This is a genomic window from Alkalihalobacillus trypoxylicola, assembly GCF_001590785.1.
Classification (GTDB): domain Bacteria; phylum Bacillota; class Bacilli; order Bacillales; family Bacillaceae_D; genus Alkalihalobacillus; species Alkalihalobacillus trypoxylicola.
In genome coordinates this window covers 57672-115342 of the sequence record NZ_LTAO01000002.1, presented here as the reverse complement: position 1 = coordinate 115342, position 57671 = coordinate 57672, and the positions used below count along the sequence as shown (strand labels likewise).

Genomic DNA, 57671 nt, shown 5'->3' with positions numbered 1-57671 from the left:
AATTAGGCTCAAAAAGAGAAAGGTTCGAAAATCCTTTACCCGAAGTTTATAATAATGCTTTTCAAGAAATAGAAAATCAAAAAGGGAATCAAATTTTAGTTGCAATCGAAAATGACCAGCTTTTAGGTTTTCTACAGTTAACCTTTATCTCTGGAATAGCAAGAATGGGTATGAAACGGGCTCAAATAGAGGGGGTTCGGGTTGATAAAAATCATCGAAGCAAAGGAATAGGGGAAAAATTATTTAAAGAAGCCATCCTTCTTTCCAAAAAAGCAAACTGTAGTATGGTACAACTGACCACCGATAAACAAAGAAAGGATGCACACCGCTTTTACGAAAAACTAGGTTTTGAAACGAGTCATGATGGATTGAAATTATTTTTATAACCGAGCTTGACCCAGGCTGAACAAAAGCAACCTGGGTTAAAGTATATTTTTCTTCTACAACAATAATCTTTTCTGAAGGATTAACATATTTAATTAGACTGTAAACACATCATTATTTTTCTTAGTAGAACTCTACCTTCTTTAATAGCTTAAATGGGTTATTTGTATTAAAGCGTTTTTTAAGCTTTCTTTTAAATTCCCATGTTCCTCTTCTGAATATTGGTATCTTTCAGCACTCCAATTTTCCATAGGGTACTTCCAAACTGGATGTACGACCCTTTCCTTAGGCTCCCAATCGTATCTTGGAAATATATGGGCATGTAAAAAAGCATCCGTGTTCCCATAAATTGAATAGTTGATTCTTTTAGGATTACATACTGTTAAGATTGCTTCTCCAATTAACGTCATGTCAACGAGATAATCAGCCCTCTCCTTCATAGTAAGATCTTCAATGGAATTCACTTTATTATAAGGCAGCAACACACAATACCCAGGTAGAAATTGAGTATCTCCAATAACCGCATAACCGCTTTTCATCTTCATCATAACCATAGGATTTTCGCCTTTACTTGCTGCTAAGATTCGGTCGTTTTTCCATTCGTTATGCTTATTCATGATTATCCTCCTTATTTCCCTAAAAAAATTTAAAAATAAAAAGAACAAACATAAGTGTCTGTTCTTTTATACCGCCCTTTATATTCTTTCGATATCATCTTAAATCTTCCTTCCTCTTATATTGAATCGCAAGGGTAGTAAATAATAAAAAGAAGAAAACCGCTACACTAAGTACATGTATCACATCATATATGTTACCAAAGTCTTTTATAGTGACAATCGTATTAATCAGCAAATACGAAGAAATCTTAGTATCACTAATTAGCCCTTCCAATGTAGACAAAAGCATACCCACTATATTTAACGATAAAATGACGCCCACTACTAGACTAGCAATACTATTTTTAATCATTATCGTTGCACATAATACAATAATAGAAAATGACCAATGAAGGAGGTAGTGACCGATTAACAAATTTACGAGGTAAGCATAATCATCTATCATAATCTGTCCATAAAATAAGGTTCTTCCGATAAAGTTACTGACAATAAGCGCTACGAACATAAGGAACGTAAATAGTCCAAGTATTAAAACCTTAGAAATAACCGAATGTATTCGGGCCCGATTATTAGAGATATAATTTTTATAAAATCCAGCGTTATATTCGCTCATATAAAAATAAACGGTGAAAACCGCAATATATAACATCACCCACGAAGGTGTTTGCGCAAACAAATATTGAATGAATTGGCTCTCATTCATGCTGCCTATAAGCGTATCTCCCTCGAAAGTTGGCTGTTCATATTGTTTCATCATAAATATCCCAAAGATTTGAAAGGAGATAAACACAAATAATAGCACATACATCGTTTTATTTGTGAAGAAGCGATTTAAATCCATCTTGAAAAGGTTAATCATGCGATTCACCTCCGCTTCCCGTGCGTTTCAAAAAATAATCCTCTAAACTTTGTTTATGCTTAGTAAGAGAATGAATGACGATTCCATTTTCAGTTAATATTTTTATGATTTGCTGGTTTTTTACATGGTTATCATAGATATAAATACTATGTTCATTCATTACTTTGTACTTTTGAATATTCAAATGTCTTTCCAGTATCGGAATGGCTTGCTTTAATTCTTCCACTTCTAATTCAACTCGTTCTTCAAATTGAAGAAATAATTCCTTTTTAGAGATATTTTCGACAACCTTACCATGATTCAGAATTACATATCTAGTTGCGACTTTTGATAACTCTTCTAAAATATGACTCGAAATAATAATCGTGATTCCCTTCTTATTAAGCTCTTGAATCAATTTTCTTATTTCAGAAATACCCTGTGGATCTAAACCGTTTATCGGTTCGTCCAAAATCAGTACATCTGGGCTCCCTATTAAGGCTATTGCAATGCCCAGCCGTTGCTTCATACCCATGGAAAAATTCTTAACTTTGATTCTATCAACATCACCTAAGCCAACTAGATTCAATAATTCATTAATATACTTTTTGCGATCTGTTAACCCATAAGAGATGGCCATCAAATCAAGGTTTTTATAGGCAGAATAATGTGGAAATATTCCTGGCTCTTCTATTAATAATCCCATCCGCTCAAAATAAGCATGATTCCCTCTCATTTTCGTATTAAATAATGAGATTTCTCCGGATGATGGAAAGATTAACCCACCGATCATTTTTAATAAGGTGGACTTACCAGCTCCATTTGGACCAATTAGTCCAAAGATTTCACCTTCATATACTTTGAAATCGACCTGGTCCACGACTGCTTTCGCTTTAAAATGTTTCGTTATTTGTTTTACTTCAATGATGGCTTTTGACATAGACCTTCCCTCCTTGACATTAAGATAACTAAAAAAAGCTAATATAACCCCAAGAAAAGGTTAAGAAAATGCAAAGAACATTATTTACTTAATCGGAAGCCGACACCCCAAACCGTATCAATATAATCTCCTTCATCATGTTGCCTTATTTTATAACGTATATTACTAATATGAACCGTAATCGTTTTATCTTCCCCCATATATAATGTATCCCAGGCCAACTCAAATAAATCCTGTCTTGTAAACACACGTGTTGGATTTTTCATTAACAACTCTACAATTTTGAATTCTTGCCTCGTGAAATTCAATTCCACACCATGAATGGTGATACTCATTGTATCGCTATCTAACATTAAATTTTTATGTTTATAGGTTGATGGCGATTTACTCTTGGAAATTCTTTTAATATGTACATGAACTCTAGCTATTAATTCCTCAACATCAAATGGCTTTGTCACATAATCATCAGCACCTAATTTAAATAAACTTAATTTGTGATCGAGCTTTTCCTTTGCTGACAAAACAATAACAGGTGTTTCTTTTTTTAGATCAGTCCGTAAATCATACATAAAAGCTTCTCCTGACAAACCTGGTAGCATGAGATCTAGTATAATTAAATCATAATCTTGATGCTTAATATTCAATGCTCCCTCACTTCCAGAATAAGCCTGAGTACATATAAAATCCTCTTGCTGAAGCACGCCATAGATGATGTTATTAATATGCTCATCATCTTCAATAATTAAAATATGTTGCTTCTTAATTTCATCATCCATATAGACTCTCCTTTTCTTCCGTTTTAAAAATAAGCACGATACAAAACTGCCCATCCTTCAAATCAGCATAAACATGACCATTCATCTTTTCTACAAGAGATTTTACAATAGACAGTCCAAGTCCTGAAGATAGCTGGCTTCTCGACGGATCTTCTTTATAAAACCGAGAGAATATCTTGTTAAAATGAATAGACTGATTAGGTTTTAGTTTATTATTAAAATGTAAGTGAAACTCCCCTTGTTTCTTTTCATGAGTAATAATTAAATTTCCATCTCCATGAAAAATATAGTTTCTGATAATATTTTCATAAATCCTTTCTAATGCGGTTTCATCACCTACCATTCTCACTGGAAATTCCGGTAAGTTCAATATAGGTTCAGTGTTTTTATGTGAGAATTCTTCAATAAAAAAGAACAATCGTCTTTTTAGAACATTAACAACTTCAATTGAATCAAGTTCTAATCTATAATCCTGATTTTTTAATTTAGTATAAAGAAATAATTGATCGACAAGAGTGATAATCTGCTTCATTCTAGTTTGCGCCAAAGTGATATAATGCTTTTTTTCTTTCAATTGGTCAGAGCGTTCGGCTAACTGCAAGTAGCCATCAAGAGATGTAAGAGGTGTCCGTATATCATGGGATAAACTGACAATCGTTTCATTGATTTCTTCACTCTTTCTCTCAAACTCCTGGTTTTGTTCTCTTTTTTCGCGGAGAAGCTCATTGCAAAGATTCATTAATTGATATAGTTCCTTTGGCTTTATTTGTGACTGAATAAACTTGAACGAATCATGCTCAGAAATAAAAGCTAATTGATTGCCAATATCTCTCACTTGATTTTTATAATACAGTATATAAACCGTTTGCATGATGAATAAAACTGAAATCAGTATGAGAAAAAAAAGCACTTCTTCACTTCCTCTCCATTATAGAAAATATATAGATTATTTTACTAAGACTTTTTCACAAAACACAGTTCAAAACAAACCTATAAAATGTATCTAGAAGGAATATGTTTTATAAACTTATCTAACTCGATTTGGAAGTAATTTTCTAAATCTCGTTTTAAACGAGTCTCTAAAGCGATCAACTCACTAATTAAATAGTCCAGCTCAAACACATTATAAAGTTCTAGTTCTGCCCATATGGATTTTAATCTGATTTTGTCTCCAAAGGGGATAAGGGAAATGATCGCCCCTTCCTCATCATCGTGTTCAATAGAATAATAATGAAACTCATAGATTTTTTTGTCTTTTTGAATCGATCTTTTCCATTTATATAAATACTTGTAGAACTCTAAAATAGGAAACTCTTCTTGTTCAAAATATAAGTCTTCATTTATAAAGATTTTAAACACGGTAGAGACATTTAGGAGAGAAGAGACATCTTTCCTCATTTTATAATGTAGTGAATCTTTTTCACTAGTAAATCTGTAATCAAAAATTACTTTGTTCGTCATATGCTTCAAATTTTTCACCTTGCCTTCGATGTAGCCCCTACATGATCATTAGTAGATAAGACCGCTAAATTTATCTTGAATTTTGATTGAGTTATATTAAAAAGCCAATCTGTTTATTGCTAAAATCTAATTAAAATAGGACTTATTTTGTCTTTAGCAAGCTCTATAGCCATTATAAACTAGTTTAAATGCCCTGTTACACCATTCATTAAAACCATGTGGCCAAAATTATTTTAGGACAAATAAGTACCAAGGCTTTTATAGCCCTGGTACTATTAGCTGTAATCATATTTTGTTAAGGAAAACTTAATTGTTCATTCTATCCGTTTAAATGCTAATATTGAAACTCTTCTTTTAGCAATCCCATTATAACCGTGTCATAATATTTACCGTCTATATACTCATCTTTCCGTAAACGCCCTTCTACTACAAACCTGCACTTTTCATAAGAGCGAATCGCTTGAATTTTCCTAAAACATAAATATACTACAAGTTATGTAAGTGCTTTCAAATCTAAAATAGTAATAAAGAGGTGTTTTGATAGCGATACAGCAGGTGTACATCCATCAAGATAATATAAGTACACCTATAGACCAAAGTATTACGATGTGTAGAGGGTAAAATATGTAGAATAAGTACTTTAAACCGCTCCCCTTCTTACCATTGTATAATAGAAAGAGAGGTAATGCGAAAATCATGATCCATTGATAGTCAGCAAACCCAAAAAAGTGTTGGTATAATCCGCCAAGAATCCACCCCCATCTTTGCACAGAGTAAAACATTGCGAGACAATAAAAACTATAACCCGCTATAACTGTCCATCTATTATCTTTTGCAAAATAAAAGAAAAGACCTAATAGAATGGTAAGAGGACCACCCTCAACTCCAACAATGTTTCCAGATATTTGAACTACAGACACTGCGAATGGGTAAGGTAGCAACCCGGAACCTTCCAGTGAGGCAATTAAGATAAAAGAAATAAATTGCCAAGCAAAAAACAATAGAAGGAGTTTTATCCTCTTATTTTCCAGCAGCATGATTAGGAATGCTATTAAAAATAAAGTAGAGAAGAAGTTCAGTTCAAGATACGGACCACCCAAATCTGTATAGTGAATACGGAAATTTATAAATAGATTTATAAAGCTCATTCCGACCGCAGCTACACCTAAACGTACCAAATACCTAATCCTGTTGGACGTGTTTTTAAAACCGATAACTACGCAATAAATAAAGACTGGTGCTGCGATCCTCCCTATCCACCCCATCCATTCTGGCGTTCCCGATATGAATAATCCATAATGGTCAATAAACATAGCGATCAGTGCAATAATTTTTAGCTGAGTACTTGTCATGATTTTCCTACCTTTATATAAATGTGTGACATAAAGACAAACGCCAAAGTTTTACTTTGGCGTTTTAAAAATAGTATTATACTACTCTATTTTTTTATTATTTTATCGTATGTGTCCTGAAAAATTACTAGGAGCATGAAATCTTAGATAATAGTCTTCAGTACTGCTCAACCCAGTTTGGGTAGATAAAAGGGTTGCGTTAGAAAGCACATTCCAAGTTCGAATATTAGTGTCCCAAAGAGTCCCCTTCCGCATAAGATCTACCCTCAAAGTGTCACTCCGAAAATTAACAATACGTACACTATACGAACTTTGGCCAGTCAAAAGATAATCTGTGAACAATCTAGAGCGGTTTGCTGTTCCACTAAAGTTATATTGACCGCTGCTACTGATATTCCATACATTAGACGGAACACCTAAGCCCAATGGGGAAATTTCTCCCTCTCCCTCATATAGGTAGGCGGGTGGTTCGGGAGACACTCCGACGTTTTCTAACACCTCTGATTCATCGTCATGCTTAACTTCAAGTGATTCTTGTGCGGATACGGTGGTGAACGAAACTAGCACAGCAAAAATAGCGATTAACATTCCTGTAACTGATATTTTTTTCAATGTCAAGCACGGATTTCTGAGGAGAGTCTCCTTTAGTATTTTCTAGTAAATTATAACATTATAAAATAGAAAAAACACAAAAATTTGTAAAATTCTATTATTTCTCTCAATTAAAAACAAAAAATGAAAGTTATTCCTTCCAATTAAAAGAAATCATAGTACTCTAGCTACTTTAGGGGTATTTTTAAAATTAATTCTTGGAAATAATCGATTTTTGTTAGACTACTCCCTTGGTTTGGCATAGAGTTTTAAAATCTGGTTACTGGATAGGATAGTGTTCACTCCCGTTATAGTCTTTGGATTCGCTGAAGTACTTTCCAAAAGAATTCCTGATATACGAAACTTGAAGCTAGTTTAAAGTACAGGGAGCGAATTCGTTGGCAACTTTAATAATTCGTGCACGTATGGTATCAATTTGCATGATCTGTTGCTCTTCTGGAAAACAAGTGTGCGAAGCCAGTTCGTTAAGGTATAAGCCAATAAACTCAACATCATCTTAACCTCGTTTACTGGGTACGAATGACTATTCATATTATCAAAACCAAACCCATTCTGGGCTTACTTGATGTAGATTTTATACTTTCTTCTCTTTCATCGAGTAGGAGGCACGTCACCGTGCCGACCTCTCACACCACCGGACGTACGGATCCGTATACGGCGGTTCAATTTCATACTAAACATGTACTTTTGTATAATGTTGGAGACCCGAAAGTAATCCAAACTTTTCTGTCTCTTATTGGTAATGGTGGTTGTCAGAACCCATGAATAAGCAATTCTGACAACTCCTTTACTTGTGTGACTGTATTTGTAGGCATTGTTTTTATTCATGCCAAGTTGCACCAGGTTTTTCCTTCTGTTCCTAGCCGTTTTCCATTTCTTCCAGATGCACATCCTTAGACGGAATCTCAAGTGACTATCGATATTTCGGAGTACACTTCTCATCGAACCAATCTTAAAATAATTGACCCAGCCTCGAATCACTTGATTAATTCGCATCACTTGAAACTTCTTTTCCACTGACCAGTTCTTTTTCGTTAGCTGCTTCAACTTATATTTAAGGTTTTCAACCGATTTCCGATGTGGTTTTGCTTTATAGAGCTTTGTTTGATGGTCCTTATAGAACCCGAATTCTAGGAATTTCATCCCCGGGTCAGACGGTGTCGTTACTTTTGATTTGGTGCTGTTGACAAGTAACCCTAGTTTTTCTTCGATAAAACGGGTTACTGACCTCATTACTCGTCTCGCTGCCATATCACTTTTGACCATGATGATACAGTCATCGGCGTAACGAACGAAGTTCAAGCCACGTTTCTCTAATTCCTTATCGAGTTCATTAAGCATGATATTACTAAGTAACGGTGATAATTTCCCCCCTTGCGGAGTACCTATAACCGTTTCTTTATACTCGTCATTAATTTGTACGCCACTTACTAAAAATTTTCCGATTAGCGAGATGACATCTCCGTCTTGAACTGTCCTCGATATCAAGTTCATCAGCCTATCGTGGTTAACATTATCAAAGAAGCACTCTAAATCGATATCAACAATCCAATTATATCCGTCATTATTTTTTCGTTCCTTTTTGCAGATAAACAACCTTAATAGTGATTACTTTACCATTCTTTCCTAGGAAGCTATTTAACAATTTAAATCCGTAATAGCAGGTATATTAATTTCTTTAACACATGAGACAGGAGACAAGCTAACAATACATTTAACAAGGGCCACCATATCTTGAACAGGAATTCTTGTGCCTCCATATTCTGAAATCGCTTTGTCCGCTCCCTCTTCATAAGGAATTTCTGCCGCTAATTCACCTGGATTCATACAGGTAACGGCAATCTTGTCCTTCCTCACATGTTCTCTTACTGCATTCGCTATCCCACGTAAACCGTGTTTAGAAGTGACAAATGCTACTTGAGAGTGGTTTGTATGATCTAATCCTGCCGTTGATCCAATTAAGATAATCTTACCACTTTTTGACCTTCTTATATTCGGCAATAACGCTTGAATAAAGGTTATGGTTGAGGTCAAATTAATATTTAGTATAGTAGCAATATCTTCTGGGTCATCATTATCAAAATCATAATATTCTTCAAAACCATCTCTCTCCCAAACACCTACATTATAAATAAGTACATCTATTATTTTATTCTGTAACGCTTCCTTCACTAACCCTAATTTATTCTGTCGTGACAAATCCACTTCCAACCAAATTCTATCCACTCCATCATTTAAGTCTAAAGCTTTTGGCCTGCTTCTTGATATCATCCATACCATATCTCCGCTTGTGGGCAACCCTTTTACGAACGCGTCCCCTAATCCTTTACTCGCACCAAAAATGATATAATTTCTACCCAATGCTAACCATCCTCTCTATAAACATAAAACATACAATCAAAATAAAATTCTCATCACAACATTAAAATAACAAATAACTAGTTACTGATACACCACTTAAAGTCTGAAAGCTCCTACATCATTAGTTGTAGGAGCTACCTTTATACAAACATACTAAGAACATGCACAGAAAACGAGGAAATCTTCTCAGAGAGAAAAAGAATTATCATTAAAATCAATTTAATAAATCTTGATGCTGCTGACGAGCACAGAAAATAATCGGTAAACTGATACCAATAATCAACAAAAGAATTCCTGAGAATAATTCAATCATTGGAATTTTTGTCCACTGATATAATTCATTCTTTAAATAAAACGCATCTGCTAGAACTTGATTAGTAATGGCAATAAAAACAAAACCAACCGGAATAATTTTCATTAGCAATGACAAATAATGTTTACTGGTTTGAGAGAGGAATATAAGAATTCCACTATACGCCATCCCTATCAAATAAACTAACAACACTAAACCCATTAACCACTGACCAAAAGTCCACTGAAATAAAGATAACAGTAAAGGTTCATCGCTACCAATTAAAAAAGAATTTAATCCATTAGAGAAATAGCGTGTGAAATCAGTAAAATATAATAAACCTCCAAAGATACCCAGAATACAAGTAATCAATAGAAAACTAGCAGTCACGCCACTAGCAAATTGTGTCCAGAGAATTCTCCGACCATGACGACTGCTCCATTGAATGTTTTGTACCCCTAACAAGTGATCTCTAACAAGAACGGAAGGAATTAATAACGATAGTAAAAAAATGAGCAAGGTAATTACACTTCCAAAATGAGAAGCAACGGCCGAAGATAATTCTGTCGGAAAAATGTTACGCCAATTTTCTCCTATAAACAAAATTTCTGATAGCCTTTCTCTCTCTCTTTCATTATAGTGGTCATTATTTAAAAATATTTCTGGTGAATCAAATTGGTTCATAGAGTCATATAAATTTTCTAGCACTTCAATTTTATTAACAATTGAATGGCCCGCATCATCGACCAAGTCTAGCTGAATCGCTTCTCTAATTTTAACGTTTTCTGTCTGTTCTTCAGTCATTTCGTTCTCTGCACCACCGGAGAGATTTTCTTGCGACCATGTTTCAAACTCAGCATAATTTCCAAATTCAAGTTGTTTTGCGATAGAATGTTCCGAGACAATCTTGTCTGCCTCTTTTATGAGGGAAAAGTACTCTGCTTCAATTTCTACTATGTCTTTTTCTTCAAGTGAATTTCCATATCGATTTTGCCAATCAGAGGCATGCTCATAAATAGGAATCAAACCACCGTTTGGCCAATACGTGTGAATAAATTTCAAATCTTGGTTATAAAAAACAATCGTTACTAAAAGTGCTACGAGAAGTAAAATTGGTTGGAGTAATTTCTTAAATTCAACAGTAAACACGTTATTTTACCTCCTTTATTGAATAATATTTAGTTGTTACTATTCCGCCAATACCTAATAGAAATAGATTGACGATTATTGCAATAGTTTCTTGCCATGGGATCGTCGCATAAGGCCCCATTTCCGTAAACCAGTACCCTTGGACTTTCCAAATTGAAATAGGATGCCACATCAATAGAGAGTGCATATTCCACCAACCAAATTGATTAATGATTTGTTCGAATCCTATTAGGGTTACATAAAGGGAAACAAATACAATAAATCCCCAGAATAAATGATTGGTCCATAAACCTACAAGAAAATTAAATCCATGACAGAGGATTATTAATAAGCTGCCTAATACAGCAGAAAGAATTGTATAGTATAACAATGTCATTGGCTGCCAAGGTATAAAGGGGACCTCCAAAACAATAGGCGAATAGATATTTAAGTGAAATTGTGTAGATATACTTGTATCCCATAAGCTCCCAATATCATGCTGGTAATTAAAAATTCCAAATGTTAACAAGGCCAACGTTACATAAAAAAGAAATGTGACAATAAAGCTTGCTAAATATTTACTCAATAGAGTTTTACGTCCTGTTCTTGAGGTTACCACTAAGAAATCCGTTCTGGTCAATCTCTCGGATGTACTTCCATATAAACCTAGCAATATAGCAAAAATTAGACTTTCTCCCAAAATCAAATGAAATAACCGATTTCTCAAAAAGGTAAAGTAACTCATTGTTTCTCCTGCTGCCCCCAACTCTAATGCTGCTTGTTCTTCTGCTAATTGTTGGACAACTGGAGTCAACTTTTCATATTTTTTCTCCATTTTTTCAGCTACTGAACCTTCAATTTGATAAAAGCTAATCATCTCTTGACCCAGGGCTTCTGTGGAGTAATGTTGAAAAGTATTCTCCAAATCTGCAGTTTCTGAAAGTAATCGTTGCTTTTCTTTACTAACAGGTTGATTGGTTAGTATTTCATGGAATTCAGATGTAATGAAAGTTCCTGTCTTTTCTTCTGTTTCTTGAACATAATTTAAATAAGATTGATCCAATCCTACTGTTGTTATGTAAATGATATTTAATAATAAACTCGCCAAAAAAAACAAGATAATCATTGGTTGTTCTAAAAGTTTACGAATTTCAAAGGAGGTAATCCGCAGCATCTGCAGCCACCTCATCTCGATAAATATACAAAAATGCATCTTCTAAATTTGGACGTACCTCCACCCCTCCCTTTGGAATAAATGGACTTGCAATTCTCAGCAAATGTCCTTCTTCGCTTTCTCTTTCACTTAATAACAACTGCCCCTTCATTAATCGATATGTAGCAGGAACTTCAAAGATCTTTCCTTGAACCTTTTTAGTAATTTGAGAAGGTGTTTCGCAACCGTACAAATGATGGTTTTTTATCATAACGATTTGTTTCGCAATCGTCTCGACATCCGAAACAATGTGTGTAGATAAAATGACAATCCTGTCTTGAGCGAGGCGATGAATCAAATTTCGAAACCGAACACGCTCTTTCGGATCTAAGCCAGCTGTCGGCTCATCTAAAATAAGTAACTTTGGATCATTTAACATTGCCTGAGCAATTCCTACTCGTTGGATCATTCCTCCTGAAAAACGTTTCATTTTTTTGTTTTTCACATCAGAAAGTGCTACAAGCTCTAACAGTTCATCAATTTTACTTTCCGCTTCCTTCTTATTTAACTTCTGCAATGCAGCAATATATTTTAAAAATTTTACGGGACTATAATGACCATAGTAACCAAAATCTTGTGGCAGATATCCTAATATTCCTCGATACTCTGCACCCAAATCCTTAATAGCTTGTCCATCCCATAATATTTCACCAGAGGTTGGAAACAACAGGGTTGTAATCATTTTTAATAAGGTCGTTTTTCCTGCCCCATTTGGAGACAAAATTCCATAAACTCCATTTTCAAAAGTTAAAGAAATATCTTTCAAAACTAGATTATTCTGAAATTCCTTACTGACCTGATTAAGCATTAGCATTAGTAATCGTTCCTTCCTTTTGCATAAAGTAGTTGTAACGCAATAAATAGATAAATAAAAGGAGTAATCCAAATACGATTACTGTAACAATGGAGAACGGTAAATACAGCAGAAGCAGAGTAATCGAGTCTTGCTTCCAAATTAAGAGAACACCCATTACAGTCCAAATCAGTGGATTCAACCAGTAACTGCAACGAAATGGTATTTTATATTCTAAAAGAAGTTGGATATTTGCAAACAAAAACAGGGAAGCAAACGACAAACTAAACAATCTCATTAACGAAAGTTCCTGTCCAAGTAATTGCCAAATAAGAACATTACTCGCTGTAGAAATAACTAAAGAAATCCCACTAAACGCCAGCATACGTAAAATCAAGAGCTCCTTTAGAGAAACTCGTAGTGTCATTTTTAGTTCGAAGGTTCCTAATAACTTTTCTTTCCAAGCTCCGAGAAAATATAAAAGTGCATAACAAAGAGGAGATGCCATAAAAACAGTAAAATAAATTTTGTCGATTTGATTATTCTCAAATAAATTTTGTAAATCCGGGTAATAAAGGAGTCCTAACCCTAACAATAATAGGCCGACAATAAATAAAATATCTCCTAATCCCCAGAAAAGATAACGGAAGCCAACATCTTGATAATAAGAACGAAGAAATTCTCTAAATGTTACTGGTTGGAGATTAACTTCTTTTAAAATAAATGAAATACTCTTTTCTTTTTCTTCTTCTGTAATAGGGATACTCTTTCTCCCTCTATTCATAATCATCAAACTCCTCTCTTACCTTTTTAATCAACCGATAATATTGAGCTTTAATTCTTTCTTCTTTTTGAGCAAGCAATGAAGCAATCTCTGGAAATGATAATTCTCCATAAACACGCATCCTAAAGATTTCCTGAATTTCTGGACGGAAACTATTCACATATTGATTAATTGCCGATAATAGTTCCTTCTGATATAAACCTTCATCGAAATCTATTTCATCATCTATGTGTTCTATATCCTTCAACTCCAACCAAGTTACCTTTACCTTTCGTCTAGCATCAATAACTTTATAAGTTCCAATTCGGTAAAGCCATGTCCGAAATAATGATTTGCTATCATCATAAGAACTCAACCCTTTAAGAGCAGCAATAAAAACTTCCTGTGTTAAATCAAGAGCTTCATCTCCATTACCAACTTGACGATAAAGATAAAAATACAAATCATCGTAATAACGACGAATTAATTCATCTGCAGCTTGATTTGATCCTTTTTTTAATATGTAACGGATTAATCGCTTATCAGTTAACACTTCTTTACTCCTTTCACTTTCACTACCTATATATTCGAAATCCAATCTGCAATCGTTGCATTCTAAGTATTATAAAGTTAACTAGATAATCTAATTGCCAGCTGATTTAGAATTGACTTCCACAAATTAATTCCACTTAATCATTTATCCCAAAAGAAAAAAAGAATGACTCTCGTACTCGAGGCCATTCCTTTCATTTTTTAACCTGACATTTCTTCCTTATAAAAATTTTCTTTTTCTTTATTCATTACAACTCTATAAATGTAAAAGCCAATGAGTAGGAAAACGGCCGAACTTACCATATAAACGGGACGAATCGTAAACCATTCTGCGAATAAACCGATAAGAGCGACCATAATCACCGTACTGCTTGCTTCAACCAAGCCAACAAGATTAGTAAATCGACCCATTATCGATACAGGAATATGATTTTGGTAAAACGTTAAAAAACCTACATGGGCAGACGTGATAGCAAAAGTGATGATAAAGAAGCCTATCGAAGCACCCATAAAAGAGGTGGAGAAGGCAAATATTAAGTATCCAATAGGGGTAATCACAGCTCCGAGACCCATCAATACATTTAATTTTAGTACCTTCGCAAACCAAACATTAAAAAGGGAGCCTGCCACCATCCCAAGTCCTGCAATCCCAACTAAAAATCCATAGGTGCTTTCTGAAAAAAGTAAAACCTTGGTTGCAAATGCTGCTTCAAGTGAGTCGATACTAGCCAAAAACACACCAAATCCGCCAAATAATAGATATACCCTTGTGACATGTAGATGTTTCCGTCCAAAAGCGAGAACGATATTCCAATCTTCTTTCACTACAGCAAATGTAATTCTTGTGTAGATTACTTCTTCATCCCTTTGGTCAACATTCGGAAGCAGCATAATGACAAATGCTGATAGAACCAAAGCCATGCTATTTATAAAAATCGCCATTTGTGGAGTACTGATAACAAATAGAAGACCAGCAATCGATGGACCAAGTATAAATCCACTCGACTGAATAAAATTACGCAATGAATTAAAGCGTTTCCGACTTTCCTTTGGAACCAATTTCGTCATGTAGACGAGAGAAGTCGATTCAAAAATGGAACTTCCCATATTGATTATAAAAACTAGAACATAAATGAAAAACAATGAATCTAAAAATGGTAAACAGAAAATAAAAGCTGCTCGAACGAAGTCTAATGTAATCATTAGCTTTCGTTTATTGAGCCGATCAATAAATGAACCTGCCCACACATTCGTAACAATCGTAGCAATCGGAATGAGCATATATAATACCGCTACAGCAAATGGTGAATAATCGGTTTTAATTAATACCATTAAATTCAATGCAAGTAAATAAACCCATGCACCAATGTTTGAAATGCCAATACCAATAAGTAAAAGCAAAGGGGCTTTCCAATTCATCTAGCACCACTCCTATCCGATTTTTTGAACAACGAAAAAAAGTCTCACCCCCAAGGCTCTAAACCTTGGGGACGAGACTTCGGATTGTTAGAAGTTTCGCGGTGCCACCCCAGTTTGTTATTGTATCACTACAATAACCTTTTCAAGTACGTCATTTAAAGATGATTATACTCTATCTCTATAACGGGAGAAACCGGTACATCATCACTTTCTTGTTGAAAGATCCTTTGTACAGCTCAGAGGCTTGTTTCCTTGTGCCATTACATCCTCCATTCACACCATCTGGAGTTCTCTGTTATGCTTGTGCGCAAGTACTCTTCTCATCATCGCTTTTTCGTTTTTTTATGATATCAAATATTCTGAATAAAAGAAAGAGAATTTTAAACACTACATGAATCCATTTCATCATTCATATCTTATAATGAAAACCGAACGATTTTGTTTTTGATTTCACTTTTGGTAGATGCTGTCCCAAGGGCTTGTCTTCAGCTAACTTCGACTACGCTGAGCGTCGTCAGAGTAGATTTTCACACTGCGCTGATCCTTCGGGAGTCACTACCTACCGTTTCAAATTATGAGTAAATTCACACAACTAAATAATAACTCTAATTCGTTAATACTATCCCTGTCTGATTAATTGATATTTTGGGAGCTAGTTTTATTAGTAATGATAATGGGGTCACAGTTTGATATCCAGCCTCTTCAAAACTTTTTCATACGTAATTAATCACGGTGGGCTACTACATTGAATGACCTTGCTTATCTTCTGAAAGTGTCTTAATTATGGTCTTTGCCTGATTTGTAAATTCTATAGATGCATCGTAGTACAATTGTCCATCGTTTATGAGAGCAAAATCACCAATGTTTATTTTTAATAAAGTTTTTTCCCCTTTAGCTTGAAGAGTATAGTGGTAAGCAATGTCCCCTTCATTAGGTTTAAGTTTCCATCCTGTAACAAGAAGTGAGATAATTAACTCATGCTCAGTATCCACTTTAATCAGTTTTGTTATAGACTGCTCTCCATTTGGAAGATCCCAGACAACTTTACTTCCTAATGTCATTCGTTCTTGAGGGTAATCATCAGGTAACTCATCCCACTGCGCTACAAATTTTGGATTAATTAGGATTTCCCAGACAACAGAAGGTGGTGCGCCAATTAGAATTTGATCACGGACAATTAGTTCTTCCTTCATACTATTATTCCTTTCTCCAAGTAATGATAGGATCGTTTACTTAGATTAGAATATGACGAAAAGTTTGAATCCTGCTTCACTTCTACCTTTAATTGGATTTTATTTTGCCTGACGATGTAATTCTTTTATTTTGATTGCTAATTCGGCTACGGGCCCATCAACTATAGCTTCTGGAAGAACGTCCTGTATAAATAATGGTTTTACTTTTGGACTTTGTTTATTAAGTTCTTTTCTCCATTCCAATAGTTGAGCGGTTGAACTAGCATATACTATTCTTCCTAATCCAACTAAACCATGAGCAGAAGCGCACATTGGACAATGTTCTCCTGAGGTATAAACAGTTGAACTAGAACGCTCTTCAGCTGTTAAATTTTTTGAAGCCCACCTTGAAATGGATAGCTCTGGATGTAGGGTAAGGTCCCCTTCCGAAATTCTATTATGATCCTCAAATAGAACCTCTCCATCCTTCGAAACTAAAATAGACCCGAAAGGCTGATTCCCTTCTGCTACAGCTTTCTCCGCTAATTCTAAACATCTATTTAAGTAACTCAAATCTTTTTTCTCCATTAAAAAGAGCCTCCTATTTTTATGTAATTTATAGCAAACATCTATTTTTAAAAGTATATAAGAAATGAAAGACTATTATACGGTAGACTATTATGGGTTAACAAGCATCTGAAAAAATGAGCAAGCTATATCTCATTTCGAAATAGCTTGCTCACTCAAATATTTTATCCACTTTATGTCCATATAATGTTTTAAAAGGTTATGACAATTTTACCGACAGCATGATGAGTCTCACTTAAAGCATGTGCATCATAAATACCTTGTCTACTAAAAGGGAATGTTGCCCCTACAATAGATTTAACCTTCTTCTCTTCCATCAATTCTGCCATATTCTGCAATTGTTTCCCATCAGGCTGTAGCCAAATACCCTTTGCCATAACATTATAGCTCTCAGCAGCTTCATAATCAGGTTCTCCCACAATGCTAATTAATTTTCCGGTGTTTTGCTTTAGTACCTTATAGCTATTCTCAGCTACTTCTCCACCTATCGTGTCAAAGACTAAATCAATATCACCTTTTAGAACCTCTGCAAAGTTCTCTTTTTTATAATCAATAACTTGATCAGCACCTAATGAATAAAGAAGTTCGTGATTCTTTTCACTTGCTGTTGTCACTACATAAGCACCTGTAGATTTAGCTAATTGAATAGCATAAACGCCTACACCACCAGCTCCGGCGTGAATAAGAACCTTTTCACCTTCTTTTAAATGACCATGTGTAAACAACGCTTGCCAGGCCGTTAGTCCAGCTAAAGGTACAGCAGCTGCTTCCTCAAATGAAATCGAATCAGGTATCTTTGCTAAAAGATGCTCATCAACAGCGATATATTCAGCATACGAACCGAGTCGAGTTGTTTCAGGACGACTAAATACTCGGTCTCCGACTTTCCAATCCGTAACATTCGAACCAATATCTGTAATAACTCCAGCTACATCCCAACCTAGAATAATGGGGAACTCCCAATCGAACATTTCTTTTAAGTAACCTTCTCTTAATTTCCAATCTATTGGATTAATCGATGTAGCCTCTATTTTTACCACTACTTGATTAGCTTCTGCATTTGGTTTTTTCACTTCCTGTTCCACTAATTCTTCTTTATTTCCATATTGATTAATCACAACAGCTTTCATTGTTCATAACACTCCTTTAAGTTAATATTCTTATATTATGTTCCCCATTTGGAGTCATCCTAAATCAATTTAAAAATAAACTTTACGATTTTGTTTTTATATCCTCCATTACCAAGATGCCCTCACAATGATGGTCGATTAGTAAGATTCTCTATTTTACGCTATAGCTGTTACAATGACTGTAAAAAGATTTAGAAAAACTCTTCATTTTTAAAACTCAAAAAAAATAGCACCAAAGCTCTAAAAGCCTTGATGCTAATAAATTACACTAAAAATGCAGCTGGGAAACTCACCGTTTAAATGAATTTTGATTATATATACTTATTACCTCATATGAGAACCAGTTATATTTGGTATTTCCATTTTATTTATGGACAATAAAAATCGTTCTATTATAATTAAATGAAAAGTGTGTGTTTTCTGAATTCTGTATACTAAATAAATTCCTTGGAGGCACAAATGAAAGATATCTTTGAGCAATTACATACTAAAGAAATACTAGATCGTATTGATTTGTTAGGATCAGACACTAAAGCTCAATGGGGGAAAATGAATCCGGCGCAAATGCTAGCCCATTGTTCATCCTTTCAAGACATTGCCATGGGAAACCAATTGCCTCCAAGAAGCTTGTTAGGGATGGTCGTGGGGAAATTGGCAGCCCCGATTTTTTATAATGACAAACCTTTACCACAAAACATGTCGACGATTTCAACCTTGATTATCAACAATCAAAGAGAATTTGAAACAGAAAAAGAGAAACTGAAACAGAAACTAATTACCTTCCAAACAAATGGACCTCATAAATGTACAGCTCACCCTCATCCTTTTTTCGGAAAACTGACTTCCGAACAATGGGGAAAAGGCATATATAAGCATCTTGATCATCATTTGAAACAATTTAATGTTTAGTGTAATGAGTTAGAAAGAATCTTAATTTCATAGATTAACACTTATGTTTATCAACTATGACGTTTTAACCACTCCCCTTTTATACATAGTAGTCGATTATGAAATTATTTTTCAATAGAGGTACGATAGTTTAGTTATCGCAATCTAACTATTGTAGACTTGTAACGATAAGGATTAAGGATTAGAATTAAGCAGGGATAATTAAATTCATATTTAGAGAATGAAAACATTAGTATGGAGGTAGTTGCTGTGAATAAAAAAGATAATACATACAATTTAATTATTGATAAATCGCTATTCTTATTTAATACAAAAGGAATTCATCAAACATCCATTCAAGATATTATGGATATTACTTCCTTACCCAAGGGGGCTATATATCGTAGATTTAAAAATAAAAATGACATCGCTCTAGCTGCTTATGAGAAAGCTGGGTCAATTATATGGTCATATATGCAAAATGCTATCAAAGGAAAAGGGACCGCAACAGAAAAAATTATTGCAATATCAGAAATTTACTTAGATGCAGTCCACAATCCACCAATTGAAGGAGGTTGCCCATTGCTTAATACTGCTGTTGAAAGTGATTCAACTTTTCCTGAGCTAAAACAAATCATGTCAATAGCCTTCCAAGAGATGAGAGAATTTGTATCAGCGATTATTAGTGAGGGAAAAGATAGTGGAGAATTTTCGCAGGAAACGGACCCTAATTCACTGGCATCTTATATTCTATCATCAATGGAAGGGGCAATAATGACTAGCAGGTTAACATTAAATAATGAACACATCTATTCAAACATAAAATATATGCAGGTACTTTTATATAGTTTTACAAATAAATAAAACTATAAAATGATTGTATTACTAGTAATAATATTGTTATAATCAAATCGGACCGGACGGTTCGGTCTTAATCTATCTAATAAGAGGTGCCATAATGAATATTCAAATTGTGTTGTTTGAAGGTGTAGATTTATTAGACGCTATTGCTCCTTATGAGGTATTTAGTGCAGCTTCGATGTATACTTCTGAGAAAATCATAGTTGAGTTTGTAGGATCTGATAAGGAAGAATACGTCTTAAGTGGAATTAACGATTATCCCCTTACTGTGAGCAATAAACTAGACTTATCAAAGAAAGGAATCGTCTTAATCCCTGGTGCTTCAGGAAGTATAGACGAAAATGATCCAAACTCAGTTCCAATGAAATTAAGGAGAGCCTCGGAATCAGGACTTAGAGAACAAATAACTAAAGCAATTAATAATCCAGAAATTTTAGTAACATCTGTTTGTGGAGGTTCATTACTTATGGCTATGACCGGAGTATTAGAAGGTCGCCATGTTGTTACTCATTATATGGGAATGGACTTATTATCTGCTACTGGGGCCATCCCAATAAATGCAAGAGTAGTAGATGATGGTGACATCATATCAGGTGCTGGGGTAACTTCTGGATTGGACTTAGCTCTTTATGTAGTTGAAAGGGAATTAGGTCCACGTATTGCGCATGAGGTTGAACAATTTTTTCAATACGAAAAAAGAGGTACTGTATGGAAAAATGAAGGAGTAGAACCAATCTTATTATCAACTACACAGGAAGAAGATGCTTTTAATCAAAGTGAGACAAATGTAAATTTAAATCAACATGATATTTTGGGTGATTGGGAAGTTTTCATATCAACTCCTGTCGGTAAAATGCAGTTTATTTATACATTTATAAATAAAGAAGGAGTTTTGACAGGTACAGCCACTGACCGAACAGATATAACGAATGTATCCATTCTTGAAGATATTCATGTGAACAATAAAAACATAACTTGGACACAAAAAGTTAAAAAACCAATGTCGTTAAAACTAAAATTCGAGGTCAATAAGTTAGAAAATCAGTTAAAAGGAGTAGCGAAAGCCGGGCTAATTTCTTCTAAGTTTATTGGAAAACGAGTTCAGTAATATTGGCTTGTTAGGTTTTACAAATTATTTGTAGATGGGGCTTTTGTATTATGAATCGAAAAACAATCATTATCACCTTAACTGTTATATCTTTAATGTGGATTCTTCATACAGCATCAAAAAACTTTATAGTTGACCCAGAATTCACAACTTTTTTAGGGAATAAAGACACTACATTGGCTAATGTGAACCTGTGGAAGGTAATGATACAAATTCATATTGTTTTAGCCATTGTAGCTTTAATCACAGGTCCGCTAGGATTGTCTAAACGAGTACGAAACAAAGTACCATATGTTCACCGTTGGAACGGTAGAATATACATTCTTTCTATACTTTTAAACATGATACCCGGATATTATGTGTCATTCTTTGCTAACGGTGGCTTCCTAAGCATTATTGGTTTTCTAATCCTAAACACGCTTTGGCTCGTTACTACAATAAGTGGTTACCTATTTATTAAAAAGAAACAAATTAGTCACCATAGAAAATGGATGCTGCGGAGTTTTATGATAACATTCGCGAACTTAACTATATATGTTGTCGTAGCTATTTTTCATAATGCTTTGGGATTTGACTATGGCGATGCTTATACTCTTGCTGTATGGTCGTCATTTACAATTAACTTAGTAATCGCAGAAATAATAATCCGTAAAACTAAAATATAAATAAGAGTGAGGTAGTAATCAATGGACTTTTTTTCAGACAATCTAAATCTATTTCTTAAAATTCACCAAAGTTCATGGATATTCATTGTGATTCTTTTTCTCACTTCCTACATTTTATACTCCAAACAAAAGGTTAAAGCAGGAGATTTAACACAGTTTGCATTACGGCTATTTTTTATTGTTATGGTAATTTCAGGTGGGGTTTTGGTTACTGCTTACAATTTTCACCCCTTCTATGTAACTAAAGGGGTAATTGCGTTAATTATGATGGGAATTATGGAGAGCAGTAATGTGAGAAGAAAAAAAGGGACTAAAAGCATATTACTGTTCCTTGTAGGGATTGTTTTACTGATAGTCATAATACTTATGGGTTTAAGAGTCATAAGCTTTTAAATTTTATTAAAGATAAAAATTCTTGTTGGGTTTTCCAATAAGATAAAAGCTTTTTCATTTTTGGCGCTAGCTGGGCTTTTCTTCAATAAGGAAAGCTCTTATTTCTTTTTAAGAATGAGATGACAGGCAAAAAATAAATTAGATGATATTAAGATTGATTTTTTAGTAATTATTAAACGTTAAATTGATAAAAGTTTTAAAGGAGTCGAACCTATCAATAATACGCCCTCATTTCTCTAAATTACTCATTTGAATAAAAAGCACAATCCCATATTTAAAACTGTTATTATTCCTACAGTCCCAACGTATTCCCACCTTCCACTTCATAAATATAAAATTTCTCCCTTACGCTTAAGATTTAAATTACTTAATCCTCTGCTACTTGAAATAGGTAATTTAAAATTAAATGTTAAGGACGCTATAATTATCCCACTTAACTAATAGTTTAGGCGATTATTTAAACCCGTATTCTCAAAGATATCAAAATCAAAAATTGGATTTTAGCTACAATAAACAATAAACCACTTATGAGAAATACTAGTAGTAAAAATATCTCATGCATGCATCCTCCAATTCATTTATTAATAACTTATATGACTATGAACAATACGTTACTCCCCCCCTTTTGTTATTCGTTTTCTAAAATCTTAATAGAATGCACTATTAATGATTGAACATATAACGCATTCCTTTACGTGGTAGTTGATTAAGAGATTATTTTTCAATATAATAAGATCGTACGTTCTATACAAAGCATAATCACTTAAGGAGTTTGATTTAACATGAAAATGTTCTTATCCTCATCATTTGCAGATACAGTAGATTTATTTAGTGAATTTATTGACGAAGATCCCAATGGAAAGGTCGTAACCTTTATTCCAACTGCGAGTACTCCTGAAGTTATCACACATTATGTAGATTCCGCGAAAGTAGCATTTAAAAACTTAGGTATAACGGCAGAAATTCTGGATATATCGATTGCTTCGCCTTCTGAAATTGAAGAAAAGCTATCTAAAAATGATTATATTTATGTATCTGGAGGCAATACCTTTTTCTTACTACAAGAACTAGTTAAAACTGGTTCAGACAAATTACTAATCGAACAGATTAAAAAAGGTAAATTATATATTGGTGAATCAGCTGGATCAATAGTAATGTCTCCTAATATTGAATATGTGGCATTTATGGATGATAAGACCCAGGCACCGAACCTTACAAATTTCACAGGACTAAATCAGATTCAACAATATCTTATTCCTCATTTTGGAAATGAATACTTTAATGATGCAACAAAAAAAATAATTGAATACTATAATACAAAATTAGACCTTTTACCAATCACTAATGATCAAGCCCTTTTAATTAATAGTGATGATATAGTTGTTAGATGAACATCACTACTCTCTTTTAACAACATTTCATCAGTCACACTGTAATTTCTAATTCTAGTCCTCAATAATTGAGGACTAGAATTAGTTTAAGAATATTGAATTACCTTATTAAAATCTATAAAAAAAGTACTAAAGCCTCTACATTCGCCTCAGTACTTTTCTTTTCTTTCATATGCGGTTGAGCAGAGAAGACTCGAACTTCCACGGAATTTAACTCCTACTAATCCCTCAATGCCGTGGACACGTGTTATCTCCTGCAAACACGCACAACTTACACCCACTTGTGCCCATTTCATATAAAAACGTCCATTTTTTAATTATCGTGGTGAAGAATTGGTGAACCTAAAAACCTCTTTATTATCAGCACTTATAATCTTATTGTAATTATATCCCATCATTGAATTTCGAACAATAAATACTATTATTACTTATTCGCCTCTTTTTTTGCCGCCTATATCCTTTTTCTTAGTTTTCACCTTTCCCACAACAAGTCTGCCCTTTCCACAATTGTTTCCCTATCATCTACTAAGTTGGTTAAGTCTGTATCAAAATCCACATAATAGATAGCATCGATTTGGTCACTCTCTGAGAATTTATAAATAGTTTCTGTCTCTTTGCTTTTACCAAGAAGTTTACTAGACGGTGATTCGGCTAATGTTTGAGTAAAGTATATAAAGCTAACATTTTTTGATGCTCCGTTAATATCGATTGGAATAGAATAAGCTTCATGGGTACCATAATAGTTATTTCCACTATACTGTAAATAGATTTGGTTATTATTATCTGTCTCTATACTAAATAAAGAATTTGAATAAGGTATTACACGCTCAAAATTAAATACAAACCAATACACACTCATGAAAACCATGGCTGTAATTAATGAAGCTGCAAGTGCAAACTTAATTTTTTTCTTTCGGGAGTTTTCTTTAAATTGTTTCAACATAGAGTTATCTGTATTTGGAGGTATGACTACCTCTTTACTCATTTCTTCATATTCCTGTTTACACTTTTCACAATTAAGCAAATGATTCTCCACCATACTTTTAGTTTCTAAGCTAACAACCCCATCTATAAAGAGAGGTAATACATCTTTTATAATTTCGCATTTAACGTTACTTTCATTCATTATCTATTCCCTCCATATAATTAATAACTTGCTTTTTAGCTCTGTAGAAAGTAACTCTAGCCCAACTTGAACTTTTCCCAAACAATCTTCCTATATTTTCATAGGGTAGCTCACCAAAGGTACGGAGAGAAAACACCTCTTTATATGGTTCGTTCATTTGATGCAGAAACTGATGAACTAAAAAAGCGTCTTCCTCATTTGACAGCTTTTGTAGAAAATCAACTTCATGAATTAGATGGTTAGTGAGATCCTCATCAACTTCCTTTTTCTTTTTTTTGTAATAAGTAAAGTATGTATTTTTAGCTATCGTGTATATCCAAGCTTTAAAATCTTTAGAACCATCAAATTGATCTATTGATTTTAGAACTTTATAGAAAGTTTCTTGTGTAATCTCTTCCGCTAAATAGTCATCGTTACATAAGGATCTTAAAAACAAATGAATTTCTTTGAAATGTTTAGCGTATAGTTGTTCAAACTCCATTTCATCTCCCCTTTCATATATATAACTATTCAAAATTGATTTCGTTACAGGTTTATTCGAATTATTTTTTCATCATATAGAGTTAAATTATATATCTTATATACAAACAAAAAAAACCAAAGCTCTAAAAGCCTTGGTGTTACTAAGTTACATATAATGCGGTTGAGAAGACTCGAACTTCCACGGGATTTAACTCCCACTAGGCCCTCAACCTAGCGCGTCTGCCATTCCGCCACAACCGCTCGTTACATAAAAAAAAGCACTTTGTGAAAAGTGCGGGTGAAGGGACTTGAACCCCCACGTCATAAGACACTAGATCCTAAGTCTAGCGCGTCTGCCAATTCCGCCACACCCGCGAAAAGTAAAATGGCGGTCCGGACGGGACTCGAACCCGCGACCTCCTGCGTGACAGGCAGGCATTCTAACCAACTGAACTACCGGACCATTTTTTATTAAGTAAAATGGTGGAGGATGACGGGATCGAACCGCCGACCCCCTGCTTGTAAGGCAGGTGCTCTCCCAGCTGAGCTAATCCTCCATTTTTGCTTCAGATAAGCGGCGAATCTCTTCGTCCACTTCTTTATTTTCAATCAGTCACGTACGGAGTACGCTCCCTCTTTCAAAAACTCGTGCTCTTCGACCTTCTTGCTTCTCTTCGCAAAACAGTCTTTTTCGATGCGGCGAATCTCTTCGCTCACTTCTTTATTTTCATTCATTCACGTACGGAGTACGCTCCCTCTTTCAAAAACTCGTGCTCTTCGACCTTCTTGCTTCTCTTCGCAAAACAGTCTTTTTCGATGCTGCGAATCTCTTCGCTCACTTCTTTATTTTCATTCAGTCACGTACGGAGTACGCTCCTTCTTTCAAAAACTAGTGTTCTTCGACCTTCTTGCTTCTCTTCGCAAAACGGTCTTTTGAGTGCGGCGAATCTCTTCGCTCACTTCTTTATTTTCATTCAGTCACGTACAGAGTACGCTTCTTCTTTCAAAAAACCTTCTATTCGCAAACGGTCATTCACAACTCGTCCACTTTGCAAGAATTTCTCTGTAAATAACAAAACTGCGTTTCTAGTCACATAAACTATGAAACATCGCAGTAAGAGTTATATATGGTGACCCGTACGGGATTCGAACCCGTGTTACCGCCGTGAAAGGGCGGTGTCTTAACCGCTTGACCAACGGGCCAAAAAAAAAAATAATGGCGGAGAAGGAGGGATTTGAACCCTCGCGCCGCTCGCGCGACCTACACCCTTAGCAGGGGCGCCCCTTCAGCCACTTGGGTACTTCTCCGTGGCTCCACAGGTAGGACTCGAACCTACGACCGATCGGTTAACAGCCGATTGCTCTACCACTGAGCTACTGTGGAATAAAATTCACAACTTTTATAATATAGCATAAAGGCTTGTATTAATTCAAGTTGTTATATGTATTTTTTCATCACTAATTTAGCGACTTCTATAATATAGCATAGGCAAACGGTTTAATCAACTATTTTTCAATAATTTTTTTAGCTTTCCTGAACATTTTCCACAAACATATTTCGAAGTATTAATTTGCCTTTTTCTCTTATAGATAAGCTCACAGGATTGACATTGATAAAGAATAAAAGCATTAGAACGATTTCCTGTTCCTGGAATGTGTTCACAATAACGCGACCCATCAACTTGTTGTAGAAGCTCTTGGAAATCGCGATCACTATGCTTGTATCCCTTTTTTAAAATGTGTAAATGGTAATGACATAACTCATGCTTTATAATGCCGATTAATGCCTCCTCACCAAAATGACTCCACTGCTTCGGATTAATTTCTATGTCGTGGGAACGTAGCAAATATCGACCACCTGTTGTTCTTAGGCGATGATTAAATCGTGCCTCATGAATAAATGGACGTTTGAAAAATTGAATCGATAAATCTTCTACTAATTTTTGTAACTCTTTTTGCTCCAATTCCCCTCACCTTTTACTTTCTCATAACTTTTATAAACATTGACAAACCATTGCTCATATACTGTTTATATTAACATATTAAATAAGGGGTTGGCGATCATGCCTACTTGGTTAATCAATCAACTGCAAAAAGCATATGCCGAAAAGAATGAATACCAAATCAAGATATTAAACCAATGCTGGTTTTATTATCAAAAAAAAGCGGAGCAAGAAGCTAAGCAAAATAAAGAGTAAGGCTTCTAACCTGTCCAATTAAACTCTCATTTATTCCATTTAGCCTTGTAAGCTTTATTATCGATCCGTTTTGGCTATAAATTGAAAAATCGAGGAGAACATGTCATGTTCTTATCTCCCCGATTCTCCTTTTCTAACAGGTGATTTGATTCAATTAATTCATCACTACTTGTTTTTCTGGCTGAAGCATCGTTAAGGAAACTCTACCTTTTTGCACATCTACCCCTTCAACCCATACCGTTACAATTTCACCAACAGCCACAACCTCAAGTGGGTGCTTGACAAAACGGTTGGCAAGCTTGGAGATATGAACTAAGCCGTCTTGCTTCACACCAACGTCGATAAATGCTCCAAAGTCGACAACATTACGAACCGTACCTTGTAATTCCATTCCAACTAGTAAATCCTCTAGCTGCATAACACCTTGCTTTAGTAATGGTTTGGCAACCTCATCACGCGGATCACGAGTAGGCTTTATTAAGCTATCTACCATATCCTTTACGGTTGGCAATCCAATATTTAATTCTTCTGCTATTGTGTGTAAATTTAACTGTTCTAACTTCGTTTTCATTTCTTCTGTGCCAAGAAAATCTAATTGAAGCTCTGTTTTTAATAGCAGTTCTTTTGTTGCGTCATAAGCTTCTGGGTGAATCGCCGTTTGATCAAGAGGATTTTCTGCGTTAGGAATTCTTAAAAATCCAATACATTGTTCATAGGTTTTGGCTCCAAGCCTCGGGATTTTTTTCAGCTGCTTCCTGTTTAAGAAGCGACCATCCTCTTCTCTTTTTTTAACAATATTAGTAGCGACTGTTTTTGACAGCCCTGCTACATACTGTAATAAAGAAACAGATGCCGTATTCACATTGACACCTACTTGGTTCACGACCGTTTCGACTATAAAGGTTAAGGATTCTGATAGCTTTTTCTGAGAAACATCATGCTGATACTGACCTACCCCAACTGATTTAGGGTCAATCTTTACAAGCTCAGCTAAAGGATCTTGAATACGGCGAGCAATCGAAACAGCACTTCTTTCTTCCACTTTAAAGTTAGGAAATTCAGCTCGACCTAAATCAGATGCCGAATAAACACTTGCCCCAGCCTCATTTACAATCAAATAATAAATAGATTCCGGAATTTCATTTAATAAATCAGCTATGAATTGTTCAGTTTCACGGGAAGCTGTCCCGTTTCCAATTGCAATTAAATTAACTCCATGCTTACTAATCAATTGTTTAACGACCTTTTTAGAGGCTTCCACCTCGTTTTTAGGAGGGGTTGGATAAATAACAGCAATATCTAATACCTTACCTGTGGAATCGACTACCGCTAATTTACACCCTGTTCTATAAGCAGGGTCTACTCCAAGTACAATCTTTTCTTTAATAGGCGGTTGAAGAAGCAGATGCTTTAAATTTTCAGCGAAAATATGAATAGCCTGCTCTTCTGCCTTTGTTGTTAACTCTTGTCTCAGCTCTCTCTCAATAGACGGTTCGATCAAACGCTTATAGCTATCCTCAATTGCTTGCAGAACAAACTCTTTTGCTACAGTTGCAGAGGTCAATATCGTTTTATGTAGTTGAGCTACTATTTTTTCAACCGGTAGAACAAGCTTCACACGTAGAATTCCCTCTTTTTCCCCTCTGTTTAATGCTAGTACTCGGTGGGGTACAATAGAACGGATCGGCTCTTCATATTGATAGTACATTTCAAAGACACCTTTTTCATCTGCATCCTGATCCTTGACAGCCGACTCTACCTTACCCTCACGAAATCCTAATTCACGAATCCATTTTCGATATTCTGGTTCGTCCGAAATCCATTCAGCTATTATGTCTTTGGCGCCATCAATCACTTGTTCTACTTCAGTTAATTGATGCTCCTCACTAAGATAAGCTTGTGCTTCCATCTCCACATCGCCATCTTTTGGCAGCTTAAATAACCACTGGGCAAAAGGCTCTAGCTCTTTTTCTTTCGCAACCGTCGCTTTAGTTCTTCTTTTTTGTTTATAAGGGCGATATAAATCTTCTATTTCTTGCAATTTCTTTGCTTGTACTATTTTTTTCTGGAGTTCCGGAGTTAATTTTTCCTGTTCTTGAATGAGTCGAATGACTTCTTTTTTTCTAGTTTCTAATTGATTTGCATACTGCCAATGATCGACAATATCACGAATTTGGACCTCGTCCAAGCCTCCGGTCAATTCCTTTCGATAACGAGCAATAAAAGGAACTGTATTTCCCTCTTCTACCAATTGAATTAAATTTTCTACGTATTTCTTCTGAACTTTTTGTTCAGTTGAGATTATTTCAATAATACCCTCTCTTTTTTCGCCTTCCATTATGTCACCTCTTCGCAAAACATGAATACTGTTATGATAGCATATATAATAGTAAAATACATTTCCTGTCATTTGCATTAGGTATTTCTTCATAAAGAAAAAACTCTAGACATCTACATGCCAAGAGCTCTCATTTCTTATTAAGCTATGTGAAAATTAATGCAATTTTCCGATTAATAAAGTCATATCATCGTGTACATCTTTTACTGCTTTAAATAAAGCTGACGCTCCCCTTTTTAGACTGTCTAATTCAAGAAGCTGTTTTTTATTAGGAGGGGATTTTATTCCATCCGTGTACATCATAAAAGTACTATTTTTTTCATAGGGAAAGCTTTTCATTGAAAAAGGCTTTTTATGTCCAGATAAGTATCCTCTTTGAGGAATAGGCTGAATGACCTCCCCATTTGGATAATAAAGTGCAAATCCAACATTGCCCATATTGCTATAATGAAACTCTTTCTTAATAAAATCAATTTTTAATAAAGTCACTACTGCTCCTCGTTTGCCGAGAAGTTGTTTATTACAGGATTCTAATATGAGGTCCAAGGACATACGAATATTCTTTTTCACTTCTTCTAGTACCGCTTCTGCTGATTCAAAAGCACCTTTACCGCTTCCGAGCCCATCAACAACCGCACAGAGTGCAAAATCATCTTCGGTTATGACGACATATCCATCTCCACAATATTGTTTTTCATCCTTCGATTGTTGAAAAGCGGCCACATCTAGGTGGTTATTTTCAAAATAAGAAATCATTATAAAATCTCCGATGGCGCTACACGGATAGATTCTCTTAATTTCTCAATCGCACGTCTTTGCAATCTAGAAACATGCATTTGAGATATATCCAATCGCTCCCCGGTCTCCTTTTGACTTAAATTTTCATAATAAGTAAAGTGTAAAATTTGTTTCTCCCGGTCATTTAACACTTCAAAGGCTTTCTCTAATAATAACCTTTGATCGGTTTGCTCATACCCATCATCATCGTTACCAACCAGGTCAAGTATCGTTACTTCTCCACCTTCTTGGTCTGCTTCTAAAGAACGATTTACAGATAATGCTTGGTAACTTTTACTCATTTCCATCGTTTCTAATACTTCCTCTTCGGTCACATCCAAATGAGCAGCAATTTCATGAACAAGAGGTGAACGCTGTAAAGAAGTCGTTAATTCATCGACTGCCTTTTTAATTTTAGGACCAAGTTCTTTAATCCTTCTAGGAACATGGACACTCCAAGTTTTATCGCGAATAAACCGTTTAATTTCACCTACAATGGTAGGAACAGCAAATGACTCAAAGCTTCGACCATACTCATCGTCATAACGATTTATAGCCGCTAACAGTCCTAACATTCCTACTTGAAAAAGGTCGTCATCATATTCTTTTCCCTTAGAAAACTTACGAGCCAAAGAGCGCACAAGCCCCTCATAGTGCTTGACTAAATCGGTTTGTACCTCTTCATCTCCATCCTGCTGATACTTTCTAATCCATTCATATACCTTATCTTTGTTCGGTTCTTGCGGGCGGGATTCCATCGACATGCTGTTCCACCTCATCCCCTTGCATGTATTTGGTCATGATCAAAATAATTCCTGACTGATCATGAATTTCCACTTTATCCATTAAGGTATTAATGAGATATAGACCAAGACCTCCTTCTTTTAGGTCTTCTATTGGTCTGTTAGCGTCTACTGGCCCTATTTGCTCTCTAAGTCCGTTTATATCGAAGCTTTGTCCTTTATCAGAAACTATAATTTCTAATTTTTCATCATTATGAATATGGAAAGCTACATTAAGGATACCTTCTTCCGCATATGCATGTGTTACAACATTCGTACAGGCCTCAGCTACAGCTATTTTGATATCCTCAATATCGTCATAAGTGAAGCCTAGGCGATTAGCAATACCAGAAACGGTTAGTCTCACAACACCGACATATTCAGCTTTAGCCGGTAACTTCATCTCAATGTGATCGACCGATTGCTGACTCATTTTGCTCCCTCCTTTTCCTCTGGTACTATATCTATCACTTCATCCAATCCCGTTATTGAAAATAGTCGATAAACTCTTTCGTTAACAGCGGTTAATTGCAATTTACTCTCATGGCTATGCGTTGCTTTAAAAGCCCCAACAAAAACGCCTAAGCCAGTACTATCAATATAATTGACTCCACTTAAATTTACGACTACTTCGGTATCCTTAGTTTCAACTAAAGGAAATAAAGAGTCACGTAGTTTAGGTGCTGTAAACGCATCTATTTCACCATATAAATATACTAAAGCCTCATTTTTATCTTGTTCTAAGCGAATTTCTAAATTCATGGTTCGTGTGCCCCCTTTAAATCGTTTCATGAACTACAACCTAAATACCCGAAATACGAATGGCTTAAACCTTCCTTTTTATAACAATTAAAGTGAAGTCATCCCTCACATTATATTCCTGTTTTCTTTCAAGCTCTGCATATACCGCGTCTACCATTTCCTGAGCGGTTCCGTTTTGATAATCTCTTAAAAGACATGTGATTTCTTCTCTTTCGATGAATTGGTCATTTACAAATGACTCCGTTACTCCATCTGATAAGAAAACGATATAATCGCCTACTTCTACTTGCTTTTGATATTCGCGATATTTACTCGCCTTCGATATACCTAACACTAATCCCTTTGCATACAAATCCTCAAATTGATCATTTTTGGAATCGTAGTAAAAACCAGGCTCATGACCTGCTCCAGCATATTGAAAACAATGATTGGTTGGGTTATATTCTCCGTACATCATCGTAATAAACATGCTATCATCTATATTTTTTTCAACCACATCATTCAAGCTTTCTAAAAGACCACCTGGATTAAGCTTCCTGCGCGGTAAACTGTCCATTGCGTATTTAATCATCGACATACACAGTGCTGCTGGAATTCCTTTTCCGATGATGTCAGCTATTGCTATACCAATCGTACCATCTGCCCCTTCAACAAAGTGGTAGTAATCACCACTCATTTTCTTTGCAGGTATACTGATAACTCCGATATCGAGAGCTTCTGCAGATGGAACACTTTTAGGTAGTAGCGTCTGCTGCATGCTTGCAGCCACTTCTATCTCAGAGTCTAACTCCTGTTGACGATGCTTTAAGATCTGGTGCTCACGATAAACTAAGCCATAGCTCATCATAACCTCTAGAAGTAAATCAAAAGAATCTTGAACTTTACTAGGAATGGATGGAAATAATTCTTCCAAAACCGCCCTATGTATATCGATGAACTCCTCAGGAGATACTTGATCCACTAATAATAGCTTACTGAATTGTTGTGCTTGATATAAACCTAATTCGCTTTTATTTCCTAAAAATGTTTCAAGTATTTCTTTATATCTTGTTACTACATTTACTTCATTTTGGTTCAAGTTATCTCACCTCTACCGGAGCCATTTAGTAGCACTTATAGTTGTTCCTTCTCCAACAATTGATTCAATTTCAAATTCATCCATTAATCTTCTTACTCCGGGCAAACCAGCTCCTAGGCCACTAGATGTCGTATAACCATCCATCATTACTTGGCGGATATCTGATATACCAGGTCCTACATCTTTTGAAATAATAGTAATTCCTTTTTTAATACCCATTTTAAAAGGCTTTTCAACTGCTTCGAGGAGAATTTGTCCTTCGTCAGCATAAAGATATATATTTCTTGCTAATTCAGAAATTGCGGTCGTTATTCGAGCCTGATCGACTGTTCCAAACCCTATCTCTTTTGAAAGAGTACGCCCGGCCTGCCTTGCAGCCACAATCCCCCATTCATTTTTTACTTCTACACAGGATTGGGTTTTCATATTATACCTCCAGTTCCTGTTGCAGTTTAGAAAGACCCTGTTCTAAGTCTAAAGCGGTTTGAACTTCATCTAATTTGATTCCCATATCAATTAATGTAATCGCTACTGATGGTTGGATGCCTGTTAGTACTACCTTAGCACCCATCATATTAGACATGTCTACAACATCGCCTAACACCTTTGCAATAAACGAGTCAATCATATCCACAGAAGTCAAATCAATCACAACACCAATAGACTCTTCTTCATGAATTTTATTTAAAAGATCCTCCTGAAATTGAAGCGCAGTTTGATCATCTAATTCTACCTGTATGCTTATTAATAAATATTGATGAAGTTTCAAAATTGGAATTCTCACGATTTTTCCTCCTTACAAATCCACAACTTTTTTATTATTTATTTCTAACGCTGTTTCCATCCCTTTTCGAAGTGAGCTTTTCGTAGGGAATTTCGACAAATCTATTCCTAAATTAACAATTGTTTGGGCAATTTCTGGACGGATTCCAACTAATATACATGTCGCCCCAACTAGGCGCACTGCTTCAGATGCTTGAATAATATGATGTGCAACCATTGTATCTACTACAGGTACACCCGTTATATCTATTAATACAACATTGGACCGATGATTAATGACGCCCTCCAACAGATTTTCCATGATTAGCTTTGCACGAGCTGTATCCACTGTTCCAACTAAAGGCATAACGGTTATCCCTTCAAATACCGGAATAAGCGGTGCAGAAAGTTCTAGCAACGAAACCTTTTGCATTTCAAAGACATCTTCCCACGAACCAGTATATTCATGAACAAGCTCATGAATAATTTCGTCGCACCAATCCTCCACATGCTTGAAGCTGTCCATCACTTGATTCACATCTTTTTCGTTCTCGATTAGAAGATTTAATACAACACGTCTAAACGTTTGTAATCCTCTAGTAAAATAAGAAAGTGGCCAACCAACCTGTATATACTTTTCGGTAAATTTTTTTAAATTTTCACTTGAGTGTGGAACCTCAGATTGAATCGTCTTTAATACAAATTGCATGAATTCTGTGCTCATATTTTCATAAACTTGTTCTGAAATAGAGTTCAATTGTTTTTCATTTCTTACTCTTTCTATTTCTTCTTTCCAATTTTTTAATAAAGTTGCTTTATTTTCCCCTAAAAAAGATACAATATATGAGTGCATTCCACGTTCCTCCAGTTATTTTGTGCCTCTAACTATTATTTCATGAAATATGGTTCCTTGCAAAAAAATTATAACAAAAATCATGAATTTTATACTATCCTTAATCTTGCAATTTACATACATTATTACTTTTTTCCATTTTTACACATAATAGAAAAACCCCGTAAATACACAAAGACGGGGGAATAAAATATAAAGTTATCTAAAAATCAATAAGACCAATACTAATAGTGAGCGCCTCATTAACACGATTCATCATATCATCATCTAAGTGGGTAATTTTATCCGTTAAACGCTGCTTATCAATCGTTCTTACCTGTTCAAGTAATATAACTGAATCACGATCAAAGCCATATCGCTTTGCACTTATTTCTACATGTGTAGGAAGTTTAGCTTTTTGAATTTGCGCAGTAATAGCAGCGACTATTACTGTCGGACTAAATCGATTACCAATATCATTTTGTATGACGAGTACTGGGCGAACACCACCTTGTTCAGAGCCGACAACCGGTGAGAGATCCGCAAAGTATACGTCGCCTCTTTTAACAATCAAGGACTACACCCCACTCACTAAGCGATCAAGAGTGCTCTCTGCTTCCTCCTCGGCAAGAAAAGCTTCAGATGCAATATTAAGGTTAATCTTAGCCATCTCCATATAACCTTGTTGCATGGTCTCTCGAATTTGACGTTTTTTCTTTTCACGAATGTACAATTTAGCTGCTTTTGCTACAAATTCATTATAGTTTAATTCCTCTTGCTTCATGAAAGCATCCACCTCGTTTAACAAATGTTGTGGTAATCTAACGACAATTTCTGTTGTCTTTTGATCCGACATATTTAACGCACCCCCGACATTCAACGACCGTTATAAAATTAGAATTAATCCCCAATAATTAGCACGTACATCTTCATTCCAAAATAATCATATCATTCAATTAGGTGATTTGCAAAGCACTTTTGGAAACTGTCAGAAAATTATTTCCTTCTATTTGCTTTATAAAAGTTCATCTGACTTAGCGATTTTTAGTTTTGTTCATTTTTATCGTATTTTGTTAAAGTTTGGACATACTTTCCATTCTTGAAATAAACCCGCGGAACACGGTCCGTAATAATACATGGGATTTCATAATTGATCGTATCTAATCTCGCTGCTACAACGTCCATATTTAGTGGTAACGTCTGTCCTATTAAGGTTACTTCTGTATCGACAGCAAATTCTCTAGGAAGCTTCACCATACATTGGTCCATACAAATTCTACCTACAAAAGGTGCACTTTCTCCATTAATAAGGATAAATCCTTCATTTGTGCTATTAGCACGAATCCAACCATCTGCATAGCCTATAGGTATCGTTCCAATCCATTCTTCTTCCATTGTAGTATAAGTTGCACCATAGCTTATACTTTCACCTGATTTAAGCTTTTTCACATGAGTAAGCTTTGATTTCAGCACAAACGCTTGCTTTAACGGAATAGGTAACTCATTAGTCATTTCAGGTGACGGCGTTAATCCATACATGGAGATCCCAAAACGAAACAGATTAAATGTCTTATCTGGATATTTTAACCCCGTTGCGCTGTTTCCACAGTGAATAAGAATGTTAGCAACATCGACACGATTTTCCTGAAGCCATCCTAACATCTCTTCAAAGCGTTTATACTGTTTATTAAAATAATCCGTTTCTTTCTCATCTGCCGTTGCAAAATGAGTAAATACTCCATCTATATGAAAGATATCGTTTTTTTCCAAAAGAGAGCATGTTTCTTGAATATCAGCACTATTACGCAATCCTAAACGACCCATTCCTGAATCTAGCTTCAAATGGACATATAATGGTAACTCTTTCACTAAATGCTTACTCGCTTCTTTTACCCACTCACTTTGAAAAACGGTAATCGTAATTTGGTGCTTTTGAGCAACAGCAACATCACTCGGCCTAATTCTTCCCATCATTAGAATCGGGCTAGAAATCCCTGCCTTTCTAAGCTCAATTCCTTCCTCTAATAAAGCAACTCCTAAGTGGCTTGCACCAGCTTCAATCGCTGTTTTAGCGACTTGAATGGCTCCATGACCATATCCATTCGCCTTTACAACTGCCATAATATTCATTTTTTTAAAATCGTAGAACTCCTTCATCGCTTTTACATTTTCGGCAATTGCATCTAAATGTATCTCTGCCCAGGTATCACGATAATATAGGTTATTGTCCATTTTTCCACCATCCAACTTTCGAACATTTCAAATACCTTATTATTATCGTTTCGCTAGAAAGAGAAGTCAATGAAGATCGTCATGTAAACAAAAATTGGAATGAGTAATTCCTTTATTGTTTAGTATGTTTCGTTTACTCAAAAAGATTCACTTACATGATAGTTTTTACCAAAAAAGGCTCAGCTGTTACATTTAGCTGAGCCCTTCTTTTGTTATCCAGTTTATTTTTCTTCTGTTCCATAAACAGATTGAGCAATTTCTATCATTTCATGAGTGTTTAAGTCTGTTGACATCAGATAAAAATCTACACCATTATAGGACCACATCAGTGATTCATCTGTCATAGCACCGACCGTAAAGCCTAGGTCAATCGGATCGCCATTCGATATATTCATCGCTGATAGCGCAGGGACATTCTCTACCTGCTCTTGCACAATAGTGAATGATTTTTCACCAGAATATTTTAAGACATAACGCTCACCTGTATCAGAATTTACTTTATGTGGAGTACCATCTAACTCAGTTCCATCAGGTGTGTACATTGGGAAGTAAACCGTCATCGGTTCAATCTCTTCCGCCATTGTCGGCACTTCATTTAATGTAGCAGCAGTCATATTTCGATCCATATCAAAATCACCTTCATTAAAGCTCGGGTCTAGCTCAAATCCACTAAAATCTAACTGTACAAGCACCTTTAAATCGGTATTCATAATTTTAACCTGTGTAGGTGTAAGGTCTTTTTTATTTAAAATAACCTCTTGCGTATGAAGATTTTTATTTTGATAATTAGTATTCGTTGTAAAGATATAATGGTCATCCGTTGAAGTAAAGGTTCTTTCTGGGTCCAGTAAAATATCTTGTATTAATGATTCATATAAATAAACCTGACTACTGTTTTTAGGCCAATCACTTTGAAAGCGAAAACTCTTATTTAATGCCGGAGTTAGAACAAACACTCCATCATTATTTCTTAAAATAATTTGACTTTGATCCTTGTTCTCGTTACTTAATGCAACTCGATAAAAGTCATCAGCTTGATGCCAAACTTCTACTTCGTATGTTTGAGGCTCATTTCCTGTCTCAAGAGTCATAGTTGCTTTAGATTTGTAACCAGCCATGTCTGACATTTTGTTTTCGAGATCTGACATAATGTCTTCTTGCGATTTTTCACCACATCCAACCATAAAGATCATTAAAAATAATCCTATTATCACCCAACTTACCTTCTTCATGCTTTCACCCCTTTGCCTCATTTGATGCCAAAGCAGAGAACTTTTTAGAAAAAGGCGAGTAGTGAGGGTTCATTTCTTTGAAAAACCCTGATAAACCTACTCACTTTTCATCCATTCATCTCTACTCTCCCATCCGCATTACAAATATATGAGACAACCTGAGTGAATATGCAGACTAGCTTGACAAGCGTTCAATAATTACTTGAGAAACCACATAAAATTGACTATGTGAAATGGACAAATGGATCTGTTCATTTACCTTTTTTTTAATATAAGGCTTTCCACTGCTATCATTTAATATTTCAATATCATGCCAGCTATATGACTTACCAATCCCCGTTCCTACAGCCTTTACAAAGGCCTCTTTCGCACTAAAACGACCGGCTAGATATTCTACTTTTCTCTTGTTTCCTAAAGTCAAAAATTTACTATATTCTGTTTTGGTTAAAATTTTTTTTTCAAATCGTTCATTTTTTAGCATAAGCTTTTCAATTCGAGAAAGTTCCACAATATCGATACCGGTACCTATAATCATTTCATTCACTTCCTTTATTCAATCTATCCCTATATGAAGATAAGTATCTTTTACATTTATTTTTTTATTATAAAGGTATTTCCATCCTATCATAAGCTTATTATGATCTAAGAGGAATATATATTTGCTATAATATTATGTACTTATTAAGTTAGGAGGATCTCTATGTTCAGTCGTACAGAGAACTTTTATACATTCAGAAAAAATTACCCGATTATTACTATTATCATTGCTATTCATTTAATCATCTTTTTATGGATTAATTTACTACCCGGAGGCGAATGGATCCGATTTAGGGGAGTAGGATTTAATTTAGGAGTTGAGCTCGGTGAGTACTGGCGTTTAGTTACACCTATCTTTATGCATGTTTCTCTAACACATCTACTCTTTAATTCTGCATCACTTGTTATCTTTGGTCCACCACTTGAACAGATGTTAGGTAAAGCTAAGTTCATCCTTCTCTATTTAAGTTCAGGAATTTTAGCTAATATTGCCACCTTTTTTATTGGAGGACTAGATTATCCACCACACTTAGGTGCTTCTGGTGCTATTTTCGGTATATTTGGAGCTTATTTTTTTATTGCACTTCTTCGAAAAGACTTAATCGATCGCAACAATTCTCAATTAATTTTAATGATTTTTATCGCTGGGATTGTCATGACATTTGTTAACTCTAATATTAATATTTACGCTCACATTTTTGGTGCAATTGCCGGAGCAGCTATTATTCCTCTTTTATTAAATGGAGTTAAACCCTTTTATCGTCCCATTAACATGGTTCAACAAAAGGATCCTGATGAAATTCAATTCAACCCTAATCGTTGGAATAATAAGAAATTCGGCAACAGCCAATTAAAAATAGGAAAGGTCTTTTGGATTGCTTTTGGAGTTATTGTATTAATTGGTTTACTAAGTCGATTTGTATAAAAAAAGTAACTGGGACAACGATTATATAAGAGTTAAACAATAAGTAGGTTCTCCGGCTATTTGCTCCCTCAAGGCAGACAACTGGAGCCTCCTGTCTTCCGTCCGCTAGTTAAAGTATTTCATAGAGTTTCTTCCCAATTTGAACGAGGGTGGGACAATACTTAAAAATGAAGAGCTCCACACATGTTATGCGTTCGGTTATCCGCTCTCCCAAGGCACTCCGCGTCCGTGCCTTGTGTCCGCTAGATTCCAACTTCCATAAAGTATTTACAAATCCAAGGGGCTGGGACAAAACCCTCCTCTAAGTAAAAAGAAATCCGATGAAATTTCATCGGCTAACTGAAGGCTCATTTAGGCTCACTTGATACTCAGTCCGGAGGATCAAGAAAGTGAAAAATGTAATCAGTTTGCCTTAATGGCGTAATATGAGGAAATACAGCGCCAATAACAAGGCAATGCCCCTTTCCTTTCAGCTCCACAAATAGAAAAAGAACTCCATCCCTATTTTTCAAAAGATGGAGTTCTTTTTTGTATCAAAAGCTAGTTTTCCCACGGTCTCTTAAGTTGTTTAAATATGCACTCTTTACACACCATTGGATTAATTAAAACAAATTCTGGCCCGATTTCCATTCTTCGTATCAAGAAAGTGAAATTAAGGTTTCCTTGTAGCGTTTCAACACAACAGCTTTAAACTTTCTAAGCATAGAACTTTATGTAGAGTTAGACATTGATAATAGAAATACAGTTATTTTTTAAAAGGCAATTATCGCATTGACCAATAGCGCTATAAATAGAACACCATGACCTTTTAGCAAAACAGATAGGAATATTTTGTTCAGTTGCTCTCTTTTTTAACGACGTTGTTAAGTTATGATTAATAAAATCTGTAAGTATAAGCACTAAATCGATATGCTGAGGTATTTCCTTTTTTACAGCCTGAGTCTTCCTTCCACTAAGATGGGTTATATGTTCAAATCCTAATTCTTTTAGTTTTTTTGGAATTGCGCCAAGCCTGTCCCCTCCAACTATAAGTAAAGATGACATGATCGTTAGCCTCCCTTAATTATTCATTATTAACGGAATATTTTATATTATTGTAATTGATATTGATTATCAATGTCAATTGAAAACTTAGTATTCGTTTATCTATGTTTAAAAAGGGTATAGAAGACTTATCTAATTGCATCCATTTTCACCTTTCCATTAGTAAGGAATATCATGAAAGGGTATCCTATCGTTAAATAACATCTATCGTTCAAATTAAATCGTTTACAATCTAGATTTTTTAAAAAGAGAATTTACTTCAACTTATTTTTTCGTTAAAGTAAGGAAGGGAATTAGAATAGAAATGGGGTGTCATCCATGACAGTTAATATGACAGAAGATCAATTATTAGTACTTGTAATTAAATATTTGCGTGAAGGAAAAAGGAGCTCCCTACAACTATTATTAGAAGAGCTTCATCCTTATGATTTTGCCCAGCTGTATCGTGGATTACCTGAAAAGCACCACCATAAGTTCTTACTCTATTTAACACCTTCTCAAATCGCTGACTTAATACAAGAGCTTGATTATGAAATGCAAATAGAAATCCTTTATAAATTGGGGATTGAGCGATCATCAAAAGTAATGAACCTAATGGATAACGATGATTTAGCCGACCTTCTTAATGAGCTTTCCATTGATAAAATCCAAGAATTCCTTGATGTAATGAGGAAGGAAGATTCACAGGAAATACAATCCTTAATGAAATACCCTGCCGATACAGCAGGGGGGCTGATGAACAATCAGTTCATATGGATAAATGCTCATTATACAGTTAGGCAAGCAGTCGATAAATTAAAGGACTATGCTAGTTTTTCTGAAAATATATATTATTTATATGTGATTAATGATGATAAACAATTAGTCGGTGTTGTGTCATACCGCGATTTACTTATTGCTAATATTGATGACATTATCGAGGATTTAATGTTTAGTCGAGTGGTGTCCGTCACCGTTGACCAAGACCAAGAGGAAGTTGCTCAAATTATTGAACGATACGACTTTATCGCCGTACCTGTTGTCGACCACCATAATGTTCTTCAAGGTATTATCACGGTCGATGATGCATTTGATGTCATCATAAGAGAAGCTAATGAGGACATTGAAAAGCTCTCCGCTTCTGGTAAAGATATCGATTTTAATACGAAAGCAGGAACTGCTGCTATTAGAAGACTACCTTGGCTAGTGCTTTTATTATTTATCGGATTAGTATCTGGAAGTATTTTAAGCTTTTTTGAAGATACATTAGAACAAGTAGTCGCACTAATCTTTTTTATGCCTATGATAGCCGGTATGACAGGAAATACAGGAACCCAGTCTTTAGCCGTTGTGGTTAGAGGATTTGCGACCACGGAAGTAAATAAAAAAGTTATTACTAGACTGATTCTCCGTGAATTACGTGTAGGACTTCTGATTGGTGTAACCTGCGCCATTCTCATCACAACCATTGCGGCTGTATGGCAATCAGATTTATTACTAGGAGCTGTTGTGGGTACTTCATTATTTGTATCTCTTATAATAGGTACCCTCGCTGGTACAGTCATACCTATCGTACTTCACCGTGTAGGAGTTGACCCTGCCGTAGCATCCGGCCCACTTATTACTACTTTAAATGATATTTTTTCATTACTTATCTATTTCGGTACAGCAACCGCATTTTTAACGCAAATATTATAAAAAAAGCATGACCACTTGTCATTCTTTAGCCTGTCGGCAAAATCTCGCAACAACGAGAAAGTCGACAGGTTTTTTATGTATTCAAGTGCAACAAGCACATAAAATAAGGGGTAATTTGTATAAAACCTTAAAAATACCTTTGAGGAACATTCCTCAAAGGTATTTTAGTTAGAATTTTAAAGAATACCGAACCAAAGCCTATATCTTTTCCCTCAACATCTTTATGGAAGTGTGGTTTGATAGGTCTCTTTTTATTACAAAATATACAATATTCATTCAAATCATCGACATGACTTACTATGCTTTACATATTAGCGACATATTCCCCGGGAAATGCCAAAAATGACCGTCGAAATATACTTACAAACACTACAAGAAGTTTAAGAAACTCCTTAATATATATAATATTTGACAGCATTTTTATAGGCAAAGCTCTAGCTTGAGACAATTATATTTCCTATTACCCAATATAAAATCCCGTACAACACAACAATTGTAGAAATGGTTATAAACAATGCCTTATTGGACATTTTTTTCATTGTTCGTCTCACCTTTCTTATTAGCTAAAGGTAAGTATACTACACCTAACCATCTGTTTGCACGTATTCGGTCAGACTATTATATCGATGAAAACTAGGTTCGGAAATGATTAAATCCAGACTCGGAAAGGCGAAAGATTATTGTAGTGAGTTGACCCACTTCAAGGGAAGCCCTGGGTCTTTTAAATAAACGACTTCTCCTGAACAACCGCCTCTCCATAGTCAAAGACGTGCATTCTCCAAATATCGTTGGTTTCTGACTGACAAAATTTAATCATTATTTACTTTCACTTTTTTAATTCGCTAATTTTTTTGCTACTTCCGCTACCCTACTTCCTAGTCGTTCGGCCATTTTCAGATCTCTTGGGTCAGGAAATGATGAACCATCTGGTCCGGCTACTGTAGAGGCTCCATATGGGCTTCCTCCAATACCATCTGTTGTTAGTTGCTCTTGATTTTCACCGTAAGGTAATCCTACAAATATTAAACCAAAATGTAGAAGTGGTACTAATGTCGTTAAAATAGTCGACTCTTGTCCTCCATGAATCGACCCACTGCTCGTGAACACAGCCGTTGCCTTCCCTTCTAGTTCTCCTTTAGCCCAAAGTCCTCCAGCTGAATCTAAATATTGCTTCATTTGAGCAGGCATTGAACCGTATCGAGTCGGCACTCCCCAGATGATTCCATCTGCCCATTGTAAATCTTCAAGAGTGGCTTCTTTTACTTCATTTTGTTCCTTTTGAGCCTCAACATACGGATCTTGATTGGACATTACTTCCTTTACTTCTTCGAATTCTTTAATTCTAACAAGCTTAACTTCGATTCCTTCTACTTTCTTTGCTCCTTCTTCAACCGCCTTTGCCATTTTAAAAATGTGACCATATGCACTATAATATGGAATTAATATGTTTGCCATAATCATTCCCCTAACATGAATTTTTTACTACCTAGTTCTCTATACCTTCTTTTTGTGGTAAACTAAACATGATCGAGGTGAAAAGTAATGGATTATAGTCAAATGTGCCCTAAATATGAACTTGCCATTGAACTATTAGGTAAAAAGTGGACTGGTTTAATGATTCGAGTTTTATTAGATGGTCCAAAACGCTTTAAGGAAATTAAAGCGCAAATACCCGAAATGAGCGACCGTATTCTCACCGAACGAATTAAAGAGCTTGAGAAATTAGATGTAATTAAACGTAATGTCTATCCTGAAAAGCCTGTACGGATTGAATACGAACTTTCCGAAAAAGGGAAAGCCCTCGAGCCTGTCATAAAAGCCATTCAATTCTGGGGCGAAAAATGGGTATAACAGTATCTATACTTACAAACATACAGATTAAATACTAGATGCTCGCTTGTTAACTAACTCGTTTTATGAGTAGGTTGACAAGCTTTTTTGTGTAAGTTCAAACAAAAAAGACACAGCATTTTGCTGTGCCTTCCATCTCAATCCTACATACTCCAGTTCTTTTTAATTCTCTGAGTAAGTGGGTGATCAATATCTAATCCAGTTATCTCTATTAAAGCCTCATCTATTTCACTTGTCTTAAGAAGCCTTTGTAATTCTACACTTTCTTTATCTGTTTCTACATCAAAGGATAACGCAGCAGAAATTCCTTTTAACAATGACCTGGGCTCGACAATATCTTTTTCTAATAAAAGTCTAGCTGGTTTGATAAACCTTTCATTGTAGCTTAATTTTGTCAGTGGATTTCTGGCAACTCTTACAACCTTGTCTGATAAAAATGGATTGCGAAATCTCTCCATAATTTTCTTTACATACTGAATATGACTTTCTTTATCAAACCCATATTGATGAACCAATAAAGCAGAAGTCTCTTCTAATGCTCGGAGTACTTCTTCTTCAATTTGAGCGTCATCAATGGCTTCTTTAATCGTTTCATACCCTTTATTATGACCTAAATACGCTGCCATAGCATGCCCTGTATTAACCGTAAAGAGTTTTCTTTCAATGTATGGAGTTAAATCATCAACAAGCTTTACCCCTTCAATATCAGGCAACGATGAATGAATTTGGGACTTGTCCACGACCCACTCATAGAAAGGCTCAACATTCACCGTTAAGATATCTTCATTTTCCTGGTTAGGAACAATTCGATCGACTGCAGAATTAGGGAAATCTGTTATAGCATTTATTTGCTTCCATTCATCTTCAGCTAAATGTGACCGAATATGTTCACACAACGTTTCAGTAGCTCCTATCGCATTTTCACACGCAGTTACGATAAGAGGCTCTCCACTTGACGCCCGCTTAATCAGTCCACTTGCAATAGGCTTCGCAATATGCTCTAAAATAGCAGGACCTACCGCGGTTGTTACTAAATCAGCACTTGCTATTTCTTCTATGACTTGCTCAGCCTGACTATTACTATTTAGACCTCGCACTCCTTTAACGACCTCAACCTGACCATTTTCCTCAGCTAAAGTTACAGTGTATTGGCCTTTTTCATTCAAAGCATGAATCACTTGTTCATTTACATCTACGAATACAACCTCGTATCCTGCTCTAGCGAGTAACAAGCCAATAAAGCCTCTTCCAATATTTCCTGCTCCGAAGTGTACAGCTTTTTTACTCATCTTCATTAACCTCAGAAAACATTTTAATGATTTCATTTGGATCTGTTGCTTGAACTATTTTTTCAACATTTTCCTCTTCGGAACAAATAATCGCAATTTGTGATAGGATTTCTAAATGTTCGTTTCCTATTCCTGCAATCCCTATTACTAAGCGAACTTGTTCACCATTCCAATCTACTGGCTCTTTATACGTTTTGACCGTTAATCCAGAAGCTAGCACTTCATTCTTCGCATCATCTGTTCCATGAGGTATGGCTAGCATATTCCCCATATATGTTGAAGTAATTTTCTCTCTCTCTAACATTTTATCAACATAGTCTTTTTTCACATAACCATTTTCATAAAGAAGGTTACCTACCTCAATAATCGCCTCTTTTTGACTTTTTGCTTCACCGTTTAATTGAATATTTTCTACTGCTAAAATCTCTTTCATGATTCCCACTCCTTGTCATAGTTGTTTTTGAACATATAATTTAAATGCAGCACCTAAATACTGATAAATTTCTTGCTCATTCTTCGTTTCAAATGTTTCAATAGCATCCTCTTCTTCAACTAAAAGTCCACTTATATAACTCATAAGCGTAAGTCGAAAAGAGTCAAAAGGCTCTGGAGCTAATAAAACGAGCACTCTATTGACTAATACCATTTCATTATCCATCGCTCTCTTTTCAACAGGATGTTTTAATTGATAAATAGAAAAAGAAGGTACTTGAATAGTTGGATGTTTACAGTGAAAAAGAGCAAGAGATGTATTAGGAATAGCTAAGCTACCGATTTTTTCTCTATCTAATAAGGCATGAAACACCTCGGTACTAGATGTCACCATATTTCTTTTCTGATAATCTTGACAAGTTATATATAAATTCTTTTCAAAAGACTCTTCTTCCCATTTCTTTAATTCAAAGGTATGGAGAATTTGATAGATATCTTCATTCATTGTTTTCAGTTTTTGGAAAAACCATTCATCCTCTTTACTTCGTATTACGTTCGTTTTTCTCTTTGTATCTTCGATAGGTTCCTTTTTCTTATTCGTAGATACATAATTCTCTAGATATTCACGAATTTTTACGACTTCAGCTTTTGATAAAAAAGGATTCACTAAAAAATAACGTTCCATTCCTTGTATCGGAATAGTGGAGATGATTAAATCATAATCGTCCGTATTTAAATGCCTGAGCTCAAATAATGATACATTTTTAAGCAGGGTAATTTCAGGGAATTCCTTATTCAGTCTACTAGCTAAAAGCTTAGAGGAACCAATACCACTCGAGCAAATGACTAATGCCCGTAATTCTGTTTCTCTTTTTAATTCTTCTAAAACAGAACCAAAATGCATGACGAGAAAACCTATTTCTTCGTCTGGTATATATAGTGGTTCGAATACTTCTTGCACGACCTTTTGAACTTGCTCAAAAAGCGATTGGTAATCGCTTTTTATTTTACTTAATAATGGATTTTGAATTTTCATTTTTTGATGTATCCGATATAAAGCTGGTCTTAGGTGGGCAATTAATCCTTGGATCAAGTCTGAGTGAGTAAAAGATACATCTAATTCAATCCCTAATCTTTCAACCATTTCTTTTACCTTACCCGCTAAATGTAAATCTAAATCCTCGAATACATCTTCTTCCATATGAAGCCATTTTGCACCTCTTAGGTGCATCGTTATATATCCTATCTCCGTCTCAGGTATCGATATTTCAAATAAATTTTCTAATTTCTTGGCTAACGATTCCGCCATTTCAAATTCTTTATAATTCTTAAAGGTTTGAAGATAATGCTGTTCAAGCTCAATTCTTTCACCTTGCTTTAAGCGTTCAATCGCAAGTGCTAAATGTACAATTAACCCTACATAAGAGCTATCTGCGATTTCATCATGAAACGATTTTCTCCAGCTACTGATGGAATCTTTAATTTTCTTTATAGTAGGTAAATCTACATAATGAAGCAGTCGTTTAGATATTGGATCGGTTGATATTGAGTCTTCTTCTTCTCTTATCGCATGATAAAAGTAATCTTCATTAATGTTTTCGCTTATCAACTTACTTAGTGCCCTTCTAATCGTAACCTCATTACCAACAATTTCGACACCATAACCACGTTTTCTGATTAACTTTAATTGAAATTGCTCCAACCAGCCTTCAACCTTCGTTAAATCATGACTTACGGTCGCAACGGTAACATTTAATTCATTTGCTAAAGCAAACAGCTTTACAGGTTCCCTTCTATGAAGAAGAACAGACAGGAGCACCATTTGGCGCTCCTCAGGAGTATATTCTTCGTGGTCTAGAGTTCTTAAAAAACTCTCTAATTTCTCTGTAGCCACTTTTGTACCCGTTACTGTCATTCCCTGAGCATTTTTAACTAAGCTCAGCTGATAGCTTTTTAATATATCTTCTATTCCTCTTAAATCACGCTGGATTGTGCGTGTACTTACCTCTAAAGCATCCGCAATTCGCGATAAAGTATGACTCTTCTCCCTATCTAGTACGAGCCTCTTTAATATCGCTCGTTCTCTTGCAGAAATATACATCGCACAACCCCCCCTTTATATGTTCAGAACAGCATCCTATTATTTAATGCGGTTAATTAATTCATCATATTTAGGACTATTTAAGAAGTTTTCCACTGAAATATGCTCGGCATTTGGTACCTTCTTTTTAGCACTTTCAGTTAAATCTTTATGAGTGATAACGATATCTGCATCAGCTGGTAAATTACTTATGGAAGTATTAGATACACTGATATCAATATTCTCTTTTTTAAATTTATTTCTTAGTAGTGAGGCTCCCATTGCACTTGAACCCATTCCAGCATCACAAGCAAAGATAATTTTGTTAATTTCATCTGCACTTTTTTCTTCTGAAGGTTGCTCAGAGCTCGAAACAACGGAACTTTTCTTTCCTTTCATTTCTTGCATTTTTGAGCTTGCTGCACTTAAGTCCCCTTCTGTGCTTTTATCCATCTTTAAAATGATAGAAGCGATAACAAAGGTTACAGCTGTTGCAACGAATACACCGGCAATAACCGCAATATATTCTCCTCTAGGAGTCATAGCCATCAGAGCAAAAATACTACCAGGAGATGGTACAGCACGAAGTCCTGCATCAAGTAATGAGAAGGTAAATACTCCACTCATCCCACCACCAATTGCTGCCAAAATAAGTGCTGGCTTCATTAGAATATAAGGGAAGTAGATTTCATGAATCCCCCCAACAAAATGGATGACCGCAGCACCAGGTGCTGATTGCTTCGCCATTCCTTTTCCGAAAAGAGTGAATGCAAGTAAAATTCCTAGTCCTGGACCAGGGTTCGTTTCTAATAATAATAGAATCGATTTACCCGCTTCATCTACTTGGGTAAGACCTATCGGACTTAATATACCATGATTAATGGCATTATTTAAAAATAATACTTTTGCAGGTTCGATAATAATACTCGTTAAAGGCAGTAAGCCTAAACTAATAATAGCATTAACCCCGTTGGCAAGCCATGAGCTTAATGTTTCAACAACAGGTCCGACTCCTAAAAAGGCAATAATCGCTAAAATCATTCCTAAAATACCAGAAGTAAAGTTATTGATAAGCATTTCAAAGCCTGATTTTATTTTCCCTTCTAGTAGCTGGTCAATTTTCTTGATTAAATATCCACCAAGTGGCCCCATAATCATAGCACCAATAAACATTGGGATATCTGCACCCACAATTACCCCAATTGTCGCTGTAGCACCGACTACCCCACCTCGGACATCATGAATCATTTTACCGCCCGTATATCCAATTAAAATTGGAAGTAAATAAGTCAGCATTGGACCAACGATTGTTGCTAAATCGGCATTTGGCAAATAACCATCTTCAATAAATAATGCCGTAATTAGACCCCAAGCGATGAAGGCTCCAATATTAGGCATAACCATTTGGCTTAAACGACTTCCAAACCTCTGTACCTTAGAGCGTAAGCTTGTTTTTTCGGACATATTCTTTCCTCCTCTATAAATGTAAAATAAATGTTATAAATGCTTCATTTTAATCGTAAGCGCTTACTGATTATTTCTCAATCTTTTCTAAACTCATTTTCGTCATTTAAAAGGATGACAAAATTAAAAAAGAGCTTAAACCCCCTTATTAGCGTGGGCTGCATTCCTTTCATATTTAGAAAGAAGGATAGGTTTAATTAAACATTTATTTAATTCATTTAAATGAGGTGCTTTCAAGTACCTTCTCCATCAAATCATGTAATCCTTTAATTTTTTCCATTTTTTTAATCAAGGACTCCTATGTTATACTCTTTACATTGAATAGAAAAAGTGGTGTTCTATATGACAATTATATTAAGTACTTTAAATGCCAAATACATACATACTAGCTTGTCTATTAGGTATTTAAAGGCATACGCACAACCAGAATTCGATATTCAGCTAGCCGAATATACGATTAGTGACCCGACCATTAACATTGCAAGTGATTTAATACAAAAAAAACCTCGTATTATTGGCTTTAGCTGTTATATTTGGAACATTGAAGAAACGATTAAGGTCATTGAGATATTAAAAAAGGTCGACCCTTCTCTCACCATTATATTGGGTGGTCCTGAAGTGACTTACGATACAAAGCAATGGATGGAAAGACTCCCAGATGTTGATTATATTATTATCGGTGAAGGTGAATTTACATTTAAAAAACTGCTTTCAGAACTGACAAGTGATCAACAATTGAACACGGTTGGTGGTCTTAGCTACCGCAACGAACAAAAGGAAATTATGATTAATCCACCCAACCAAAAATTAAATTTAAAAGAGCTTCCTTCACCATTTCGATTTGAAGAGGATAAAAGCCATTTATCGAAAAGAGTAATCTATATTGAGACGAGCAGGGGCTGTCCTTTTAGCTGCCAGTTTTGTTTATCATCGATAGAGGTGGGTGTTCGCTATTTTGATCGGGAACGTGTCAAAGAAGACATCCGATATTTAATGGATAACGGAGCTAAAACGATCAAATTCGTTGACCGTACTTTTAATATAAGTAGAAGCTATGCTATGGAAATGTTTCAATTCCTAATTGATGAGCATAGGGCTGGTACCGTGTTTCAGTTTGAAATTACGGCAGATATTATGAGACCTGAAGTCATCCAATTTTTAAACGAAAACGCACCGAAAGGTCTCTTCCGCTTTGAAATAGGGGTTCAATCTACAAATGATCATACAAATGAATTAGTCAAAAGAAGACAAAACTTCGAGAAGTTAACGCGAACCGTTACGATGGTGAGAGATGGCGGTAAAATCGATCAACATCTAGATTTAATTGCAGGACTTCCTGATGAAGACTATCAAACATTTAAAAAGACATTTAATGATGTTTTTGCCTTACGACCAGAAGAGCTACAGCTAGGATTTTTAAAAATGCTCCGAGGTACTGGACTAAGAATTAGCGCAAAGCAATATGGATATGTGTATATGGACCACTCTCCTTACGAAATTCTTAAAAATAATGTATTATCCTTTGATGATATCATTAGAATTAAACAAGTAGAAGATGTGTTAGAAAAATACTGGAATGCTCATCGAATGGATGAAACCGTCGAATATCTTGTCGAAAAGGGATTTGACACACCCTTTGACTTTTTCCAAAGTTTTGGTAGCTACTGGGACAACCAAGGATGGAGTCGCATCGGCCATCAGTTAGAGGATTTATTTCGTCGCTTAGCACAGTTCCTATCCGAGGAAACTTCATTCAATAGTGACGTTTACACTTCATTAATGAAATATGATTATTTACGAAATCATAAACAAAAGCCCCGTAAGGCTTGGTGGTCAGAGACTCTAACTAAATCAAAACGACGTCTTTTATATAACGAAGCCATTGCATTTCCTGCACTTTTTGGAGATGAATTTGAAAAAAGAGCATTATCAGAGAATGATTTATATAAGCATTCCATTATTGAAGAAATTCCTTTTCAATTAGATCATTATTTAAAGACGAAAGAACTAATTTGGAAGCCATCCATTATGATCGTTCTTTACAATACTAAATTAAATAAAACAGAAGTATTCATGACAAAAGACGAACAAAAGGCAGTCAATCATTTAAATATTTTTTGAGCCAAACGGTGGCTACTTAGATTTAATTAGTAAATTAATATCTAAGTAGTCATATGGCTCTTTTTTTATGTTTCTTAGAATATAAAAGCTATTTCCTATGAAAAAATCACTATAAACGGAGTATGACATCTAAAAATTAAACTTGTATAGTAAATATGTATTCTATATACTTCTATTAAGAGCATGTTAGTGGAACTTTCTTTTTTATTTTGTAATGGCTGAATATTGAACATACTAGAAATTTTACGAAATTAATCGACAAGAGGGTGATACCAATTAACATTGACACGATTGGAAAGAATATTAAATTTTATCGTTCATTAAAAGGTCTGACGCAATGTGAGCTAGCTGAAGGAATATGTACACAAGCACAAATCAGTAACATCGAGGCAGGAAAGTTCATTCCATTATCTACCACTCTATTTGCTATTTCAAAGCGGTTAGAAGTCGATATGAATCAATTTTTTCACGCTTTTGAAAATCCTCAATATGATTATGTCCAAGAATTTATTCAAGAGGTTCGCCGTCAAACCGAAAACAGGAATTACAAGGAAGTCTTTCAATTGGTGACAGCTGAAGAAAAGAATAAGCTATTTAAAAGCTCCAGCTTACAACAATTCATCCTCTGGCATAAAGGAGTCGCCATTGCCTATCTCTATAAAGACTATACCCTTGCTATCAAAATGCTATTTAAGGCAATTAATTTAACCTATAACGGTAAACGAAATTACACTCAGGAAGAAATCCAAATATTAAATTCTATTGCCGCTATCTATGATTTAAAGGGGCACTCTACTCAAGCTACTGAATATTATGAGCGATCATTAAAGCATGCTAATTTCATTCAGGATTTTAACCCTAAAATTAAAGTACGAATTTTATATAATTATGCAAAAGCGGAAACCACTCTTGCTAATTATTCCAAAGCTATTAACTTAGCTGAACAGGGTCGTCAAATATGCATTGAAAATGGACTATTGTATCTCTTTGAAGAATGCACTTACCAAAAGGGATTTTGTTATTTACTCCAAGGTGAGGTTGAAATGGGTAAGAGGTTAATTGAACAAGCGGTTGTGCTATTTAGATTAGAGAAAAAGGAAGAGTTAGCTACCTTTGCTATAAAAGAGGTAGAAGAAGCGCTTACTACTATACAGTAAGCGTTTTTTCATATATATTTTGGCGTGCACTTCTTAAAGGAAACATGAAAGCCTGCGACGGTATAATCGCAGGCTTTTTACTATCTTATTTACTTAACCATTCAGTATGGAAAATACCTTCTTTATCAACACGTTGGTACGTATGAGCACCAAAGTAGTCTCGTTGTGCTTGCAGGAGATTAGCAGGTAACGTTTCTGTACGATAGCTATCATAATAAGCTAACGCACTTGAGAATGAAGGAACCGGAATCCCTGATTGAACCGCTAAAGCCAATACTTCCCTTAAAGCTCCTTGGTAATTTTCTACAATATCCTTAAAGTATGGATCTAATAGTAGATTGGCTAATTCTGAATCACGATCATAGGCATCTTTAATTTTTTGTAAGAATTGAGCACGAATGATACAGCCACCACGGAAAATCATGGCAATATCACCGTAACGTAAATTCCAATCATTTTCATCTGATGCAGCTCTCATTTGAGCAAATCCTTGAGCATATGAACAAATTTTACTCATATACAATGCTTTTCTTACAGCTTCAATAATCGCTTTTTTATCTCCATCAAATGGTTTCACTTCAGGTCCAGATAAGATTTTGCTTGCTTTTACTCGCTCATCCTTCATTGCAGAAATGAACCTTGCGAACACGGACTCTGTAATAATCGGAAGAGGAACTCCTAAATCTAGTGCACTTTTACTTGTCCATTTTCCTGTTCCTTTTTGTCCGGCAGTGTCTAAAATAACATCAACTAACGGTTTGCCCGTTTCTTCATCTGTTTTTGTAAAGATATCAGCGGTAATTTCGATTAAGTAACTATCTAATTCGCCCTTATTCCAATCTGCAAAAACTTCATGTAATTCTTTAGCACTTAAGCCTAAGATGTTTTTTAGAATGAAATAAGCCTCAGAAATGAGCTGCATATCTCCATATTCAATACCATTATGTACCATTTTTACATAATGACCCGCACCATTAGGACCAATATAAGTCGAACAAGGCTCTCCATCTACTTTAGCAGAGATGCTATTTAAAATAGGTTCAACCAATTTATAAGCTTCCTCTTGGCCTCCTGGCATAATAGAAGGTCCTTTTAGTGCGCCTTCTTCTCCACCAGATACACCTGTTCCAATAAAATGTAATCCTGATTCTTCTAGCTCTTTATTTCTTCTAATTGTATCCTCAAAGTATGTATTCCCACCATCGATAAGAATATCACCTTTTTCAAGATAAGGCTTTAAAGATTCAATCGTTGCATCAGTAGCTGTACCTGCTTTTACCATTAATAAAATTTTACGAGGCGTTTCTAATGATTGAACAAACTCTTCAATTGTTTTTGCACCAGTAAAATTCTTGCCTTCTGCTTCGGTTTTGAGAAATGCTTCTGTTTTTTCGTATGAACGATTGAAAACTGATACGGAGTAACCACGACTTTCAATATTTAAAGCAAGGTTTTTGCCCATAACTGCTAAACCTATAACACCAATTTCTTGTTTTGACATGTCCTTCTAACTCCCTTTCTATCTTTTACCCATACTATTTTCTGAATCCTTTGTTTCGTTAAAGATTATACCATATAAAAGCATGGTTTTCTTGCTAGGAAAGAATTTTATTTCCGTTTTCAGTATAAATATTTTTCCAAAAATCATTCATAATATAAGGAAAACGCTTACTTATTTAATATATGGTATAAATTTTACAATTTGATAAAAAGCTATCACTGTTGTAGAGGTTTAATGAATGAAAACAGTGGTAATAGATCTAAAGATTAACAAATTTTAAAGGAGTGTAGATATATATGAGTATTGATTTTAGTCAAATTCAAAAAAATGGACAAGAAGGACAAACTCAACGACAACCAGGTATTGAAGCGGAAATGAATCCACTACCTATTTATGACAATCCAGATTATGTAGGAAGTAATAAACTAAAGAATAAAATTGCACTTATTACCGGAGGAGACAGTGGAATTGGTCGAGCAGTTGCCATTGCCTATGCTAAAGAAGGAGCTTCAGTAAGTATTGTTTACTTAGATGAACATGAGGATGCGAATGAAACCAAGAGACTTGTAGAGGAAAAAGGTGGGAATTGCTTGCTCATTAGCGGAGATGTTGGTGATGAATCATTTTGTCATCAAGCTGTTCAAAAAACGATAGAAACATTTGGACAACTTGACATATTAATTAACAACGCGGCGGAACAGCATTATCAAACGAATATTGAAGATATTACTTCTCAGCAGCTATTACGCACATTTCAGACAAATATATTTTCCTATTTTTATTTTATTCAGGCAGCAATGCCTCATTTAAAAAAGGGAAGCTCGATTATTAACACCGCATCGATTGTCGCTTATAGAGGAAACCCCGTTCTCATGGATTATTCTGCAACAAAAGGGGCAATCGTTGCACTAACTCGCTCACTTTCGGAAAGTATCGTTTCAAAAGGAATTAGAGTGAACGGCGTAGCGCCTGGTCCTATATGGACTCCACTTATACCTGCCTCCTTCCCAGCTGAAAATGTAAAAAAATTTGGGACCGACACTCCAATGGGAAGACCAGGTCAGCCAGCCGAGTTAGCACCCTCTTATGTATATTTAGCATCGGATGATTCAACCTATGTTTCCGGGCAAATACTTCACATTAATGGTGGTAACATTATTAATGGATAACGATAGATTGAGCTTTTAAGAAATATCATAAGAGACGAACCATACACATGAAATGAACACTCTACACATGATAGATGCTCAGCTGTTCGCTCCCCCAAGACACTTCACGTCCGAACTAACATTTTTAAAAGGATTTCGGCATGGCCACTTCATCAACCGCTGTCTTTCATAAAGGGTTTATCCGTTCAACAGAACCCTCCTTCTTATCACACAAGAAGGAGGGTTCATTGTATTCATTTTAAGTTTCGCACTGTGAGATGAATTAAGTTATGTCCCACTCTATTTTAAAAAAAGCAACTCCACATATATTCCAATAACTATACTAGAATGAATTTCATAATTGCTCTATAAGTGAAGAAGTTCGTGAATTCACTCGTTGATTGTAACGGTAGGTAGTGACTCCCAAAGGATCAGCGCAGTCTGAAGATCCACTCTGACGACGCTCTGCTTAGTCAGAGTTAGCTGAAGACAAGCCCTTGGGAAAGCATCTACCTAAAGTGAAAATCAATCAAAAACCTATTCGTTCCGTTTTCAATATAAAATTTGAATGATGAAATTGACTCACTTAATTTCAAGATTTATTTCGCTTCCACCATTCTATCCAATTGCTTTGCTGTGCTTGCTACTTCAACAGAGGCTTCTGTAATTTCTGAGACAGATTGATTTAAAGATAATAATTCCGTTTCCATTTTATCATTTTGTAATTTTAATGAATTCATAGATTGAGAAATCACTTGAAAAGCGTGCTCTGTTTGCTGCATTCCTTCTACGCCACTACCAACAACAGTACTCACTTCTAGAATCCCCTCTGAAACTGTTTCAATTTGCTCGTTTGTACGAGTAATCAATTCAGCTACCTTACTTGTAGTAACCTTTGTTTGTTCAGATAATTTTCTAATTTCATCAGCTACTACAGCAAAGCCTTTACCAAACTCTCCTGCTCTTGCTGCTTCGATAGAGGCATTAAGGGCTAATAGATTCGTTTGTTCTGCAATTTTTTCTACAATATCAATGACATTATGAACTTCACTAGCAAAAGTCGTAAGCTTTTTAGAGCCTTCAGCCATATCTTCTATACTATCCATAACCGTTTTCATATTTTCTACCTGTTGGGAAATTTGGTTCGTCCCTTTTAACGATTGTTCTTGAGCATTATTAGCTAGCTCTGTTCCATCCTTGGCTATACTGCTTAACTGCTTAGATTTTTGACCAAATCCCTTTATAGCTTCTTCACTTATCGTTGATATTTCAGTTAAAATCTTTGCCTGTTCACTGAGGCTCACAATTAATTCATTTTTTTCTTGCTTTTCAGAGAATATATTTTTTTCTCTCGCTTCTTCATAGGCTTCTAGCACTAGCTGCTTTTCTAATGCGAATATCTTATTAATAGCCCCATAGCGTTCAGACAGCTCTTCCCTTGAATATGATTGGCTTAATAATAAATCATGAGCCGCATGCTGTAATTGATAAAAACCCGCTAAGTACCATTTAGACTCAAGTCCAATTCTCACATGCTGTAAAGCAACCGCTTTCCTTTTTAATAAATAATTTTCTGAAATATCTTCGTTAAACATTTCTAAAATATGTTTCTCTAATGTAACAGATAATTTTTCAATTGAGCTATGCTGTTCTATTTTTTCTGCTAATTCCGAATGCTTTGAAATCGTGTCATAAAAGCTTGCGGTAATTTCAGGTCCGTGTTCTTTTACAAGCGGATACAACTCTCTAAGGTTTTGAAGATCCTTTTCTTTTATATGTAATAAACTAATGTGATGATTGGATGGAAGTTCCTGTAAATAAGTCATATCAACTTGATATTCGTTCGTAACTAGTTCTTTTCCTTTTGCTTTTACTTTTTTTTCCTTCTTTTTAAAAATACCCAGTTCAAACACCTCCGTTGAAATCTGTTACTTTTTTCAAATTCATTACTTATTATATCGACTGCTTTTTATAAATCGTTACTATTTATCTAGGAAAATTTGATTATAAATTTAAATACTTTTCAAAATCTTTATTTTATGGCAAAATTCTCTCAATAGTAGGGGGGATTATGGATGATTAGAAAACTTACAGAAAAAGACCATCAGGAATGCATGAATTTAGTATCAGAGAAGCCAGCAGAAAACCTATTTATTATTGGAGATAT

58 protein-coding genes, 7 tRNA genes, 1 pseudogene and 1 other annotated feature (2 of these 67 cut by a window edge) are annotated in these 57671 nt (G+C 35.2%); of the genes and pseudogenes, 15 read left to right on the top strand and 51 right to left on the bottom strand.

The window, feature by feature from the left end:
- On the top strand, positions 1-386 hold the 3' portion of the coding sequence (locus AZF04_RS03540; protein WP_061947590.1) for a GNAT family N-acetyltransferase. 64 nt of this gene lie to the left of the window's left edge; the window shows 386 of its 450 coding nt (coding positions 65-450); the start codon falls outside the window, past its left edge; it ends in the stop codon at positions 384-386.
- Between the two features lie 141 nt (positions 387-527).
- Here AZF04_RS03540 and AZF04_RS03535 read toward each other — a convergent pair whose 3' ends face one another.
- The 19 genes and pseudogenes from AZF04_RS03535 to AZF04_RS03445 form a co-directional block, all read right to left on the bottom strand.
- Positions 528-1001: an HIT family protein gene (locus tag AZF04_RS03535; protein ID WP_045482163.1), complete on the bottom strand. Its 474-nt coding sequence runs from the start codon at positions 999-1001 to the stop codon at positions 528-530.
- Between the two features lie 94 nt (positions 1002-1095).
- Positions 1096-1860: an ABC-2 family transporter permease gene (locus tag AZF04_RS03530; protein WP_045482166.1), complete on the bottom strand. Its 765-nt coding sequence runs from the start codon at positions 1858-1860 to the stop codon at positions 1096-1098.
- A complete protein-coding gene (locus AZF04_RS03525) occupies positions 1853-2779 on the bottom strand; it encodes an ABC transporter ATP-binding protein (protein WP_061947589.1) in 927 nt (308 codons plus the stop codon). The genes AZF04_RS03530 and AZF04_RS03525 overlap by 8 nt, the downstream gene beginning before the upstream one ends.
- Before the next feature lie 80 nt (positions 2780-2859).
- On the bottom strand, positions 2860-3555 hold the full coding sequence (locus tag AZF04_RS03520; protein WP_045482172.1) for a response regulator transcription factor: 696 nt from the start codon (positions 3553-3555) through the stop codon (positions 2860-2862).
- Positions 3548-4465 (bottom strand): sensor histidine kinase, encoded by a 918-nt coding sequence (locus tag AZF04_RS03515; RefSeq protein ID WP_045482175.1) that lies wholly within the window; start codon positions 4463-4465, stop codon positions 3548-3550. The genes AZF04_RS03520 and AZF04_RS03515 overlap by 8 nt, the downstream gene beginning before the upstream one ends.
- An 80-nt stretch (positions 4466-4545) precedes the next feature.
- The gene (locus AZF04_RS03510) at positions 4546-5016 is read right to left on the bottom strand and encodes a DUF7878 domain-containing protein (protein ID WP_064504039.1); all 471 of its coding nucleotides are present in this window, start codon (positions 5014-5016) and stop codon (positions 4546-4548) included.
- Positions 5017-5582: 566 nt separating this feature from the next.
- Positions 5583-6368 carry a TraX family protein gene (locus AZF04_RS03505; protein WP_061947587.1) on the bottom strand — a complete coding sequence of 262 codons (786 nt, stop codon included), beginning with the start codon at positions 6366-6368 and terminating at the stop codon, positions 5583-5585.
- Between the two features lie 899 nt (positions 6369-7267).
- A pseudogene (locus AZF04_RS20515) lies at positions 7268-7538 on the bottom strand (transposase); the annotation flags it as partial.
- Positions 7539-7571: 33 nt separating this feature from the next.
- Positions 7572-8576, bottom strand: a complete 1005-nt coding sequence (locus AZF04_RS03495; RefSeq protein WP_235599914.1) for a reverse transcriptase domain-containing protein — start codon at positions 8574-8576, stop codon at positions 7572-7574.
- A 42-nt stretch (positions 8577-8618) separates the two neighbouring features.
- Positions 8619-9341 carry an SDR family NAD(P)-dependent oxidoreductase gene (locus tag AZF04_RS03490; protein WP_061947585.1) on the bottom strand — a complete coding sequence of 241 codons (723 nt, stop codon included), beginning with the start codon at positions 9339-9341 and terminating at the stop codon, positions 8619-8621.
- 214 nt (positions 9342-9555) lie between these two features.
- Positions 9556-10782 carry a hypothetical protein gene (locus tag AZF04_RS03485; RefSeq protein WP_061947584.1) on the bottom strand — a complete coding sequence of 409 codons (1227 nt, stop codon included), beginning with the start codon at positions 10780-10782 and terminating at the stop codon, positions 9556-9558.
- 1 nt (position 10783) lies between these two features.
- Positions 10784-11935, bottom strand: coding sequence for a hypothetical protein (locus AZF04_RS03480; RefSeq protein WP_061947583.1), 1152 nt, complete (start codon positions 11933-11935; stop codon positions 10784-10786).
- The gene (locus tag AZF04_RS03475) at positions 11913-12788 is read right to left on the bottom strand and encodes an ABC transporter ATP-binding protein (RefSeq protein WP_061947582.1); all 876 of its coding nucleotides are present in this window, start codon (positions 12786-12788) and stop codon (positions 11913-11915) included. Before AZF04_RS03475 ends, AZF04_RS03480 begins: the two co-directional genes overlap by 23 nt.
- Complete coding sequence (locus AZF04_RS03470) at positions 12775-13551, bottom strand: hypothetical protein (protein ID WP_061947581.1); 777 nt, start codon at positions 13549-13551, stop codon at positions 12775-12777. The genes AZF04_RS03475 and AZF04_RS03470 overlap by 14 nt, the downstream gene beginning before the upstream one ends.
- The gene (locus AZF04_RS03465; protein ID WP_045482198.1) at positions 13544-14083 is read right to left on the bottom strand and encodes an RNA polymerase sigma factor; all 540 of its coding nucleotides are present in this window, start codon (positions 14081-14083) and stop codon (positions 13544-13546) included. Before AZF04_RS03465 ends, AZF04_RS03470 begins: the two co-directional genes overlap by 8 nt.
- A 200-nt stretch (positions 14084-14283) precedes the next feature.
- Entirely contained in the window at positions 14284-15501 is a 1218-nt protein-coding gene (locus AZF04_RS03460) for an MFS transporter (protein WP_061947580.1), read from the bottom strand.
- Positions 15502-15565: 64 nt separating this feature from the next.
- Positions 15566-15837 (bottom strand) — a binding site (T-box leader).
- A gap of 404 nt (positions 15838-16241) precedes the next feature.
- Entirely contained in the window at positions 16242-16694 is a 453-nt protein-coding gene (locus AZF04_RS03455) for an SRPBCC domain-containing protein (RefSeq protein ID WP_061947579.1), read from the bottom strand.
- A 99-nt stretch (positions 16695-16793) separates the two neighbouring features.
- Positions 16794-17261: a nucleoside deaminase gene (locus tag AZF04_RS03450; RefSeq protein ID WP_061947578.1), complete on the bottom strand. Its 468-nt coding sequence runs from the start codon at positions 17259-17261 to the stop codon at positions 16794-16796.
- A 191-nt stretch (positions 17262-17452) separates the two neighbouring features.
- Positions 17453-18391, bottom strand: coding sequence for an NADP-dependent oxidoreductase (locus tag AZF04_RS03445; RefSeq protein WP_061947577.1), 939 nt, complete (start codon positions 18389-18391; stop codon positions 17453-17455).
- Between the two features lie 459 nt (positions 18392-18850).
- Here AZF04_RS03445 and AZF04_RS03440 point away from each other — a divergent pair, with 459 nt between their 5' ends.
- From AZF04_RS03440 to AZF04_RS03415, 6 genes are all read left to right on the top strand, one after another.
- Positions 18851-19300 (top strand): DUF1569 domain-containing protein, encoded by a 450-nt coding sequence (locus AZF04_RS03440; RefSeq protein WP_061947576.1) that lies wholly within the window; start codon positions 18851-18853, stop codon positions 19298-19300.
- 249 nt (positions 19301-19549) lie between these two features.
- A complete protein-coding gene (locus AZF04_RS03435; protein WP_235599913.1) occupies positions 19550-20143 on the top strand; it encodes a TetR/AcrR family transcriptional regulator in 594 nt (197 codons plus the stop codon).
- A 94-nt stretch (positions 20144-20237) separates the two neighbouring features.
- Entirely contained in the window at positions 20238-21248 is a 1011-nt protein-coding gene (locus tag AZF04_RS03430) for a DJ-1/PfpI family protein (RefSeq protein WP_061947574.1), read from the top strand.
- Positions 21249-21298: 50 nt separating this feature from the next.
- The gene (locus AZF04_RS03425; protein ID WP_061947573.1) at positions 21299-21913 is read left to right on the top strand and encodes a DUF2306 domain-containing protein; all 615 of its coding nucleotides are present in this window, start codon (positions 21299-21301) and stop codon (positions 21911-21913) included.
- A gap of 21 nt (positions 21914-21934) precedes the next feature.
- Positions 21935-22306, top strand: a complete 372-nt coding sequence (locus tag AZF04_RS22000; RefSeq protein WP_061947572.1) for a DUF1516 family protein — start codon at positions 21935-21937, stop codon at positions 22304-22306.
- A gap of 782 nt (positions 22307-23088) precedes the next feature.
- Entirely contained in the window at positions 23089-23697 is a 609-nt protein-coding gene (locus AZF04_RS03415; protein WP_061947571.1) for a Type 1 glutamine amidotransferase-like domain-containing protein, read from the top strand.
- 472 nt (positions 23698-24169) lie between these two features.
- Here AZF04_RS03415 and AZF04_RS03410 read toward each other — a convergent pair whose 3' ends face one another.
- The 10 genes from AZF04_RS03410 to AZF04_RS03365 form a co-directional block, all read right to left on the bottom strand.
- The gene (locus AZF04_RS03410; protein ID WP_061947570.1) at positions 24170-24823 is read right to left on the bottom strand and encodes a zf-HC2 domain-containing protein; all 654 of its coding nucleotides are present in this window, start codon (positions 24821-24823) and stop codon (positions 24170-24172) included.
- Complete coding sequence (locus AZF04_RS03405) at positions 24816-25304, bottom strand: RNA polymerase sigma factor (RefSeq protein WP_061947569.1); 489 nt, start codon at positions 25302-25304, stop codon at positions 24816-24818. The genes AZF04_RS03410 and AZF04_RS03405 overlap by 8 nt, the downstream gene beginning before the upstream one ends.
- Before the next feature lie 157 nt (positions 25305-25461).
- Positions 25462-25546: transfer RNA gene (locus AZF04_RS03400), tRNA-Leu, on the bottom strand.
- A 32-nt stretch (positions 25547-25578) separates the two neighbouring features.
- Positions 25579-25660, bottom strand: a tRNA-Leu gene (locus AZF04_RS03395).
- 11 nt (positions 25661-25671) lie between these two features.
- Positions 25672-25748, bottom strand: a tRNA-Asp gene (locus AZF04_RS03390).
- Positions 25749-25766: 18 nt separating this feature from the next.
- A tRNA-Val gene (locus AZF04_RS03385) sits at positions 25767-25842 on the bottom strand.
- 571 nt (positions 25843-26413) lie between these two features.
- A tRNA-Glu gene (locus AZF04_RS03380) sits at positions 26414-26488 on the bottom strand.
- 14 nt (positions 26489-26502) lie between these two features.
- A tRNA-Ser gene (locus tag AZF04_RS03375) sits at positions 26503-26593 on the bottom strand.
- Position 26594: 1 nt separating this feature from the next.
- Positions 26595-26669: transfer RNA gene (locus AZF04_RS03370), tRNA-Asn, on the bottom strand.
- A 118-nt stretch (positions 26670-26787) separates the two neighbouring features.
- Positions 26788-27249 carry a SprT family protein gene (locus AZF04_RS03365; protein WP_061947568.1) on the bottom strand — a complete coding sequence of 154 codons (462 nt, stop codon included), beginning with the start codon at positions 27247-27249 and terminating at the stop codon, positions 26788-26790.
- 99 nt (positions 27250-27348) lie between these two features.
- Between AZF04_RS03365 and cmpA the strand changes: the two genes are divergently transcribed.
- Complete coding sequence (cmpA, locus tag AZF04_RS20920; protein WP_153017204.1) at positions 27349-27483, top strand: cortex morphogenetic protein CmpA; 135 nt, start codon at positions 27349-27351, stop codon at positions 27481-27483.
- Positions 27484-27637: 154 nt separating this feature from the next.
- Here cmpA and AZF04_RS03360 read toward each other — a convergent pair whose 3' ends face one another.
- From AZF04_RS03360 to acpS, 14 genes are all read right to left on the bottom strand, one after another.
- Positions 27638-29821, bottom strand: a complete 2184-nt coding sequence (locus tag AZF04_RS03360; RefSeq protein ID WP_061947567.1) for a Tex family protein — start codon at positions 29819-29821, stop codon at positions 27638-27640.
- A 156-nt stretch (positions 29822-29977) separates the two neighbouring features.
- Positions 29978-30577 (bottom strand): PP2C family serine/threonine-protein phosphatase, encoded by a 600-nt coding sequence (locus AZF04_RS03355; protein WP_045482281.1) that lies wholly within the window; start codon positions 30575-30577, stop codon positions 29978-29980.
- On the bottom strand, positions 30577-31362 hold the full coding sequence (gene sigB, locus AZF04_RS03350) for an RNA polymerase sigma factor SigB (RefSeq protein WP_045482284.1): 786 nt from the start codon (positions 31360-31362) through the stop codon (positions 30577-30579). The genes AZF04_RS03355 and sigB overlap by 1 nt, the downstream gene beginning before the upstream one ends.
- Positions 31322-31813: an anti-sigma B factor RsbW gene (gene rsbW, locus AZF04_RS03345; RefSeq protein WP_045482287.1), complete on the bottom strand. Its 492-nt coding sequence runs from the start codon at positions 31811-31813 to the stop codon at positions 31322-31324. Before rsbW ends, sigB begins: the two co-directional genes overlap by 41 nt.
- Entirely contained in the window at positions 31810-32142 is a 333-nt protein-coding gene (locus tag AZF04_RS03340; protein ID WP_061947566.1) for an STAS domain-containing protein, read from the bottom strand. The genes rsbW and AZF04_RS03340 overlap by 4 nt, the downstream gene beginning before the upstream one ends.
- Positions 32143-32206: 64 nt before the next feature.
- Positions 32207-33220, bottom strand: a complete 1014-nt coding sequence (locus AZF04_RS03335; RefSeq protein WP_045482293.1) for a PP2C family protein-serine/threonine phosphatase — start codon at positions 33218-33220, stop codon at positions 32207-32209.
- 12 nt (positions 33221-33232) lie between these two features.
- Positions 33233-33646, bottom strand: a complete 414-nt coding sequence (locus AZF04_RS03330; RefSeq protein WP_061947565.1) for an anti-sigma regulatory factor — start codon at positions 33644-33646, stop codon at positions 33233-33235.
- Between the two features lies 1 nt (position 33647).
- On the bottom strand, positions 33648-34004 hold the full coding sequence (locus AZF04_RS03325; protein ID WP_045482297.1) for an STAS domain-containing protein: 357 nt from the start codon (positions 34002-34004) through the stop codon (positions 33648-33650).
- Between the two features lie 12 nt (positions 34005-34016).
- Entirely contained in the window at positions 34017-34835 is an 819-nt protein-coding gene (locus AZF04_RS03320) for an RsbT co-antagonist protein RsbRA (RefSeq protein WP_061947564.1), read from the bottom strand.
- A gap of 202 nt (positions 34836-35037) precedes the next feature.
- Positions 35038-35388 carry a type II toxin-antitoxin system PemK/MazF family toxin gene (locus tag AZF04_RS03315; protein WP_061947563.1) on the bottom strand — a complete coding sequence of 117 codons (351 nt, stop codon included), beginning with the start codon at positions 35386-35388 and terminating at the stop codon, positions 35038-35040.
- A 3-nt stretch (positions 35389-35391) separates the two neighbouring features.
- Positions 35392-35670: a CopG family ribbon-helix-helix protein gene (locus AZF04_RS03310; RefSeq protein ID WP_045482304.1), complete on the bottom strand. Its 279-nt coding sequence runs from the start codon at positions 35668-35670 to the stop codon at positions 35392-35394.
- 188 nt (positions 35671-35858) lie between these two features.
- Complete coding sequence (gene alr / locus AZF04_RS03305; RefSeq protein WP_061947562.1) at positions 35859-37046, bottom strand: alanine racemase; 1188 nt, start codon at positions 37044-37046, stop codon at positions 35859-35861.
- A 221-nt stretch (positions 37047-37267) separates the two neighbouring features.
- A complete protein-coding gene (locus tag AZF04_RS03300; RefSeq protein ID WP_061947561.1) occupies positions 37268-38278 on the bottom strand; it encodes a LolA family protein in 1011 nt (336 codons plus the stop codon).
- Positions 38279-38453: 175 nt separating this feature from the next.
- Positions 38454-38813 (bottom strand): holo-ACP synthase, encoded by a 360-nt coding sequence (gene acpS, locus AZF04_RS03295; RefSeq protein ID WP_061947560.1) that lies wholly within the window; start codon positions 38811-38813, stop codon positions 38454-38456.
- Between the two features lie 165 nt (positions 38814-38978).
- Here acpS and AZF04_RS03290 point away from each other — a divergent pair, with 165 nt between their 5' ends.
- A complete protein-coding gene (locus AZF04_RS03290; RefSeq protein ID WP_061947559.1) occupies positions 38979-39740 on the top strand; it encodes a rhomboid family intramembrane serine protease in 762 nt (253 codons plus the stop codon).
- A gap of 720 nt (positions 39741-40460) precedes the next feature.
- On the opposite strand, the gene AZF04_RS03285 is transcribed toward AZF04_RS03290, so the two are convergent.
- The gene (locus AZF04_RS03285; RefSeq protein ID WP_061947558.1) at positions 40461-40784 is read right to left on the bottom strand and encodes a DUF2325 domain-containing protein; all 324 of its coding nucleotides are present in this window, start codon (positions 40782-40784) and stop codon (positions 40461-40463) included.
- 318 nt (positions 40785-41102) lie between these two features.
- Here AZF04_RS03285 and mgtE point away from each other — a divergent pair, with 318 nt between their 5' ends.
- A complete protein-coding gene (gene mgtE / locus AZF04_RS03280) occupies positions 41103-42461 on the top strand; it encodes a magnesium transporter (RefSeq protein WP_045482332.1) in 1359 nt (452 codons plus the stop codon).
- Positions 42462-43295: 834 nt separating this feature from the next.
- On the opposite strand, the gene wrbA is transcribed toward mgtE, so the two are convergent.
- Positions 43296-43916, bottom strand: a complete 621-nt coding sequence (gene wrbA, locus AZF04_RS03275; RefSeq protein WP_061947557.1) for an NAD(P)H:quinone oxidoreductase — start codon at positions 43914-43916, stop codon at positions 43296-43298.
- 87 nt (positions 43917-44003) lie between these two features.
- On the opposite strand from wrbA, the gene AZF04_RS03270 reads away from it, so the two are divergent.
- On the top strand, positions 44004-44312 hold the full coding sequence (locus tag AZF04_RS03270; RefSeq protein ID WP_061947556.1) for a winged helix-turn-helix transcriptional regulator: 309 nt from the start codon (positions 44004-44006) through the stop codon (positions 44310-44312).
- 143 nt (positions 44313-44455) lie between these two features.
- On the opposite strand, the gene AZF04_RS03265 is transcribed toward AZF04_RS03270, so the two are convergent.
- The 4 genes from AZF04_RS03265 to AZF04_RS03250 are packed head-to-tail and all read right to left on the bottom strand — an operon-like array spanning position 44456 to position 49577.
- On the bottom strand, positions 44456-45601 hold the full coding sequence (locus AZF04_RS03265; RefSeq protein WP_061947555.1) for a mannitol-1-phosphate 5-dehydrogenase: 1146 nt from the start codon (positions 45599-45601) through the stop codon (positions 44456-44458).
- The gene (locus AZF04_RS03260) at positions 45594-46034 is read right to left on the bottom strand and encodes a PTS sugar transporter subunit IIA (protein WP_061947554.1); all 441 of its coding nucleotides are present in this window, start codon (positions 46032-46034) and stop codon (positions 45594-45596) included. Before AZF04_RS03260 ends, AZF04_RS03265 begins: the two co-directional genes overlap by 8 nt.
- Positions 46035-46049: 15 nt before the next feature.
- A complete protein-coding gene (locus tag AZF04_RS03255) occupies positions 46050-48134 on the bottom strand; it encodes a BglG family transcription antiterminator (protein ID WP_061947553.1) in 2085 nt (694 codons plus the stop codon).
- Positions 48135-48173: 39 nt separating this feature from the next.
- Positions 48174-49577 carry a PTS mannitol transporter subunit IICB gene (locus AZF04_RS03250; protein WP_061947552.1) on the bottom strand — a complete coding sequence of 468 codons (1404 nt, stop codon included), beginning with the start codon at positions 49575-49577 and terminating at the stop codon, positions 48174-48176.
- Between the two features lie 342 nt (positions 49578-49919).
- Here AZF04_RS03250 and AZF04_RS03245 point away from each other — a divergent pair, with 342 nt between their 5' ends.
- Together AZF04_RS03245 and AZF04_RS03240 are read left to right on the top strand one after the other, a co-directional pair.
- Positions 49920-51698 carry a B12-binding domain-containing radical SAM protein gene (locus tag AZF04_RS03245; protein ID WP_061947551.1) on the top strand — a complete coding sequence of 593 codons (1779 nt, stop codon included), beginning with the start codon at positions 49920-49922 and terminating at the stop codon, positions 51696-51698.
- 266 nt (positions 51699-51964) lie between these two features.
- Complete coding sequence (locus AZF04_RS03240) at positions 51965-52855, top strand: helix-turn-helix domain-containing protein (RefSeq protein WP_061947550.1); 891 nt, start codon at positions 51965-51967, stop codon at positions 52853-52855.
- An 85-nt stretch (positions 52856-52940) separates the two neighbouring features.
- On the opposite strand, the gene gndA is transcribed toward AZF04_RS03240, so the two are convergent.
- A complete protein-coding gene (gene gndA / locus AZF04_RS03235; protein WP_061947549.1) occupies positions 52941-54356 on the bottom strand; it encodes an NADP-dependent phosphogluconate dehydrogenase in 1416 nt (471 codons plus the stop codon).
- 296 nt (positions 54357-54652) lie between these two features.
- Between gndA and AZF04_RS03230 the strand changes: the two genes are divergently transcribed.
- Positions 54653-55525 (top strand): SDR family oxidoreductase, encoded by an 873-nt coding sequence (locus AZF04_RS03230; protein ID WP_061947548.1) that lies wholly within the window; start codon positions 54653-54655, stop codon positions 55523-55525.
- A 578-nt stretch (positions 55526-56103) separates the two neighbouring features.
- On the opposite strand, the gene AZF04_RS03225 is transcribed toward AZF04_RS03230, so the two are convergent.
- Complete coding sequence (locus AZF04_RS03225; protein ID WP_061947547.1) at positions 56104-57417, bottom strand: globin-coupled sensor protein; 1314 nt, start codon at positions 57415-57417, stop codon at positions 56104-56106.
- Between the two features lie 162 nt (positions 57418-57579).
- Between AZF04_RS03225 and AZF04_RS03220 the strand changes: the two genes are divergently transcribed.
- Positions 57580-57671, top strand: the 5' end (the start) of a protein-coding gene (locus tag AZF04_RS03220) for a GNAT family N-acetyltransferase (RefSeq protein ID WP_061947546.1). Its footprint extends 706 nt past the window's final position; 92 of the gene's 798 nt are visible here — the first part of the coding sequence; it begins with the start codon at positions 57580-57582; the stop codon falls past the right edge of the window.

Bases quoted from the DNA above. Each gene is read 5' to 3' on its own strand.
- AZF04_RS03535 (WP_045482163.1), bottom strand. From the start codon at position 1,001: ATGAATAAGCATAACGAATGGAAAAACGACCGAATCTTAGCAGCAAGT.
- AZF04_RS03530 (WP_045482166.1), bottom strand. From the start codon at position 1,860: ATGATTAACCTTTTCAAGATGGATTTAAATCGCTTCTTCACAAATAAA.
- AZF04_RS03525 (WP_061947589.1), bottom strand. From the start codon at position 2,779: ATGTCAAAAGCCATCATTGAAGTAAAACAAATAACGAAACATTTTAAA.
- AZF04_RS03520 (WP_045482172.1), bottom strand. From the start codon at position 3,555: ATGGATGATGAAATTAAGAAGCAACATATTTTAATTATTGAAGATGAT.
- AZF04_RS03510 (WP_064504039.1), bottom strand. From the start codon at position 5,016: ATGACGAACAAAGTAATTTTTGATTACAGATTTACTAGTGAAAAAGAT.
- AZF04_RS03505 (WP_061947587.1), bottom strand. From the start codon at position 6,368: ATGACAAGTACTCAGCTAAAAATTATTGCACTGATCGCTATGTTTATT.
- AZF04_RS03480 (WP_061947583.1), bottom strand. From the start codon at position 11,935: ATGCTGCGGATTACCTCCTTTGAAATTCGTAAACTTTTAGAACAACCA.
- AZF04_RS03475 (WP_061947582.1), bottom strand. From the start codon at position 12,788: ATGCTAATGCTTAATCAGGTCAGTAAGGAATTTCAGAATAATCTAGTT.
- AZF04_RS03470 (WP_061947581.1), bottom strand. From the start codon at position 13,551: ATGAATAGAGGGAGAAAGAGTATCCCTATTACAGAAGAAGAAAAAGAA.
- AZF04_RS03460 (WP_061947580.1), bottom strand. From the start codon at position 15,501: ATGAATTGGAAAGCCCCTTTGCTTTTACTTATTGGTATTGGCATTTCA.
- AZF04_RS03455 (WP_061947579.1), bottom strand. From the start codon at position 16,694: ATGAAGGAAGAACTAATTGTCCGTGATCAAATTCTAATTGGCGCACCA.
- AZF04_RS03450 (WP_061947578.1), bottom strand. From the start codon at position 17,261: ATGGAGAAAAAAGATTTGAGTTACTTAAATAGATGTTTAGAATTAGCG.
- AZF04_RS03445 (WP_061947577.1), bottom strand. From the start codon at position 18,391: ATGAAAGCTGTTGTGATTAATCAATATGGAAATAAAGAAGAATTAGTG.
- AZF04_RS03440 (WP_061947576.1), top strand. From the start codon at position 18,851: ATGAAAGATATCTTTGAGCAATTACATACTAAAGAAATACTAGATCGT.
- AZF04_RS03430 (WP_061947574.1), top strand. From the start codon at position 20,238: ATGAATATTCAAATTGTGTTGTTTGAAGGTGTAGATTTATTAGACGCT.
- AZF04_RS03425 (WP_061947573.1), top strand. From the start codon at position 21,299: ATGAATCGAAAAACAATCATTATCACCTTAACTGTTATATCTTTAATG.
- AZF04_RS22000 (WP_061947572.1), top strand. From the start codon at position 21,935: ATGGACTTTTTTTCAGACAATCTAAATCTATTTCTTAAAATTCACCAA.
- AZF04_RS03415 (WP_061947571.1), top strand. From the start codon at position 23,089: ATGAAAATGTTCTTATCCTCATCATTTGCAGATACAGTAGATTTATTT.
- AZF04_RS03410 (WP_061947570.1), bottom strand. From the start codon at position 24,823: ATGAATGAAAGTAACGTTAAATGCGAAATTATAAAAGATGTATTACCT.
- AZF04_RS03405 (WP_061947569.1), bottom strand. From the start codon at position 25,304: ATGGAGTTTGAACAACTATACGCTAAACATTTCAAAGAAATTCATTTG.
- cmpA (WP_153017204.1), top strand. From the start codon at position 27,349: ATGCCTACTTGGTTAATCAATCAACTGCAAAAAGCATATGCCGAAAAG.
- AZF04_RS03360 (WP_061947567.1), bottom strand. From the start codon at position 29,821: ATGGAAGGCGAAAAAAGAGAGGGTATTATTGAAATAATCTCAACTGAA.
- AZF04_RS03355 (WP_045482281.1), bottom strand. From the start codon at position 30,577: ATGATTTCTTATTTTGAAAATAACCACCTAGATGTGGCCGCTTTTCAA.
- sigB (WP_045482284.1), bottom strand. From the start codon at position 31,362: ATGTCGATGGAATCCCGCCCGCAAGAACCGAACAAAGATAAGGTATAT.
- rsbW (WP_045482287.1), bottom strand. From the start codon at position 31,813: ATGAGTCAGCAATCGGTCGATCACATTGAGATGAAGTTACCGGCTAAA.
- AZF04_RS03340 (WP_061947566.1), bottom strand. From the start codon at position 32,142: ATGAATTTAGAAATTCGCTTAGAACAAGATAAAAATGAGGCTTTAGTA.
- AZF04_RS03330 (WP_061947565.1), bottom strand. From the start codon at position 33,646: ATGAAAACCCAATCCTGTGTAGAAGTAAAAAATGAATGGGGGATTGTG.
- AZF04_RS03320 (WP_061947564.1), bottom strand. From the start codon at position 34,835: ATGCACTCATATATTGTATCTTTTTTAGGGGAAAATAAAGCAACTTTA.
- AZF04_RS03310 (WP_045482304.1), bottom strand. From the start codon at position 35,670: ATGTCGGATCAAAAGACAACAGAAATTGTCGTTAGATTACCACAACAT.
- alr (WP_061947562.1), bottom strand. From the start codon at position 37,046: ATGGACAATAACCTATATTATCGTGATACCTGGGCAGAGATACATTTA.
- AZF04_RS03300 (WP_061947561.1), bottom strand. From the start codon at position 38,278: ATGAAGAAGGTAAGTTGGGTGATAATAGGATTATTTTTAATGATCTTT.
- acpS (WP_061947560.1), bottom strand. From the start codon at position 38,813: ATGATTATAGGTACCGGTATCGATATTGTGGAACTTTCTCGAATTGAA.
- AZF04_RS03290 (WP_061947559.1), top strand. From the start codon at position 38,979: ATGTTCAGTCGTACAGAGAACTTTTATACATTCAGAAAAAATTACCCG.
- AZF04_RS03285 (WP_061947558.1), bottom strand. From the start codon at position 40,784: ATGTCATCTTTACTTATAGTTGGAGGGGACAGGCTTGGCGCAATTCCA.
- mgtE (WP_045482332.1), top strand. From the start codon at position 41,103: ATGACAGTTAATATGACAGAAGATCAATTATTAGTACTTGTAATTAAA.
- wrbA (WP_061947557.1), bottom strand. From the start codon at position 43,916: ATGGCAAACATATTAATTCCATATTATAGTGCATATGGTCACATTTTT.
- AZF04_RS03270 (WP_061947556.1), top strand. From the start codon at position 44,004: ATGGATTATAGTCAAATGTGCCCTAAATATGAACTTGCCATTGAACTA.
- AZF04_RS03265 (WP_061947555.1), bottom strand. From the start codon at position 45,601: ATGAGTAAAAAAGCTGTACACTTCGGAGCAGGAAATATTGGAAGAGGC.
- AZF04_RS03260 (WP_061947554.1), bottom strand. From the start codon at position 46,034: ATGAAAGAGATTTTAGCAGTAGAAAATATTCAATTAAACGGTGAAGCA.
- AZF04_RS03255 (WP_061947553.1), bottom strand. From the start codon at position 48,134: ATGTATATTTCTGCAAGAGAACGAGCGATATTAAAGAGGCTCGTACTA.
- AZF04_RS03250 (WP_061947552.1), bottom strand. From the start codon at position 49,577: ATGTCCGAAAAAACAAGCTTACGCTCTAAGGTACAGAGGTTTGGAAGT.
- AZF04_RS03245 (WP_061947551.1), top strand. From the start codon at position 49,920: ATGACAATTATATTAAGTACTTTAAATGCCAAATACATACATACTAGC.
- gndA (WP_061947549.1), bottom strand. From the start codon at position 54,356: ATGTCAAAACAAGAAATTGGTGTTATAGGTTTAGCAGTTATGGGCAAA.
- AZF04_RS03230 (WP_061947548.1), top strand. From the start codon at position 54,653: ATGAGTATTGATTTTAGTCAAATTCAAAAAAATGGACAAGAAGGACAA.